Source organism: Rhizobium sp. BK399 (genome assembly GCF_014194695.1).
In the GTDB taxonomy this organism is placed as follows: domain Bacteria; phylum Pseudomonadota; class Alphaproteobacteria; order Rhizobiales; family Rhizobiaceae; genus Rhizobium.
In genome coordinates this window covers 1013384-1068118 of record NZ_JACIAH010000001.1, presented here as the reverse complement: position 1 = coordinate 1068118, position 54735 = coordinate 1013384, and the positions used below count along the sequence as shown (strand labels likewise).

Genomic DNA, 54735 nt, shown 5'->3' with positions numbered 1-54735 from the left:
CGATGCAGCAGGCCGCCCGCGTTTCGCAGCGCACGGCCATGTTCCACCTCGGCAATCTCGTCGAGGAGAACGACACCGACAAGATGTTCACCAACCCGGACGACCCGCGCACCCAGGACTACATCATGGGTCGCTTCGGTTGATCGCCGACGACGGTAACACTCACGACATTCAAGGATGATCCCTATGGCATCGACACATATCTTTTCTGCGTATGACGATGATTTGAAGTTTCTGACGCGCCGTATCTCGGAAATGGGCGGTCTGGCCGAGCAGATGGTTTCGGATGCGGTTCGCGCCCTTGTCAACGGCGACACGGCCCTGGCCCAGAAGGTCATCTCCGACGACGTGATCCTCGATCACGCCGAACGCGAGGTTGGTGACAAGGCGATCGTTACCATCGCCCGTCGCCAGCCCATGGCCGCCGACCTTCGCGAGATCATGGGTTCGATCCGCATCGCCGCTGACCTTGAGCGCGTCGGCGATCTTGGCAAGAACACCGCCAAGCGCGTTATCGCCGTGCAGAGCGCCGGCGTCCCGCGCAAGCTTGCCCGCGGCCTTGAGCACCTCTCCGAACTGGCGCTCGTGCAGCTCAAGGAAGTCCTCGATGTCTATACGAGCCGCGCTGCCGACAAGGCAAAGTCGATCCGTGAGCGCGACGAGGAAATCGACGCGATGTACACCTCGCTGTTCCGCGAGATGCTCACCTACATGATGGAAGATCCGCGCAACATCACCAGCTGCACACATCTTCTGTTCTGCGCCAAGAACATCGAGCGTATCGGCGACCACGCCACCAACATTGCCGAGACAATCTACTACATGGCCACCGGTGCTCAGCCGGAAGGCGAACGTCCGAAGGACGATACCGCCAACACCGTCGGCGCTGTCACCGAATAATCCTTCCGCGACCGCGCCCCCAGGAGACCGAAACGAATGATTCCAAAAGTAGCAGTCGTTGAAGACGAGGAAGCACTGAGCGTGCTTCTCCGTTATAACCTTGAGGCTGAAGGTTTCGAGGTCGATACCATCCTGCGCGGCGACGAGGCCGAGATCCGGTTGCAGGAACGGACCCCGGACATCCTGATCCTCGATTGGATGCTGCCTGGCGTATCCGGCATCGAACTCTGCCGCCGCCTGCGTATGCGGCCGGAGACCGAGCGCCTGCCGATCATCATGCTGACGGCCCGCGGCGAGGAAAGCGAACGCGTTCGCGGCCTCTCCACCGGTGCCGACGATTACGTCGTCAAGCCGTTTTCGACGCCGGAGCTCGTTGCTCGCGTCAAGGCGATGCTTCGCCGCGCCAAACCGGAAGTGCTCTCCACGCTCCTGAAGTGCGGCGATATCGAGCTCGACCGCGAGACGCATCGCGTTCATCGCAAGAGCCGCGAAGTTCGCCTTGGTCCGACCGAGTTCCGGCTCCTCGAATTCCTCATGGCGTCCCCTGGCCGCGTCTTCTCGCGCTCGCAATTGCTCGATGGCGTCTGGGGTCATGACATCTATGTCGACGAACGCACCGTCGACGTCCATGTTGGTCGTCTGCGCAAGGCGCTGAACTTCTCCAACATGCAGGACGTCATCCGCACCGTTCGCGGCGCCGGATATTCAATGGAAGCCTAGGCTTTCCCCGGAAAGCCTGCGCGACTTTCATAAAATTTCACAAATGAAAAACGGGCCCGCGAGGGCCCGTTTTCTTTGGTCCTTATCCGGCTTCCGGGTCAAGCGACCCGGTTGGCGGCCTTACGGCGCTCGTTTACCGGCTGATAGGCCATGCGTTGATGGTACGTGCAATATGGGGAGTTGTCCGGGGACTCGCAGCCGCAGAAGTGGAAGTCGTCCTTCAGCGGATCGCCGACCGGCCACTTGCAGGTGCGTTCGGTCAGCTCCGTCAGGCCCAGGCGACGCGAAATCGGAACGACCACGTTTGCGGCCGGACGATAACGGACTTCCTCGATCGCATCGATCTCGATTTCTTCCTTGAGCATCGTCGCGCCCTGCTGGCGAGTGACGGTGCGCGTGGCGACGCGAGATGCATAGTTCGGAGCGCGCGGCGCGGATGTCGTGCGCTTGGGTGTCCGGACGGTCGTCGTCGAGCCTCCGGCCTTGGCACGGCCGGGCAAACTCAAACGGTGGACTTTGCCGATGACGGCATTACGGCTTACACCGCCAAGTTGTGCTGCAATCTGGCTGGCGCTCAGGCCTTCGGACCAAAGCTTCTTCAGTTTTTCAACGCGCTCGTCTGTCCAGTTCATGCCCCTGTCTCCGCCTTATTAGCGTTGGTGTAGGCAGAATCCTTCACCGTTGCCCCGGACGTATCCGAGGCAAGAAACGCTTGCTCGATTTTGGTGACTAGTTCCGCCGCATGCAGTCTAGTAATTGAGTTTTAACCTAGTGTGAGGCTGACTCCGTGACAAGAGTCGGTTGAATCCCGGCGAATCGAATTTGGAGTTTTCCCCAACTTGCTGGACGGCAGAGTCATTTCTGCAACATTAGTTGTTGATAGGTCGGACGCCTCGGGATGGCAGCTTGACGCATGCAGCAAAAGCTCAGTTTTGTTGACATTGCAGTGCGAAAAGTAAATAGTGCTGCTCGCCGCCGAAAGGCGGCATTTTTAATTTTCAGGCCCGCCTTCCTTAGCCGGAGTCCGGCCGCTGATGATCAATGACAGGAGATCGCGCTATGGCTGAAGCCGCGCTTTACGATACCTACTCTCGTGCCCCCTTGCGGTTCGAGCGAGGCGAGGGCGTGTGGCTGATCAGCGAAACGGGCGAGCGATATCTTGACTTCGGTGCGGGCGTGGCCGTCACCTCCGTTGGCCATGGTCATCCGCATGTCGTCGGCGCCCTGAAGGAGCAGGCCGACAAGGTTTGGCACCTTTCCAACATTTATGAGATTCCGGGCCAGGAAACGCTCGCGAAGCGTCTGACCGATGCGACGTTCGCCGATAAGGTATTCTTCACGAACTCCGGCGCGGAAGCTTTGGAATGCGCGATCAAGACTGCGCGTCGCTATCAGTATTCCAAGGGCCACCCCGAGCGGTTCCATATCATCACCTTTGAAGGCGCCTTTCATGGACGAACGCTGGCGACCATCGCCGCTGGCGGCCAGGAGAAATATCTCGAAGGCTTCGGTCCCAAGGCGCCCGGTTTCGATCAGGTTCCCTTCGGCGATCTCGACGCCGTTCGTGCCGCCATCACGAGCGAAACAGCCGCGATCCTTATCGAGCCCATTCAGGGGGAAGGCGGCGTCCGGCCGGCGACCAACGAGTTCCTGAAGGCGCTCCGCGCAATCTGTGACGAGAACGGCCTCCTGCTAATCTACGACGAAGTGCAAACGGGTGTAGGACGTACCGGCAAGCTCTTTGCGCACGAGTGGTCTGGCGCCACGCCTGATATCATGGCGGTCGCCAAGGGCATTGGCGGCGGCTTCCCGCTCGGAGCCTGCCTCGCGACGGCAGAAGCCGCATCTGGGATGAAGGCCGGCACGCACGGCTCCACCTATGGCGGCAACCCGCTGGCTATGGCTGTCGGAAGTGCCGTGCTCGACGTGGTTCTCGCGGACGGCTTCCTGCAGCAGGTGCGCGACGTCTCGCTGGTCTTCCGCCAGGGGCTGGCCTCGCTCAAGGATCGCTATCCTGATATTATCGAGGATATCAGGGGCGAGGGACTGCTGCTCGGCGTCAAGGCCGCCGTACCATCCTCGGAACTGCTGCAGGCGATCCGTGACGCTCATCTGCTCGGCGTTCCCGCTGGCGACAACGTCATTCGTCTTCTGCCCCCTCTGGTCGTCACGGCTGACGAAGCCCGCGAGGGCCTTGCCCGCCTTGAACGCGCCGCTGAAAGCCTGCGCGCTTCGAAGGCAAAGAAGACGGCTTGAATGGATAAAGCCTGCCGAAAGGCGGGCGTGATAGGTAAAGACGATGGCATCCCCCAAACACTTTCTCGATCTCTCCGCCGTCGCGGCATCTGACCTGCGGCTCATCATGAACGACGCGATGTCCCGCAAGGTGGCCTTCAAAGCCGGCCAGGGTGACAAGCCGCTCGCCGGCAAGATGCTGGCGATGATCTTCGAGAAGCCCTCGACCCGCACCCGCGTGTCTTTCGATGTTGGCATGCGCCAGCTTGGCGGAGAGACGCTGTTCCTGTCGGGTACCGAAATGCAGCTCGGCCGCGCCGAGACGATCGGCGATACGGCGAAGGTGCTGTCGCGCTATGTCGATGCGATCATGATCCGGACGACCGATCACGGTCGCATGCTGGAGCTTGCCGAACACGCGACTGTTCCGGTTATCAACGCGCTGACCGACGACACGCATCCCTGCCAGATCATGGCCGACATCATGACCTTCGAGGAGCATCGCGGCCCCATCAAAGGCAAGACGATCGCCTGGACCGGTGACGGCAACAACGTGCTGCATTCGTTGGTCGAGGGGGCTGCCCGTTTCGGCTATCGAATGAATATGGCGGTGCCCCTTGGTTCCGAGCCGAAGGATCACTATTTGAACTGGGCCCGCAATGAGGGCGCCGAAATCATGCTTTGCCATGATGCCGACCGTGCGGTCGCCGGCGTCGATTGCGTGGTGACCGATACCTGGGTCTCCATGAATCAGGAACATCGGGCCCGGGGTCACAACGTCTTCCAGCCTTATCAGGTCAATTCGGCTTTGATGGCACAGGCCGGCAAGGATGCATTGTTCATGCATTGCCTGCCTGCCCATCGTGGCGAGGAAGTCACGGACGAGGTGATCGACGGCCCGCAATCCGTGGTCTTCGATGAAGCGGAAAACCGTCTTCATGCGCAGAAGTCGATTCTTGCTTGGTGCCTGGGCGCGATCTGAACCATACTGGCGCCACGTTTGGCCGGAAGGCCCGGTGGCCGCGCGAGCGGATGGACACTCTTGTCCGCCCGCTCTCAGACTAGGAGAAGACCATGGCAGAACCTGCAGCCGCCCTCGGCGAATTCAATTTCGCCGGTGATGATCATGTCGTTCCTTTTCAGGTCGAGGGCCTGGATGTGCGCGGCCGCGCCGTCCAGCTCGGCCCGATGCTCGACGCGATCCTCGAGCGCCATCGCTATCCTGCGCCCGTCGCGAGGCTTCTCGCCGAAGTCGTCGTGTTGACGGTGCTGCTCGGCACGTCGCTGAAATTCGAAGGTAAATTCACGGTCCAGACCAAGGGCGACGGCCCGGTGGACTTGCTCGTTTGCGACTTCTCGACACCTGAGAACGTGCGTGCCTATGCACGCTTCGACCAAGGCCTCCTCGATAAGGCGATTGCCGCCGGCCAGATCGAGCCGGAGCAGCTGCTCGGCAAGGGCATGCTGGCCTTTACCATCGACCAGGGCAAGTTCAGCCAGCCCTATCAGGGCATCGTTGCGCTGGATGGTACAACGCTCGAGGAGATTGCCGGCACCTATTTCCGCCAGTCGGAGCAGATCCCGACGCAGGTGCGTCTGGCTGCGGCCGAACTCTTCGATCGCGACGAAGCCGGCAAGCCGCGTCATCGCTGGCGGGCAGGGGGGCTCGTTGCCCAGTTCCTGCCGGAAGCACCGGAGCGCATGCGCCAGCCGGACCTGCATGGGGGCGACGGCGACACGGCTGGCAGCACCCACAAGGAAGACGATGCCTGGATGGAAGCGCGCTCGCTCGTCGATACGATCGATGCCGACGAGTTGACCGATCCGCAGGTCGGCACCGAGCGGCTGCTTTACCGGCTGTTCCACGAGCGAGGCGTTCGCGTCTACGAACCGAGAGAGGTTTTCGATCGGTGCAGTTGTTCGCGTGAGAAGATCAAAGGTGTGCTGAAGGGGTTCTCGAGCGAAGAAATCGATGCCAGTCAGGAAGACGGCAAGATCTCTGTCACCTGCGAATTCTGCTCCACCACCTATCGCTTCGAGGTGGAAGAGGTGGCGCAAGCTGCCGAGTGATCAGTTCAGGACCCTGAGAAGTCCTGGCGAATCCAGGGAGAAGGCGGGTATTTCGACATTGAAAAGCTCGCCTTCGTCGGTTTCCATCTGGTAGTGGCCGAACATCAGTCCTGATGGCGTATCCAGTGGGCAGCCCGAGGAATATTCATACGTATCGCCCGGAGAAAGGCGCGGCTGCTCGCCGACTACGCCGGCGCCCGTGACCTCATCGACGATACCGTTCTGATCGGTGATGTTCCAATAGCGGTTCACCAGTCGCACGGTTTTGTCGGAATTGTTGCTGATGACGATCCGGTAGCCCCAGACATAGCGATCGTCCTCCGGATCGGATTGCTCCTCCAGATAAAAGGGTTCGACGACGACTTCAATGTCTCGTGTAAGGGCGCGGTACATACCTACACCATAGTCAACATACGTTACCGGTATCTTATACAGCGACCAATCCGTCAATAAACCGATAGTCGATCACGTCCGAAATGCCTGTAATGGCAAGAAGTTTCGCGTATTAAGTCCGATTTTCGGCAGTCTTGCTTGCGACAAAGGGCGTATGGCTGTCGGCCGGATTTGCTTCAATCCGGCCGATGCCAGACCAATCAGGCGTTTACTTTTGCGAGGGCCTGGGCGAAATCCTCGATCAGGTCGTCCGTGTCCTCGATGCCTGCAGACAGACGAACCGTGCCGCCGGAAATGCCGAGTTCTGCCCGCGCTTCGTCCGTCAGGTTCTTGTGCGTCGTCGTCGCCGGGTGGGTGATCAGGCTCTTGGCATCGCCCAAATTGTTGGAGATCTTCACAATCTGCAAGGCGTTCTGCAAGGCGAAAGCCGCTTCCTTGCCGCCCTTCAGTTCGATGGCGACCAGTGTCGAGCCACCCTTCATCTGCTTGGCGACGATGTCGGCTTGCGGATGATCCTTGCGGCCTGGATAGATGACCTTGGCGACCTTCGGCTGCTCGGCCAGGAAGTCGGCGATCTTCGCTGCGTTTTCGGTCTGCTGCTTGACGCGAAGCGGCAAGGTCTCAAGCCCCTTCAACAGCGTCCATGCCGTGAATGGCGACATCGCAGGGCCGGTGTGGCGGTAATAGTCCTGGAGATGTTCGGTGACCCACTCCTTGTCGGAGAGGATCACGCCGCCGAGGCTGCGGCCCTGGCCGTCGATGTGCTTGGTGGCCGAATAGACGACGATATGGGCGCCGAGTTCAAGCGGCTTCTGGAAGATCGGGGTTGCAAAGACGTTGTCGACGACGACCTTGGCGCCGATCTGGTTGGCAAGCTTGGCAACGCCGGCGATATCGATCACCTCAAGGGTCGGGTTGGTCGGGCTTTCCAGGAAGAACACCTTGGTGGTCGGGCGGATCGCCTTTTCCCAGTTCTCAAGATAGCGGCCATCAACGAGCGTGCATTCGATGCCGTATTTCGGCGCGAGTGTCTCGACGACCCACCGGCACGAACCGAAAAGTGCGCGGGCGGCAACGATGTGGTCGCCTGCCTTCAGCTGGCAGAGGATTGCTGCCGTGACGGCTGCCATGCCCGAAGCGGTAGCGCGGGCTTCCTCGGCGCCTTCGAGCGCGCACATGCGCTTCTCGAACATGTCGTTGGTGGGGCTGCCGTAGCGGGCGTAGATATAGCCCTCCGTCTCGCCCTTGAAGCGTGCTTCCGCCGCTTCCGCGCTGTCATAGACAAAGCCCTGCGTGAGGTAGATTGCTTCCGAGGTCTCGCCGTATTGCGAGCGCAGAGAGCCGTCGTGAACGAGTTGGGTTGCGGGGCGCCAAGTCTTGCTCATGAATCACCACTTTCAAACAACAAAAAAACCGGCCGCGAAAGCAGACCGGTTTTGCACCCGGTCTTTTTAGCCACTTGTTTAACGTGGCTGCAAGCCGACCGGCCAAATCACCACGGGATAAAAGTGCAATACTGCCGTTCTATGCTTGCGTCAATTCCTTGAGTTTGGTTTTGTCTCCACCGAATATGGATGGGGCATGATGGCTCGCGAAACAGGAATTTTGGCGGATCGCGCGATAGCTGCGCTCTTTGAGGCGGGACGTCTCACCAGCGAGCGCGATTTGGACCACGACCAGATCCAGCCGGCAAGCCTCGATCTCAGGCTCGGCGCAAGGGCTTTTCGCGTTCGCGCGAGCTTCATGCCGGGCCCATCCCATCTTGTGTCCGACAAGCTCGATCGCCTCAGCCTCCACGTCGTCGACCTCTCCGAGGGTGCGGTTCTTGAGACAGGCTGCGTTTACATCGTTCCGTTGATGGAGCGCCTCGACCTGCCGGCCGACATGTCGGCCTCGGCCAATCCGAAGAGCTCGACGGGACGGCTAGATATCTTCACGCGCGTCATCACCGACTACGCTCAGGAGTTCGACAAGATCCCGGCGGGCTATTCCGGTCCGCTCTATCTCGAAATTAGCCCGCGCACCTTCCCGATCGTCGTGCGCCGCGGTTCGCGCCTGTCGCAGATTCGCTTCCGCGTCGGTCATTCCGTGCTTGGCGAGCCAGAGCTTCTGGCGCTGCACGATGCCGAAACGCTGGTTGCCAGCAAGCAGCCGAACGTCTCGGGCGGCGCAATTGCCCTGTCGATCGATCTGGCTGGCGACAAGGATGGCTTGATCGGTTACCGCGGAAAACATCACACGGCGGTCGTCGATGTCGACAAGAAGGCGCAGCACGACATCTACGACTTCTGGGAACCTCTCTATAGCCGCGGTCGCAATGAACTGATCCTGGATCCGGACGAGTTTTATATTCTCGTCTCGCGCGAAGCCATCCATGTGCCACCGCACTACGCGGCCGAAATGACCCCCTTCGATCCCCTGGTCGGCGAATTCCGCGTGCACTATGCGGGCTTCTTCGATCCGGGCTTTGGGCACGCCCCTGCCGGCGGTCGCGGCAGCCGCGCCGTGCTTGAGGTTCGCAGCCACGAGGTCCCGTTCATCCTCGAAGACGGCCAGATCGTCGGCCGTCTTGTCTACGAGCACATGCAGGAGCATCCGGAGAGCCTCTATGGTTCCGGCCTCGGCTCCAACTATCAGGCGCAGGGCCTGAAGCTCTCCAAGCACTTCCGCATCTGAGAACTCTGCCGGCGTGCGCCATTATTCGGCGAGAGGTGGGGCAACGTTCCTGCTGCCGATCTGGAGAAGCGGCGTTCGACGGCTGATAAAGGGTGGGCGGTAGAGCCTTCGTGAGCGCTGCGGTGTCCGCGCGGTGACGGTGTGGCGTTCCAGCTTACCGACAAGGACCGAAGGGCGCGCGAACATACGTTTCCAGAGGCCTCTTCCTGCCGCAAGCGGGTAAGCGCGCCGCGGCATCACTTCCGGCATCTCGCTGAAGATCCGCTGCACCATCTTCTGGCGAACCTCTTCCGGCGTTTTCTTGATTTCCCAGGCATCCCGCCGGTCCCTGATGCCGACGATCGACACCGATACGCCCGATCTCCCCCTGTCCATGGCGGTCACTTGGCCGGCGACATCGAAGTCGGCGAAAGGCGTAAAGATCAGAAGGTCACCCAACCGCATGTCGGCGAAGGCGACCTCGTCCTGCATGGTCATCCTTGCCCTGTGAATCGATATTGTGTCGAAGGTGCAGGGGGCTGATTTGCCGCGGCTGGCGACATGCCCTTGGCGCTCGAGGGGAAACTCGATGTCATCAAGCGCCTCTCTTGGAAGCTCGATGCAGACGAGCAGTGACACGAAGGCATAAACCATCACGACCATGCCCCATGCAACGCTGAAGCCGTCGAGATCATTGTAGGTTCCGAGCAGCGGTCCGTTCAGCATCCCGACAAATGTCAGCACAATGACGCAGAGAAATGTCCCGGCAATCGGATAAATGACTTCGACCCGCCCGCGGTCCTCGCCCTTGGCCGTCACCTTGAACGGGCGGCCGAACGGATGCAGGAGCGCATGAAAGAGGGCGATGGTGATCGGCACGGCCGAAACCATTTGCGACACTTCGGTAAAGAGCGGCAGGCTGCGTCCGCCCGAGACCCATGCGTGGAACGCCCACATGCCGGCGACCATCGGCAGTGCGTAGAGAAAGAAAGCCTCGGGCTCCATGCGAATGGCCGGTAGGCCAAGGAAATAGTAGAGCAGCGGTGCCGCCATCAGCAGCAGGATGAACGGGCGGCAGAACCAGAAAAGCAGGCCGTGAAAGTAGTGCATCCTCTGCACGATGGTGAAGCCTTTGCCAAGGAAGGGACCATCACGAAGGAGCGCTACCTGGATAGTGCCAAGGCACCAGCGGCAGCGCTGTGTAATGTAGCCGGAGAGGCTTTCGGCCGACAGGCCAACGCTCAGGCGCTCGTTCAGCCAGCGTGTCTTCAGCCCCTTCTGCAGCAGCCGATAGGTCAGGTGAATATCCTCGGTTACCGTTTCCTGGGGCATGCCGCCAATCATCGCCAAGGCGTCCCGGCGGACCACGCACGACGTTCCGACACAGAATGCGGCCCCCCAGCCATCCTTCGACGGCTGCATGACATCGAAGAAAATACGCTGGTCATCGACCCAGGCTTTCGAGGCCAGGAGATTATGCTGGACAGGATCGGCGTTGTAATAAAACTGCGGGGTCTGGATGAGGCCGACATCCGTGTTGATGAACTGGCCTACCGTACGGTTCAGAATTGCACGCTGTGGCGCGAAATCCGCATCGAGGATCAGAATGAAGGGCGCGTTGGTTTCCTTCGCCGTCTGCCGTATCGCATTGTTGATATTGCCGCCCTTGGCACCGGCATTGTCCTCGCGCCTCAGGTAGCGGACGCCGACCTCTGCGCAGTAATCCCGCAGCCAGTCTCGCCGTCCGTCGTCTAGCACCCATACCGTGAAGTTGCTGTAGTCGATCGCCTTAGCGGCAAGGATCGTTCGTTCCAGGATCGATAGTTCTTCGTTGTAGGTGCAGATGAAAACGTCCACGGCAGGCTGTCGAGCAAGTCTTGCCAGCAGTGCCTCGCTGGCGTCGGCCGCGCCGTGATGATCGGTTCGTCGAAAAAAGAAAACGATCGACAAGACCGTGTAGAAGATGACGACCAGTTCGAAGGACAAATAGATCCTGGGCCAGATCGCGTAGGCGCTCCATTCGAAGTCCGGCAAGGTCTTGGTGAGGCGAAAATACAGGTAGTTCGACAGCATCACGACGAGGATCGAACCGAAGATAATCCGGTCGGCGCTGCGGCGGCTATCGAGAAGCCAACTGCATCCCAGTATCAGCGCAATGGCCAGCGCCGAAAACAGCATCGAATCGGACAGCGTGACTACTTCTGGGGACATGGGGACTCCTTGCCATCGGACGCCTGGCCCGCGCTGCCAACGAAGGGGTTCAGATCGAGTGCGGCAAGGACGGCCCAGCCTGTGGCGCCGATATGCGGCAAACGGTAATACTTGAAGTCTCCCGGCGTAGAGTTCGGCCCGACCTGGAGGCCAGTGGACAGCTGCTCGTTGACCGTCGCGTAGATCAGGTTGCCGGGGGTTCGTTGAGCTTCGATCGTCTTGAACAATGGCTCCGCCTTCGCCGGTTGGCCGGTAAGGCGAAGCACGAGGGCTGCCTGCGCTGTTCCTTCGAGCCAGATCCCGTCGCGGTCGCTGTTGAAGTCGAAGCCTCCGTCGACGCCGTGATGGATTTCTGTCCACTCGATCACGCGGCTAGCCTTGCCCTTGAAATCGGGAACCGCAATCAGCGGCCAGAGCTCTGCGTCGAGGCCGGACATCTCGATGTTCGGAGCGTTGCTATCGGGCACGCTGCCGATAAAGAACCGCCCTTCACCCTCGTTCCACATGGCGTTGAGGAACTGCAGAGCGCGGTCGCCTTGGTGCGGCCAATCCCCGCCTTCGTCCAGTTGTGCAAGCCAGCGGTCTGCCGCATAGACGTCGACATTATGCTCGGTCGATTTCCACGTCATGCGCTCAGGCGTTGGCTCGTGGCCGAAGTAGCCGCCGAAGTAGCCGGCGTTCCGGGGATCTGCCGTGCTTCGGTGAATCCAATCCATGATTTTGCGGGCGGCGTCGAGATAGGCCGGCTGCTCTGTTTCCTCAAAGGCCATCAGCAGCGCCAGCGCGCCCCACGCGGTGCTGCCCGTTGCCGATCCCACCTGGTAGCCGTCCTCGATCCAGGAGTTGCTGGTGGCATTCCAGTAACCAGGCAGCAGCATCCCTTCCTTGCCTGGGGTGACCGGGCCCGAACGATATGCGTTACGAAGACGTCCGTCGTGGTAGTGACGATCGGTTTCCAGTGAGAGCACCAGCGCGTCGGCAACCCGGCGCGCCTCCTTCTTTCGCTGGCAGCCGTAGAGGGCCATCAGGGCGACCGCATTGTCGTAGGTGAATCCCGTATTCTCGAGAGCCGGGTGTAGCGCGGAGCCGCCATTCGCGGGTTCGAAGCTCCGAAAGATGAAAGGCTGTTCCGGCTCGCCACTCATCTGCGCGGCCAAGCCGTCACAAAGCGAGCAAGCCAATTGCCTGCGCTGTTCGTCATCCGCCTTCGCCAAAGAGGCGAAAAGCACAATGCCCGCTAGAATAAACGCAAGCACCGGTAAGGTTTGTATCGACCAATTCGCACGCTTCATTCCTGCCTCGCAATACAACGGTTGAGACCGGCGTGGTGTTTATGGGGCTGCGGTCTGAGCGCTTGCGGCGCGTGGACGGACGGTCTTGTCGAACAGTGTCGAGGCGGAGAGGATATTGCCGGAGGAAAAGATCGTATTGATCGCCAAGCTTGAATATCGGGCGACCCGCGAGATCATCGTTTCCCCGAGTGAAACGATGACGTCTTCGCCGACGTGGCATCCGAAGAATTTGTCATTGCTCCGCTGTGCCGTCGTCGCCTCGTCCGCGGCCGGCTCATCCATCTTGACCAGTACGTAGACTTCGTGGCCTTCGGCTTCCGGGAATTTTGCAAAGTACCGGTTCTCAGGCCCCGAGTTGAAGTACCGAACGATCTTGTAGATGTGGGCGCTTCGCTTGACCCCCAGGCTGCGAAAATTGACCATCGCCGGCATCCCGATCTCAAGCGAGGTCACGTCGCGGCTTCGATAGACGGCGGCGGCAAAAGCATCATTGCAATCGAGTGACTTGGCGACCGGTTGCCCCTGCATGACGAAATCACCGAAGGAGGCATCCACGCTGACAATCTGGCCGTGGCGCTCCGCCACCACCTCTGCGGCGCCGGTCTTGCCGAGGCGTCCCTCTTCGCGTCCAATGAGGTTTTCGACCTGTTGCTTGCGCTCTGCCATCTGATTGATTTCGATGGTGTCTTCGGCGATATCGCCGGAGAGCTTCGACCGCTGCATCTCAAGCGTCAAAAGGTTGGCGGCAACTGTGCCCCCGGTGTAGATATCGCGGCTGACAAGCGATTGGACGATCTCGTTGCGGCGCAGTTCGCCCCTCGCGGCGTCGAGTTCATATTGCGCAGCATTGCGCTTCTGGCGCTGCGGCTCGATGCTCGCGTCGGAGACGAGGCCCCTTTTCAGGAGTACCAGTTGCCTCTGCAGCAACGCATCCTGTTCGCTGAGGCGCGCCTCGTATGTCTGGACGTTGGATTTCGCATTGTCGATCACCGCGGATAACTCGCTGAGCACACCGTCCTTCACGCTGGCAATCTGGGCTTTGACCTTCTCCAGCTGCTCGTTGCGTTCGGCAACAACGCTCGTCGTATTGTTGAGCTTTTCCGCCAGGTCGAGTTTCTCGAGCCGCAGTCCCGTCAGCGACGTTTGGTCCTGATTGGGATTGGAAACCGTTGCCATCACGTCGCCGAGATTGACGACCTGCCCGACTTGCAGCGCAATCTTGTCGACCCTGCCATAGATTGGCGAAGCAATCATTTGTACGGGAGCGTTGACGACGGCGCGCGTCGAGACGATGAAAAACTGATTGGGGATCATCGCCATCGCGATGATGAAGACAAGCATAAAGGCAAATGAGTAGCCCAGAATGCGAGATATCAAAAGTATCCTGTGATCACGATGATCAAGGCTAGCAGTTGCGTCCTTCATTTTCTTCAATCCTGACCTTGTCACGATCTCGATGAACTGAAGGGCGTTTCCAAAGTTATTTTGTTTTGTTCCTGCCGGCGCTTATAACATTGGGGTTAGTCTTGGTAAAATGACATTTCCTTATTAAAAGGAGGTAGTGACCGGGAGTTGCGTTAAAGTCGCAGCGGTGGGCCGAGGCCGCAATCCACTACCGCAACTTCTTGCCGGCTCGATTTTGGCGGCTTGACAGACACCGCCATCTGTAGAAAGTCTCGCTCTCACGCGGGTGTAGCTCAATGGTAGAGCAGCAGCTTCCCAAGCTGAATACGAGGGTTCGATTCCCTTCACCCGCTCCAAAATCAACGATTGTTAGCCGAACATCTGCCGACGGTTTCCCGCCGCGATGCCAAAACGGATATGCGAAGTTGCGGAACACTCCGACGCCGCCGTCGTTAACTTCCAGTCCAACAACGCAAGGAGAAAGCGCCATGGATTGGAACCGCGTCGAAGGAAACTGGAAGCAGATGAAGGGCAAGATCAAGGAGCAGTGGGGCAAACTCACCGACGACGACCTTGATCAGATTGCCGGCAAACGCGACCAGTTGGAAGGCAAGATTCAGGAGCGCTACGGCATCGAGCGCGATCGCGCGCGGCGGGACATCGACGACTGGTACGGTCATCAGACCTGGCACTGACCCTGACAGCCCGGAGCTAACCCTCCGGGCTTTCCACGGCGCTAATCCAGCGACACGAAGTCGATCTTCGTCATGAAGCCACGATCTATGAGTTGTTGTGGTCCGTCATAGCGGATCGAGTGATCGTAACTAAAATCGATTTCCCCTTCGCGATCGAGGATATCCATCATTTTCTGATAGTGCTCGGATGCATTGTAGTGCTGCCTGCCCTCCACCGCTTCCGTTATCTTCGCCTTGTAATTGGTGTAGAATTTGAAGTGCAGAATAGCGCCCCAGATCGAGGGGAAGTTGCGGCCGTAGGGCAGTGGCTGGTGCGGGCTACTGCCAAAAAAGCACGCCTCGTCCCAGAAAATGACGGGGTACTTGATGAGCTCATTGCCCTCGGAAAACTTCCGCCCCCTCGGACCGCCTTTGATACTGATGCCGCGTTTGGTAAGCGTTGGCAGGTAGCTGTCGCCATCAAAATAGCGCGAAAATTGCCAAGGCCTGTCGACGGAAAGCGAGCCTTCTGCGACTTCGCTGAGCTTGGGATACATGTCCAACATGGGGGCTGCCATTCGCTTCAGGCCCCTCGTTTCAAGCGCATTGAACAGCGATGGCAACGATCGTTTGAAACAGTCGTCGTAGACAAGGAATTCATCGGAATCGACGTTGACGTACCATCGCCCAAAACCATAGATCGAGAAGAGACGCTCCCTCCAGTTTCGACCCCGCCGCGCCTGGCCATACCTTATCGGCGACGTCCAGACGTCGACATCCGGTTCGCTCAGCAAAGCCTCGCGTGTTCCGTCGGTTGAAACGTCTTCCACACAGATGAACCGTGTTACACCCAGTTGGCGGTAGTGTTGGATGAACGCGCCTAGAAGCGCAGTGTCGTTATGCGTGACAAAGACAAGCGGCACATCGGCCGGCGCAAGGGACTTGATCTCGCGAAGTGGCTGAATCGTCACATCGGTTCTATTCCGCCTCTCGCGACGAGTTACACGAAGCGTGTCGTAGGCGGTCCGGAGACGATCGAGGAAGGATCGCGCAAGGTCCGGCGCGCCAGAGGGGAATGGGTAGTTCATGAGCTGGACACCGAACTCCTAGAAGATCCAAAGCAGCTTATAGCGCGTTTTCCGGCGTGCATCGTTCCAGCACATCCTGAAAAACTTCGCTCGTGTCAGAAGAGCAACCGGCGGCAGTTTGTCGACGAGACGGTAGCAGCCAAGAGTGTATGTCAGTCGCTGCGAAAGCTTGTCACGGAACCCCTTCGCCCCGTACTTTTGCTGCGAGCCGGATCCTTCCCTGAAATCGAGGGTGGGGCCGGAGACATAGGCGACCAAATCGCGAACAACAAATTCCGAGAGGACATAAGACGCAAAGCCCCAAGGATTGCCGAGCTCGTACCAGCGCGCCATCAAGATGTCGACTGACCGCGATCTGAAAAGGCCGTAAATCCACTCCGAGGGAAATGTCAGGTTCCGTGGGACACGTCCCCTTGCGTATGACTTCTGGAAATCGAATATGTTGGCTGCCGGGCTTTTCAGCTTAAAGCCCTTGTCGTTGAAGCTCTTTGTCGGGCAGGCGGCCAGCAACTTGGTGCCGTCCGCGTCAAGCGCCTCGACCAACCTTCCCAGGAAATCCCGAGATGAAAGGTCGTCCGCTGCCCTGAGGCAAAAATACTCTGCGGCTTCAGCGCCGAGCTGTACGGCCTTGGCGAAATTAGCCTCGGCACTCAGGTGGGCGTCGTTCGATACGACGGAAAAGCGGGCGTCTTTCTCGCAAAAACGCTGCGCTATCTGCAATGTCTCATCCGTCGAGCAGTTGTTGAGAACAATGGCCCGGAAATCAACGAAATCCTGATCCGCAATGGATTGCAGGCTCTCCTGCAAGGTGGCGGCACCGTTAAAGACCGGAAACATCACCACAACTCTGGCATTTATCGGCATAACATCACCACAGACACGAAGAGAGCCGATACCGGCGAGCGACAGGTTGCTGGCTTAAACCGCCGCTGATTTACCTCCTTGGCGCGGAAATGCAACGATTCCGTCGCCCAGATGCCGTGATCCGCCCAAAAGGACGTCCCTAAGACGTAGGCCTGCAGCAAACCGCAGTAGTTGACAATTCTCTAATAAACGTAGTTAATTTTTAACTATTCTCCGATATCACGGGAACGCAGACGACCCCTTGGTCGTTGTCGGCATGATCAGGAGGACTGGCAGCATGCTTTTGAAGATTTTCACGGCAAAGCGCGAAATCCGGGACAATGGCGATACCGGCACCTACGCGGACGGCTACCATGCCCCGGAGGTGGTTCTTGCGTCAGCGCGCGAAGACGACCGTGCCTCCTATGAGCGTGACTACGGTCGCGGTCGTAAGGTCGAGCAGATCCCGCTTGGGTTCGCCTGAGTTCACATTTTGGCTTGTCTCTCGGCGCGATTCGGCGCCTGCAGCGAAGCCATGACCTTCGATATCGCAAGACTGTGAATGAGAAGGGCGGCATTGAGCCGCCCTTTGTTTTTGATCGATATTGCCGGGATCAGAATTCCGTCCAGTCGGCATCGTCGCGGGCGCTGGAAGGCGTACTGCCTGCCCCGAAGGCGCTTGCGAGCTTTTGCCCGAGTGCCCGCGCCGGTGAGCTGGTGGGGCGGGTAACGCCTGCGGTAGCGATACGGACCGGCGCCTTTCTCGTCGCGATCGGCGGTGCAGCCGGGCGCGGTGTGGAATGGATCGCGGCGGTTGGCATCGGTGCAGCGGCGACGGTTGCACTGAAGTTGCCGGTGCCGGTGAGCTTGAATTGGTCGAGCAGATGGTTAAGCGCCGCCGCTTCCGTCGCGAGCTTGTGGCTTGCCGCCGTGCTTTCCTCAACCATGGCCGCATTCTTCTGCGTCCCCTGGTCCATGGTGTTCACCGCCGTGTTGATCTCCTGCAAACCGGTCGATTGCTCGCGCGCCGCTTCTGCAATCGCGTCGACATGTTGGTTGATCTCCTGAACCTCATGCACAATGGTATCAAGCGCCTTGCCGGTTTCCCCGACAAGCGACACGCCAGTCTGCACGTGATCGCCGGATGTCGTGATCAGCGACTTGATTTCCCGGGCGGCATTGGCCGAGCGCTGCGCGAGTTCGCGCACTTCCTGGGCGACGACGGCAAAGCCCTTGCCGGCTTCCCCCGCGCGAGCGGCCTCGACGCCGGCATTGAGGGCGAGCAGGTTCGTCTGGAAGGCGATGTCGTCGATAACGCCGATGATGTTGCCAATCTCCGCGGAGGATTGCTCGATCTGTTGCATGGCGTTGACGGCCTTGCGGACGACCTGACCGGACTTTTCGGCACCGGCGCGCGTGCGCTTCACGAGCCCGCGTGCTTCCTCGACGCGTCTTGCGGCATCCTTCACCGTCGTGGTGATTTCCTCGAGGGCGGCGGCTGTCTCCTCGACGGAAGCTGCCTGCTGCTCGGTCCGTTTCGAAAGCTCGTCCGCCGAAGCGCGGATCTCGCTTGCGCCTGCCGTAATGGCGCGGGCATTGGCGCCAACCGTCTGCATGGTATCGTTCAAGCGCAGGACAGAATTGTTGAAATCCTGCCGAAGGATGTCAAGATCGCCGACGAAGGCCGTGTCGATCCGCGATGCGAGGTCGCCCGCGGCCAGCCGTCGCAAGCCATCGCCAAGTGCGCCGACGGCGCGCGATAGGTCAGCGGCATCGGTTGCGCGCTGCGCTTCGCGCTCACGGCGTTCACTGTCGCTAAGACTGCGGCTCTTCTCGGCCTCGCCCTCAAGCCGGATCCGATCAAGAGCGTTGTCGCGGAAGACGGCAACTGCGGCGGCCATCTGGCCTACCTCGTCGCGACGATCGAGGCCGTCGACATCGCTCTTCGTGTCGCCCTGGGCAAGCTGCATCATCCGGTCCCGCAGACGAGCCATCGGGGTAGCGATTCCCGCCTGCGCAATCCATACCGAGAGACCGAGCGCGCCCAAGACGGCGAGTCCGATCAGCGCGAAAGAGAGTGTGATGCGCTCGTTGACGGTAATGGAAAGCGCGTCGCCGCCATCGTTCAGCAACGCCATCAGCGCGTCGTTGTTGGCAATCATTTTGGGAGTGACGGCGTTCAGCTTGGCGTTCAGCATGCTTGCCGCGAGCTGTGCACCCGCACTGTCCTTCTCCTTTGCAAGGTCGATGACCTTGGCGGAAAGCGCCTCCATCTCACCAATTCCGGCGAGGATGTCGTCGATCGCTTGCTTGCGGCCTGGGACCAGGGCGGCGGCCTGTTCCAGGCGTTCGCGCGCCTGGGGCATTTTGCTGGGCGCTACGACCGCTGTATCGAAAGCAGGCGTGTCCGGCTTGAGGCCAGCGATCAGCGTGACCTGAAGCACGGCGGCAGTCGCCGATGCGCTGGCGCGCGATGCCTGCATGGCCGCCAACGCCTCGTGATCGATGAAGGCGCTGTAGGAGGAGTCGGCACCACGGAATTCGGTGATCACATAAGTGAGGCCTCCGAGCGCGATCGCGCCGAGAAGCGCGACGACGGAGATGATCTTCGTCCTGATTTTGAGGTTCATCAGCATGGATATGTCCAGTCGCTTGATCCGACCGATGGGGGCCGGATATGGCAGCATTTTGAGAGGCAGGGCATGTCGCGGGATACGGCACGGTGGTATGCCTTGAAGGCTCGACATGCGCATCATGCATTTCGGCCCGCAAGCCGGCGTCGTCCCGGCGAATAGAATGGGACATTGTTTAATGCGGCCCTAACGCTTGGCGCCAATCCCAGGAAAAATTTGAGGCCTGCTGCCTAGGGCTGAATAGCGCTAGAAGCGGCGCAACTTCTCACTGCTGCTGACGGGGATATGGGGCGTCTTGTCCCAGAAGAAGGGTTTCCTTGGCAGCTCGAAAAGCGCACGCCATGACGCGACCGATATCATCATCCAATAGAGCGGAACATAGAGCCAGCGCCAGCCGACGCTGCGCCTTTCCTCGCGCAGCATCACGGCTCTGCCGAGTAGCAGAAACAGGCCATAACTTGCCGCCATGTTGGCAAGATCGAGCAGGAAGAGCGCACCCTCGCTGCTGCCGGTGGGCGGAAAACCGAGCGCAAGGTACCCGGCGGTGGTGACCAAGAGCATGATCAGCCAGGGATGGGTTAGCGAGGAAAGCAGCATGCCGCCGATCAGCAACTGGAACATCAGGAAGCCGCCCATGCCCATCTCGCGCAGGAGGCGTGCCGGCTCGCGCATCATCACCAGCCAGGTCTGTAGCCAGCCTTTGAACCAGCGAGTCCGCTGGTTGAGCCAGACCCTGAACGTGGCCGGGGCATCCTCGTAGGTCGGGCAGTCGATGACGCCGCATCTGTAGCCCAGCCTATAGAGCCGCATGCCAAGATCGGCGTCTTCAGTGACGTTGTGGGGATCCCAGCCGCCGCACGCCCTAAGGTCGGCGACGCGCATATGATTGGAAGTTCCGCCAAGCGGTACCGGCATGCGCCGTCGTGCCAGCATTGGCAGCAGCATACGAAACAGGGCAGCATATTCCAGCGCGAACGCCGCACTGATCCACGATGCTGATCCGTTGGAAATGACGAGCGGTGCCTGAAGGCAGACGACATCAGGCGGGCTCGCGGCAAACTGCGCATAGGCGGCACGCAATTGGTCGGGGTGGGGGCGGTCCTCGGCATCGTAGATCACCACGAATTCGCCCCGCGCGCCGGCCAGAGCGTAGTTCAGCGCCTTGGGTTTCGTACGCGGATGGGCGGGTGGCACCTCGACGATCTCGAATTGCGGTTCAAGGCGTTCGGACCTCAATGCCTCAATCGTCGCATGATCGTCCGCCTCGCACACCAGCTTGATATCGAGCCTTGACATCGGCCAGTTCAGCCGGCGAAGCGCCCTGACGAGTTGGGCTACCACGTCCGCTTCCCTATAGAGGGCGATGAGGACGGTGTAGACGGGAAGACGTTCCGATGCGGGCAGGCTCGGAACCCCGCTCTTGCGGTCCACTAGGGCGACCGCTCGGACAAGGATTGCGGCCAGGTAAAGCAGAGAGATCGCCGCGTGCAGGATGGTCAGACTGAGTGTGCCTGTTGCAAGGGCGAAGGCAAATGCGCAGACGCCTGTCCCGGCGAGAAATCCCTGCTTGCCCGACAAGACAATCCGGGCGCTGAAGCGAGCCTTGTCCTCGAAGAGTGTGGTTACACTTTCTCGCAGCCGCCTGACGCTGCCGGTTCGCCATACCGCGGCTCGCAATGCGGCCGGCGTCGTGATGACGATGCTGTCGGCCAGTCCCGGCTTCTTCTCGAATAGCTGCGAGAGTGCCGCGAGGTTTCGAGCCTCCGGCACAATCGCGAGCATGCCTTTGTTGATATAGGTGAGGCGGACGCAGCGGGCCTGCGCGAGTTGGCTGTCGAGTGCCTTGTCGTCGTTGACGAGGGAACTGTCGATTGTCGGAAGAAATGGAAGCCGAAGCCCGCGTGCGAGCGCGGCGTAGTAGCTGTCGGCGTCGACCGCCCCGCCGGCAAGCAGTTCCTGTTCGATGCTGGTGCCGTTGCGGCGGGCGAGTTGCATTGCACGGGCGATTGTCGGCTTGCCGATGCCGAGTTGCAGCAGAACCTCGGCTTCCTGCTCATAGGAGTCAGTCGCTACGCGCGCCGGTGGTGGCGCGTCGTGGCGTATTGAATGATCATACAAGCGCGTATGGGCCTCGATGCCGCCCGGCGCATATTCCCCGACACGCATGACTCTGATACACCGTTTTCAGAATGGCAGTGCATGCTTTCCCCAGGGCGGATCATAATGGTGCAATTTAAACTAGCATCCCTGAATCTTAAGGGGCTACGCAGCTTTTGGCTGTCTCTGGTTGTGTTTTTTTGCCCGTTTCTGGCGTTCGCGCAGCAGGCGACGCCGAGTTTGCCCCTGCTGTTCGATTCCAGGGAACGGCTTGCAAAGCCGGATCTTTCGTCGCTCGTGCGCCTGCGTTTCCTGACGACCATCGATTTTCCGCCCTTCAACTTTACGGATCAGAACGGCAAACTTGCCGGCTTCAATGTCGATCTCGTTCGCGAGATCTGTAACGAACTGGAGATTGCAAACAGATGCCAGATCCAGGCGCTGCCGTTCGCTGACCTGAATGCCGCGCTCGCCGCCTCGCAGGGTGACGCCGTGATTGCGGGCATTGCAGTCAGCGAAGAACTGCGGCGGCAGTTCGCCTTTTCGCGCCCTTACCTGATGTTGCCCGCCCGCTTCGTTCTCAATCTGAAGGCGCCGATCAAGGGCAAGGATGCGAGCGCTCTGGCCGAGCATCCGGTCGGCGTTGTCAAGGCGACAGCACACGAAGCGATGCTGGCCGCCTATTTCCCGAAGGTGAAAGCCGTACCATTCGACAACAAGGACGCGCTTCTGGCGGCGCTGAGGGATGGTAAGGTCGAGGCCGCCTTCGCAGATTCGCTCCAGCTTTCGTTCTGGGTGTCGTCGCAGGCCTCGTCGAAGTGCTGCGCGCTCTTCGACGGCCCCTATTTGTCTGAGCAGTTTCTTGGCGAGGGAATGACGATCATGCTGCGCCAGAAGGACGATGTTCTGACGGCTGCGCTCGACCACGCGCTAGCAGCCTTGTCGCGCAGCGGCCGACTGCAGGAAATCTACCTTCGCTATTTCCCTTACGGCCTGTATTAGCCTTTGCGGAAGCGGGCGATCGCGCTGCGCTCAATGGCGGCGCAGGTGAGCTTGTCGAGACCGAGGCGGTCGCGCAGCAGGCTGAGCAGGCGTAACTCTTCGGCCTTGACCGAAAGGTCGGCGGAGGCGACTTCCACCGCCAGCGCGTAGGCCGTGTCATAGAGGCGCGAAGGCAGCGTGTCCTTGACGGTTTCGAGCACGATGTCGAGGCCCTCGGGGCCAGCGAGCAGCGCAGCGCAGTCGCGCGCCACGGAAATCAGCTTCTCGTCGTCGAAATCACGAAAGACCGGCAGGAAGCCGATGAGTTGGCCGATGCGCTCCATCTCGCGATCGTTCATCGTGCTGTCGACGGCGGATGCCATCACCATCACGTAGATCAGTGCGTCATGCGCAGAAAGCGGCTTGTTCATATCTCGATGATTCCTCTGGAGCGAGCCCAGAGTCTAGGAATTGGCCGGCGACATTACAAGCCGTCGGACGGGAGATCGGAGGGTGGATTCTCAAGGGTGCCGGTTTCAGCGGCGCTACGAGGGTCGTCGCCATAAATGCCTTTGCCCGCCTGCCTTGCCGTCTCGCCGGCTTCGGTGAGTGCTGATCCTTTTTCCGCCTCTGCCCAGCCGTTCGCAACAAGCCACTGCGAAATGTCCTGCGTGCCGATCCTGCAGGCTGCCGTCACCATGCCTGTCCACTCGGTGCTGTCGAGATCGCAGCGCACGGTCCTGAGGCGTAGAAGCAGCCGCACATTGGTCTTCGCCAGCATCCCGCATGGCCATACCCGGCCCTTGCCGTCAGTACATGTTTTGTCCGCCGGCGTCGGGTTGATACCTGCAAGCTGCAGGCGGCGGTCGCCAAACGCGAGGACGCCAGCGCTTTCGGCAATCGGGCGAACGAGGTTGACGCCAGTATCGTCGGCAGGCTTTGCCGGCGGCTGCGGCTCCACCGCCGCGATGCGCTCGAGCGGCTTGCCGTCGATGGCCGCGGGGTAGAACTGGCTGGCCTCGTCGACGCGCCGCGCGTGCATGCTGGCCTCGGGATTTGTCGTCGATGGGATCAGGGCGGGAGGAGGCGCATCGATTTCTACAGGGGCTGCAGTTTCCACCGGATCAATAGCCGCACCAAGCCGTTGTCCGCCGGCCGTGATCAGGCCCGCGACAATTCCGATCCCTGCAACAGCCGTCAGAATTGCCGCAGGACGCATGGAATATCTTCCTACTGGCTGGCCCAGATGATCCGGGCGATCCAATCGACGTCGGAAAGCTCGATCGTCCGGTTCGGATGTTCGGGATTCAGCGACATCAATTCGATCGACCGGGGGCTCTGGCGCAACAGCACCTTCGCCATCACTTCGCCTTCGCGCGTCTTGACGACGACACGGTCGTTGCGGCGAACTTGCGCACCTGGCTCGACGATCAAAACGTCGCCGTCGCGGTAGAGCGGCATCATGCTCTCGCCCTGGACCTCGAGCGCATAGACGCCCGCCTTCTGCGACGGCGCCGCGGGAAACTCCACCACGTCCCAGCCTTGTCCGGCCGGAAAGCCGCCATCATCGAAGAAACCGCCGGCGCCGGCCTGCGCAAAGCCGAGAAGTGGGATAGAGCTGCCCTGCGGCGGGAAGGCGCCGTCAGGAAGGCTGGAAAAACTTCCCGCGGGGCGCATGAAGGTCAGGAACTGCTCCATGCTGGCGCCCGTTGCATCCAGCACCTTGGCGATCGATTCCGTCGACGGCCAGCGCAACCGCCCATCGGCAGAGAGCCGCTTGGATTTGTTGAAGGAGGTCGGGTCGAGCCCCGCCCGTCGGGCAAGACCGGATGGCGTCAGGTCATGCCGTTCGGCAAGCCTGTCGATCGCCCCCCAGATCTGCTCGTGTGACAGCATGTCGCCTGATTCCTGCGCGCGTGCGCGATCCTTCACGGCGAAATATTACCCGCAAGCCTATCGGGAGTAAAGAGAGGAAAGGAATAAAATCCTGTCGACAGATCAGGCCACCATGGCCATGTTGATCTTGCCGAGTTGGATGACCGCCTGCGTGCGGCTATCGACATTGAGCTTGAGCAGAATGGCCGAGACATGCGCCTTGATCGTCGCCTCGGACACGCCGAGCTCGTAGGCGATCTGCTTGTTGAGGAGCCCTTCCGCCAACATCGTCAGCACACGGCTCTGCTGCGGTGTCAGCGTGTGCAGCCGATGGATCAGATCGGCGACATCGGGGTCCTGCTCCTGGCCGTCCCGATAGCTTTCAGGTGTGGCGATATCGCCGGCGAGAACCGTCTGGATGCCGCGGCGAATGTCGTCGATCCCCGAGGACTTGGAAATGAAGCCGGATGCGCCGAGTTCCAGTGCGCGTCGGATCGTGGTGGCGTCATCGGTGGCCGAGACAATGACGATTGGCAGCCCGGCGAATTCGGAGCGAAGCGCCATCAGCCCGGAAAAGCCGCTGACACCCGGCATCGAAAGATCGAGCAGCATCAGATCCGCCTCGGGATGCTTCCCGGCCGCCATCCGTGCTGCAGCAAAATCGCCGGCCTCAACGATATCGGGATGGCTTTCCATGCCGATCACCGCCTGGCGAAGCGCATCCCGGAAAAGCGGATGGTCGTCGGCAATGATGATTGTCTGTTCCTGCATCGATAACTCCCTCCCAAGAGCTCGACTGCCGCGTCATGTCTCGTGCTCCTCACGCGATACATGCCGTCATTCCGATGCGACTATAGCAAATCATGTCTTTTGAGGAAGGGTATTGCGGTCCTCTTCGCCTTGGAATTCCTTGACTATCCCCATGAAGCTGCGCATCCAGCGTTCCATGATGCCGATCGAGCGGTTGATTTCCTCGTCGGAGGGCAAGGCCTTGTTGACGATACTTTTGTTCTCCAGTGCCGTGACGCGAGCCGAAAGCCGGTCGAGCTCCTGCTCGTAAGCCGCCCGCTCATCGGCGGCCATACGGCAGACGAGCGTGCCGTCCTTTTCCTCGCAGAGCGACATGGCGCCGGTCTGCCTGTCGAGACGCACGAAGTGGTCGCCGCTCCGCTCCAGCTCGAAGCGCGACGCTTCCGTTTCCGCTGCCTGGACGCCGAGCGGCAGGAGAAGCGCAAAAAGGCCGATTGCGATATTTCTCATGGTTTCCTCCGGAAATCTCGGTGGCCACCGCATTTTTCGCGGCAAGGCGTGGACAACGCCGCCGCTTTGCGGCAAAGCCCGGGAAAGACCAGCGATACCGAGGCCATCATGACCCTGACACCCACGCTTTACAAGATCGTGACGGAAACGCTCTGGCAGGAAGCGAAGGAGGCCGGCGTTTTTCGCGGCGCTCCGATCGACCTTTCGGATGGCTACATCCACTTCTCGACCGCCACGCAGGTCAAGCAGACGGCAGCACTCTATTTCGCCGGCCAGACGGGACTTCTGCTCGTTGCCGTCGATAGCAGCAAGTTCGGCGACGAGCTCGTTTTCGAAGCCTCGCGCGGCGGTGCCCTCTTCCCGCATCTCTATGCGGAACTGCCATTGTCGGCCGTTTTGTGGGAGGCGGCGCTGCCGCTCGATGTCGCCGGCCAGCACATCTTTCCGGACCTTCAACCATGATCGATCTCTTCAAGCATGCCGCCCGCAAGGGTCTCTTCCTCTTCGACCCGGAAACGGCGCACGGCATGTCGATCGCCGCGCTGAAGGCGGGGGCCGTACCGGCCTGCCGGATTGCGCCGGATCCGCGCCTGCGGCAGACCGTTGCGGGGCTCGATTTCATCAACCCGATCGGCATGGCTGCCGGCTACGACAAGAACGCTGAGGTACCCGAAGCGTTGCTGAAGATCGGCTTCGGCTTTACCGAGATCGGCACCGTGACGCCGAAGGCCCAGCCTGGCAATTCGCGCCCGCGTATCTTCCGTCTGGTCGAGGATGAGGGCGTCATCAACCGCCTCGGCTTCAACAATGAAGGCCACGATACCGCCTTTGCGCGTCTCGCGACCATTCGTGGCAACGGCATGATCGGCGTCAACATCGGCGCCAACAAGGACAGCGAAGACCGCATCGGCGACTATGTCCTCGGCATCCGCCGGTTCTATTCCGTTGCCCGTTATTTCACCGCCAACATCTCATCACCGAACACGCCGGGCCTGCGTGATCTGCAGGCGCGCGAAAGCCTTGCAGCCTTGTTGTCGGCCGTGCTCACCGCCCGCGACGCCGAAGCGGAAAAGGCAGGCAGAAAAATCCCGGTCTTTCTGAAGATCGCACCCGATCTCACGGAAGAGGGACTGGACGATATCGCCGCCGAAGCGCTGTCGAATGCCCTGGACGGCCTGATCGTCTCGAACACGACGCTCTCCCGCGAAGGCCTCAGGGACCAGCATCAGGCGAAGGAGGCGGGCGGGCTTTCCGGCAAGCCGCTCTTTGACAAGTCGACCGCCGTCCTCGCCAAGATGCGCAAGCGCGTCGGTCCGGCTCTGCCGATCATCGGTGTCGGCGGCGTTTCGTCTGCGGAAACGGCGCTCGAGAAGATCAAGGCCGGCGCCGATCTCGTGCAGCTCTATTCCTGCATGGTCTATGAAGGGCCAGGCCTGCCGGGCACGGTCGTTCGCGGCCTCTCAAAGCTGCTCGATCGGGAGCAGGTCAAATCCGTCCGCGACCTCAGGGACACGAAGACGGATTACTGGGCGGCACGGAACGTCTGATCCGCCCGCGGCCGCACGAGCATTGCCAGGAAGACGCCGCGGAACAGCAGGAAGCCGTTCATCGCCAGCCATAGGCCATGGTTGCCGAACGGCGGCACGAAAGCGGCCAGCGCTAAGAGATAGCCGGCAAACGACATCAGCATTCGATTGCGCATGTCGGTCGACCATGTGGCGCCGATGAACACGCCGTCCATCAGGAAGGCCAACGCGCCGGTAAGCCCGGTAACGGCGGCCCAGGGCAGGTAGGTTTCGGCTGCCTGCTGTACTTCGGGCGAAATGGTCAGCAGCGAAATCAGCCACGGACCGGCCAGCAGGAAGAACACGGAAATGATGCCGGCGAGCCCAAACGACCAGAGCGCCGTTAGCTTCAGGCCGCGGTCGAACGCCGGCCGGTATCGTGCCCCGATTGCCCGTCCGGTGATCTGTTCCGCCGCATTGGCCAGTCCGTCGAGATAATATCCCGACAGCAGGAAGAAGTTCATCAGCACGGCGTTAGCGGCCAGCGTCACCGCCCCGAAGCTTGTTCCGATCCTTGTCATGACAGTGAAGGCGGCGAGCAGCACGAACGTGCGGATCAGGATGTCGCGGTTCAGCGCGAAGAGCTCGGCCAGGCGATGCCGAGAGAAAACCTCCGTGCGGGTTGGCCGATGTGCGCGAGCGAAGCCGCGGAGGACAATCAGCAGGCCGACGACAGCGCCGACCGTCTCGCCGACCATCGTACCCCACGCCACGCCCGCGACGCCCCAGTCGAGCCAGAGGCCAAGGAAAATCGCCAGCACGATGTTGATGCCGTTGATGATCGTCTGCAGCAACAGGCCGATGCTGCCCTGGCCGCGACCGAGGACGAAGCCGAGGATCGCGTAATTGGCAAGCGCCGCCGGGCCGGCAAGAATGCGGATGGAGAAATAGGTGCTCGTGGCAGCGGCAACAGCGCTTTCCGGTCCCATCAGCTTCAGCCCGGCCGTTAGTAGCAGCGGCGAGAGACAGAGAAGTGCTATGCCGCAACCAAGCGCAGAGATCAGCGCTCGCCAGAAAACACCCTGCTCTGCATGTCGGTCGTGCCGCCCAAAGGCCTGCGCCGTCAGTCCGGTGGTGGAGGCGCGCAGGAAATTGAAGCTGCCGAGGATCAGATCGAACAGCATGGCGCCGATCGCAAGGCCTGCCAAAGCATCCGGCTGGCCCATGTGCCCGACGACGCCGGTGCCGACAAGGCCGAGCAGCGGCGTAGTGATAAAGCCGAGCGTCATCGGAATCGCGATCGACAGCACCAGTCGGTGCGTCACGTCGAAGGCTAGCCTATTCTCGTGACCGTGAGTATCCATGTCTGCCTCTGGGGAGAGAGGCAGAATCGCCTCAGCCGGAAAGCACCATTGCCCAGTAAGGGACATTTTTGGAAGCGGAATTGTGGGCCACGGCAACACCGAGACCGCTGTAACGGCCGAGCATGTTTTCTAGATGGTGTGGAGAATTGATCCAGGCGGTCACGACGGCCGGAACCGACTGCTGACCGGCCGCTATGTTTTCCGCAGCCGGCATCTGTACACCGCTTGCCTTGACGCGTGGCGCGAAACCGTCACCGATGCCCATCACGTGCTTCATCTTGCCGGCGGACGCCATGCGCTTCGCCTGGAACATCGCCGCATCCTTCGCTGCCGGATCCGCCGACAGCGGCGGCAGCCCGTTCTTGGCGCGCAACTGATTGACAAGCGGCAGGGCGTCCGCCGTCTCGTCTTCGCCGTCCGAAGGGGTGCCCGAAAACTTTGGCGCGGTCGTGCAGCTTGCAACACCCGCAACCAGCACGAGACCGGACATGTGCAGCAGGCCGCGCCGCGAGAGGATCAGAGAGGTCATGTTATCGCCGATAGCTGAAGAGACGGATGATGACGAAGATGGGGATGACGACGGTCGCACCAAGCAACAGATAGTCGCCGACGCGTCCCAAAGCGGCAAAGCCGCGGTGCCAGACTTCCAGAACGAAATTGCGGAGGCCGTAGACGAAATCCAGCGGCGCCCACCCGAACACGGCCATGATGAAACCGACGATCAACGATACGACCAAAAGCTTGACCAACGTGCGGCCGAGGGAATCGCCGAGAAACTTGTTCACCTGATCGGACATGCGCCATCTCCTGTTTATCCCTGAAATACGGCCGCGAATCGCCGCTCGCAAGCCTTTTTCAGGTCTGGCGCCTCCGCCTCTGAAATAGGACTTGAGTTTTTTTGTGGCCGCAGCCAAATGCGAGCCGATCCCAACAGGTCCGTACCATGCAGCCCAACCAGCTCACCTCAGGCGACGTGATCGCCGACCGCCGCGCAGACTATGCCAAGATGCTCGACGAAAGCGGCGAGCCGGATGCGGCTGCTGAGTTGATGGAGCAGGCGCTAGAGCTTGCTCCTCGCTGGGCGGCCGGCTGGTATAGGCTCGCCGCCTACCGCGAGAAGGCGGGTGACAGGGCAGGCGCAATCGAGGCCTACCGGCAGACTTTGGAAGTCACTCCCGAGGATATTTTCGGCGCCGGGCTCAAGCTCGCTTTGCTCGGCGATGTCGAGACGCCGGACCAGCCGCCGAGCAGCTATGTCGAGCGACTGTTTGACGACTACGCCGATCGCTTCGAGACCTCGCTGGTGGAAAAGCTGGATTACAGCGTCCCCGCCAAGCTTGCTGCGCTCGTTGCCACCACGGGCAGGAACTATGCGCTCGCCGTGGACCTCGGTTGCGGCACCGGCCTGCTTGGACCGGAAATCCGCGACAGCGTCGCGCGGCTCGAGGGCTTCGACCTGTCGCAGAATATGCTTTCCAAGGCCGCCGAGAAGCATGTCTACGATCACCTGGCCCAGGCCGACCTGTCGCTGGCGCCGGAGGCATCAGGCCTATTTGCCGAGGGAACGACGCACCGTGCCGACCTCGTCACCGCAGCCGACGTGCTGATGTATCTCGGCAATCTCGAAAGCGTGTTCGCGGCTGTTTCAGCGCTTGTTGTGGCCGGCGCCGATTTCGCTTTTTCGGTTGAGGATGCGGGCGAGGGCGATGGCTTCCATCTTGCACCGTCGCTGCGCTACGCCCATTCCGAAACCTACGTCCGCGCGCTCTGCGTCCGCCACGGCCTCGATGTCGCCGCCGTCAGCAAGACAGCCATTCGCAAAGATGGCGCAAACGTCATTTCAGGCATTCTGTTCCTTACGCGCAAGGCCGCATAGCGGAACGATTCTTGCGAAGTGATAATAGGTCAGTATTGCTTACGTATTTTGCTTGATTGCACCGCGAAAACGCCTGATAATGCTGACTAATTCAGTAGGGATGCCCGCAGAAATTCGAGGCGTCCGGCATCATTCATCACGTACGTTTCGTCACGCTCGGGTTTTGCTCGGGCGCATTTGAACATGTCTGCCGTTTGGGGATCAACGACAATGGCACAGCTCTTCAACGCCCTCGGTTTCCGGAATACCAGCGCTACCCGCCATACCCCCATCGAAGACGTTCAGGGGATCTTCTCGGGCAGCCTTGTTGCGGGGCTCGGGCTTTATGTTCTGGCCAGCGCTGGCCTTCTGACCGGAAGCACCGCAGGTATTGCGTTCCTGCTGCACTATGCCTTCGGGATAAATTTCGGGCTCGCCTTCTTCCTGCTCAACCTGCCGTTCTTTTATCTATCGTGGACGCGGCTTGGCGTAGCCTTCACGATAAAGACCTTCATTGCCATCGGCCTGACATCGGTCATGACCAGCCTGCAGCCGAAGGTCATGGACATTTCCGCCATCCAGCCTGCCTGGGCGGCGCTTCTCGGTGGTCTTCTGCTGGGTTTTGGTCTTCTTGCGCTCTATCGCCATCGCGCGAGCCTCGGCGGCGTTGGCATTCTCGGCATCTACATGCAGGAGCGTTTCGGCATCCGTGCCGGCCTCGTGCAGATGGCGATCGACCTCTGCGTATTGGCCGCTGCCTTCTTCGTCACCACGCCGCCGGTGGTCTTCTACTCGGTTCTCGGCGCGGTGGTGCTGAACCTCTTCGTGGCCATCAATCACCGCGCCGATCGCTATATCGCGCTTTAGGCAGCCTGTGCCGGCTTGTCGATCGGGTGCTGCGAGCGGAAGCCGACGGCGAGACGGTTCCAGATGTTGATCGCGCCGATCGCCACCGTGAGCTTGGTGATCTCTTCTTCGGTGAAGTGACCCTTCAGGGCTTCGAAGTCGGCGTCCGGAGCGCCGGTTTCGGCAATGCGGGTGACCGCATCCACCCAGCCGAGCAGGGCGCGCTCCTTGGCATCATAGACCGGCGATTCACGCCAGACGCACATCAGGTTGATCCACTGTTCGCTCAGGCCGTCGTGCCTGGATTCCTTCACATGCATGTCGACACAGTAGGCGCAGCCGTTAATCTGCGATGCGCGAAGCTTGATCAGGTGGATGAAGCGGCGCTCGAGGCCCGATTCCTGAACATACTGCTCCAGTGCGGCGACCGCCTTGTAGGCGTCCGGTGCGGCCTTGGCGAAGTTGAAACGTGCTTGCATGGTTCATTCTCCTTTTTGGGTTGGGCGGCTCAGCGAGCCGCTCGGCGTTCGTTCATTTCAAGGAAGGCGCAGCCGCGGGCGGCGATGCCGCCGTCGTCATCAGCAGCGAGCTGCACCAGGATGTCGGCGATGCTGGTCTTGGCGAGTTCGGCGCGGTAGACGCGCTCGGCCCTCAGCATCGCCGCGCTGATTTGGCATGGTTTGGTGAAATAGCGCCCCGGCAGCTGGTTCGGTCCGCGCTGGCGGATTTCGCTGCATCGGAACGCCGGCTCCGGTCCTTCGACCGCCAGCACGATGTCGAGGAGGCTGATCTTTTCCGTCGGCTTCGCCAACCTGTATCCGCCCTTCGGCCCCGGAACCGTGTTCACAATGCCGGCACCTGACAGCGCCTGCAGGTGCTTCAGAAGGTAGCTCGTCGAGACGCCGTGAAATTCCGCCAACGCAGCAGCCGACAGCACACCGCCGTCGGACAGGCCGGCCAGCATCGAGACACTGTGGATTGCCTGCTCCACTCCATCGCCCAGTTTCATCGGATCGCTCCTTAATTCGTGGATAAAAAATATCCACGATTATGCTGGATGTCAAGCGGCATGTTCGAGCAGTCGAAATAGGCGATCGGTCGTGTTCGTCCGGGGTTGTGAAGCCGGATGGATTCGCTAAAGTCGGCCCCGTTGGGCAAAAACAATTCCGATAAGGGAACAGCAATGAGAAAGACGATTTTCCTGGCGGCCGCTGCCTTGCTTGCCGCGACGCATCTCGCCTCCGCCGAAGACAAGATCCGCATCGCAACCGAGGGCGCCTATCCTCCCTTCAACTACGTCGAATCCGACGGCAGCCTAAAGGGTCTCGACGTCGACATGGCGAATGCGCTCTGCGCCGAGATGAAGGCCAAGTGCACGATCGTCGCGCAGGATTGGGACGGTATCATCCCCGGCCTTCTGGCCAAGAAGTACGACGCAATCATCGCCTCGATGAGCATCACCGACGAGCGTAAGAAGCAGATCGACTTCACGAACAAATACTACACGACGCCGCTCGCGGTCGCCGTGCCGAAGGACAGCCCGTTGAAGGGTGTCACGGTCGACGACATGAAGGGCAAGACTGTCGGCGCCCAGGCGTCGACCACGCAGGCGGACTACACTAGTGACGTCTACGCCAAGGGCGGCGCCGAGGCGAAGCTTTACCCGACGCAGGACGAGGCCGTCGCCGACCTGCAGAACGGCCGCCTGGACGCACTGATCTCCGACAAGTTCGTGGTGGTCGATTGGTTGAACAAGGCCGGCAAGGATTGCTGCAAGCTGCTCGGCGACGTTCCCGGCACGGAAACGCAGGCCGGCATTGGTATCCGCCAGGGCGAGACCGACCTGAAAGAGCGCTTCAACAAGGCGATCGATGCGCTGGTCGCCAGCGGGAAGTATCAGGAAATCACCAAGAAGTATTTCCCCTTCGACATCTACTGATCGCGTGCCGATCCAATCGCGCGGAGGCCGAAAGCCTCCGCGCCCTTTGACCAAGTCCATCCGATGAAAACAGATATCCTCGTTCTCGGTGCCGGCATTGTCGGCGTCAGTGCGGCCATTCATTTGCAGGATCGCGGCCGCTCCGTCGTGCTTGCCGATCGCGGCGAGCCGGGCGGCGGCACCAGCTACGGCAATGCCGGGCTGATCGAGCGCTCCTCCGTCGTTCCCTACGCCTTTCCGCGGCAGCTCGGCGCCATTGCCAAATATGCGCTGAACAATTCATCGGATGTCCGTTACGATCCGGCCTACCTGCCGCGCATCGCCAAATGGCTGGCGCGCTATTGGTGGCATTCCTCGCCGACCAATCTGGAAAAGGCGACACGGGCGCTCCTGCCGCTGATCGAGGCCAGTGTCACCGAGCACGACAAGCTGATTGGCCGCGCCGGCGCCTCCGACCTCATCCGCGAGCGCGGCTGGATGTCATTCTACAAGAACCCGCGCCGTTTCGAGGCTGCCCGTGCAGAAGCCGAGAGCCTGTCTACCCATGGTCTGGCAATCCGCATTCTCGACGCCAGCGAGTTTCTGGCGCTCGAGCCCGCTTTCGCCGCGAGTGGTCGCAGCATCGCTGGCGGCGTGCACTGGCTCGACCCGAAGACCGTGACCGACCCGCAGGCGCTGACGACCGCCTATGCCAACCTCTTCACCGCAGCCGGCGGCAAGATGGTCCGCGCCGACGCATCGGCATTGCGCGAGGAGAAGAACGGCTGGTCGATCACGACGGATGAAGGCGAGATCGTCGAAGCCGGCGAGGTCGTCGTCGCCCTCGGCCCGCAATCCGGCCTGATCTTCCGCAAGCTCGGCTATCCCCTGCCACTGGCGGTCAAGCGCGGCTACCACCGGCATTATGCGCAGCGCGAGGGCAAGCCGCTCGGCCATTCCGTCGTCGACGAGGAAGCCGGCTACGTGCTGGCGCCGATGGCGCGTGGCATCCGCCTGACGACAGGCATCGAATTCGCCGCGCCGGATGCGCCGCCAAATACCATCCAGCTCCGCCGCGATGAGGCCCATGCCCGTCAGCTCTTTCCGCTTGGCGAACCGGTGGAGGCGACGCCCTGGCTCGGGCTGAGGCCGTGCCTGCCTGACATGCGCCCGGTGATCGGCCCGGCGCCCCGCCATCGCGGCCTCTGGTTCAATTTCGGTCACGCCCATCACGGCCTGACGCTCGGCCCGGCCAGCGGCCGGCTGCTGGCCGAGCAGATGGCCGGCAACGACACCTTTGCAGATCCCAAGCCCTTCCACCCGCATCGCTTCCTCTAGTTCGCGGGTCCGCCATTCTATTTCGGTTGCCGGTGCACTACCTTTAGCGCCGTGGACCAGATCGATTCCGAAGCCCGCGTTGCCCTGCCTCCGCCTTTCACCCGCTGGTTCGCGGACAAGGGATGGCGTCCGCGTGCCCATCAGCTGGAATTGCTGGCCCGCGCCGAGGCAGGCGACAGCACGCTGCTGATCGCGCCAACCGGCGCCGGCAAGACGCTCGCCGGCTTCCTGCCGTCGCTGACCGATCTGACGCGCCGCGGCAAGATCCCGCCCGGCTCGGCGTTTACCGGCATCCACACGCTCTACGTCTCACCACTGAAGGCGCTCGCCGTTGATATCGAGCGAAACCTGATGAAGCCGGTCGAGGAGATGGGGCTGCCTGTTACGGTCGAGAACCGCACCGGCGACACGCCCGTTGCCAAACGCCAGCGACAGAAGCTGAACCCGCCCGACATTCTGCTGACGACGCCGGAGCAGGTGGCGTTGCTGCTCGCCAACAACGAGGCCGAGCGCTTCTTCAAAGACCTAAAGTATATCGTCTTCGACGAGTTGCATTCGCTCGTGACCTCGAAGCGTGGCCATATGCTCTCGCTCGGTCTTGCCCGCCTGCGAAGGCTGGCGCCCGCCCTGCAGACAATCGGCCTTTCGGCCACCGTCTCCGACCCGATGGACTTGCAGAAGTGGCTGGTCGCACAGCGGGAAGGCGAGGACCACCATGCAGGCCTTGTCATCGTCGAAGGTGGCGCCAAGCCCGATATTTCGATCCTGTCGACCGAGGAGCGCATCCCCTGGTCCGGTCATTCGGCGAAATATGCGATCCCCGACGTCTACAAGCAGCTCCTCGAACACCAGACGACACTGCTCTTCGTCAACACCCGGTCGCAGGCCGAGATGCTGTTCCAGGAACTCTGGACAGTGAATGACGAAAACCTGCCGATCGCCCTGCATCACGGCTCGCTTGATGTCGGGCAGCGCCGCAAGGTGGAGGCCGCGATGGCGGCCAACCGGCTGCGCGCTGTCGTCGCCACCTCGACGCTCGACCTCGGCATCGACTGGGGCGATGTCGATCTGGTCGTCCATGTCGGTGCGCCGAAAGGCGCCTCGCGGCTTGCCCAGCGCATCGGCCGCGCCAACCACCGCATGGATGAACCGTCGAAGGCGATCCTCGTCCCCGCCAATCGCTTCGAGGTGATGGAATGCCAGGCCGCTCTCGACGCCAACTATATCGGGGCGCAGGATACGCCGCCAGTCGGCAAGGGTGCGCTCGATGCACTGGCGCAGCATGTGCTCGGCATGGCCTGCGCCGAGCCCTTCGACATGCTGGAGCTTTACGACGAGGTCACCAGCGCTTCGCCTTACGCCGACCTCTCCTGGGAAACCTTCGAGCGCGTCGTCGATTTCGTCGCGACGGGGGGCTATGCGCTACGCACCTACGAGCGCTATGCCCGCATCCGCAAGACCAAGGAGGGACGCTGGCGCGTTTCCAATCCGCAGGTCGCGCAGCAATACCGGCTCAATCTCGGCACCATCGTCGAGAGCCCGATGCTCAATCTGCGCATGGTCAAGCGTGGCGAAGGCGGGCGTATCGGCCGCGGTGGCGCGACGCTCGGCAAGATGGAGGAATATTTCTTCGAGCAGCTGTCGCCCGGCGATACCTTCATCTTCTCCGGCAAGGTGCTGCGCTTTGAAGGGATCCGCGAGAACGAGGCGCTCGCCAGCCAAGCCTTCTCGATGGATCCGAAGATCCCCTCCTATGCCGGCGGCAAGTTCCCGCTCTCCACCTATCTGGCGGATCAAGTGCGTTCGATGATCGCGGATCCCGATCGCTGGCGCCATCTGCCGGATCAGGTGCGCGACTGGCTGGCGATCCAGCAGGAAAAATCGATGCTGCCGAAGCGCGACGAGCTGCTGATCGAGACCTTCCCGCGCGGCAGCCGTTGTTACATGGTCATCTATCCCTTCGAGGGGCGACTGGCGCACCAGACGCTCGGCATGCTGCTGACGCGCCGGCTCGAGCGGGCCGGCGCCAAGCCGCTCGGCTTCGTCGCGACCGATTATTCGCTCGGCATCTGGGGCTTCGAGGACATGGGACTGATGATCCAGAACGACCGGCTCAGCCTCGCTGACCTCTTCGATGAGGACATGCTGGGCGACGATCTCGAAAGCTGGCTCGACGAATCCTTTCTCTTGAAACGCACCTTCCGCAATTGCGCCGTGATTGCCGGTTTGATCGAGCGCCGTCACCCGGGCAAGGAAAAGACCGGGCGACAGGTCACGGTCTCGGCCGATCTGATCTACGATGTGCTTCGAACCCACGAGCCGGATCACATCCTCCTGCAGGCGACGCGGCAGGACGCGGCGACCGGGCTTTTGGATATTTCACGGCTTGGCGATATGCTGAGGCGAATCAAAGGTCACATCACGCATCGTGCGCTCGACCATATCTCGCCTCTGGCGGTTCCCGTCATGCTGGAGATCGGCAAGGAGCCGGTGCATGGCGAGGCGCATGACGCGGTGCTGGCAGAAGCCGCCGACGACCTGCTCGCCGAGGCGCTGGCCTAGAATGGTGCCGGATAGGTTCGTGTCGGCTTACCATCCGGAATTGCATGAGACAAAGGCCTTCGAAGATGAAGGCGCTTTAGGAATCAAGGACTGACCAGATTGATGAATCGCCTAGCGCTCGCGCGTGAACTGAACGGACTGACTGCGCTGCCAGGCGTGGAGACTTCCGTCCATGGCGTCGCTGCCGTCTGTGATCCACTCGGCGCGCTCTACATGCCCGATGCCGGCATCCTCGTCGTCTCCGACCTGCACCTCGAAAAAGGCGCGGCCTTCGCCCGCCGCGGGATGATGCTGCCACCCTACGACACGCTGGCGACACTGACGGTTCTCTCTGCTGTCATCACCCGCTACGACCCGAAGCTGGTGGTCTCTCTCGGCGACAATTTCCACGACCGCGTCGGCTCGGCGCATCTGCCTGAGGCATTCCGGAGCCTGATTGCGGAAATGGCGCGCGGCCGCGAATGGATCTGGATCAACGGCAACCACGATCCAGACGGCACCGTCGATTTGCCGGGCACGTCTGCCGACGAGATACACTCTGGAGGCCTGACCTTCCGCCACGAGCCGAGGGGAGGCCTGCAGAAGGGCGAGATCGCCGGGCACCTGCATCCGGCAGCGACCGTGCGACGTCGCGAAAAATCCGTCCGCCGTCCCTGCTTTGCCACAGATGGCGCCCGCCTGCTGATGCCGGCGTTCGGTGTCATGACCGGCGGCCTCGACCTTCGCCACAAGGCGATGAAGGGCCTGTTCGACCACACGCTGCTGATCGCCCATCTTCTCGGGCGGGACCGGATCTACTCCGTCAGGTTCGGAAACCTTGTCGGGTGAAAAGTCCAAAGGGTGGAATGTGCGCCAGTCGCCTCGCTCTATGATCGGAGCGTTGACCGCCCTCAGATAACGGCTGATAGCACTCAAGAATGCGCGGATGGTGTCGGAATCTCGTTTAGCCCGTCGTCTTCAAGGCAGACAAGCTATGGAGAACAGCAATGACGATCACTATTACCGCCTTTGAACGGTCGCCGGATCGCGGCAGAGGTTTGGCGCGTGACATGCGCGTTCGCTGGGCGCTCGAGGAAGTGGGGCAGCCCTACGAAGTGCGCCTTCTTTCCTTCAAGGCTATGAAGGAAGCCGCACACCTTGCGCTTCAACCGTTCGGGCAGATTCCGAGCTATGAAGAAGGCGATCTCGTCCTATTCGAGTCCGGGGCAATCGTGTTCCATATCGCGCAGCGCCATGCCGGCTTGCTTCCGGTCGACACGAACGCTCGGGCGCGCGCAATCACCTGGATGTTTGCCGCGGTCACTACCATGGAGCAGCCGATCGTCGACCGCGAAGCAGCCAGATTTTTGGAAGGCGATAAGCCCTGGTATCAGGAGCGCCTGTCCATGGTCGACGAACGTATTCGCAAGCGACTGAACGAACTCTCTACCCAACTTGGTGATGCCGACTGGCTCGACAGCGAGTTCAGCGCGGGCGACCTGCAGATGGTGTCGGTGCTGCTCCGGTTGAAAGGATCAGGCATGCTGGACGAGTATCCGAACCTTGCAGCCTATGTCACCCGCGGCGAAGCGCGGGCTGCATACAAACGTGCGTTCGACGCTCAACTGGCGGTTTTCAACGCCGCATCGACCGGCTGACAAAGGTTCGCTCCAAGCTCGAAGCCGTCTCCAGCGTCTTCCGCTGAGCTTATGGGTTCAGTCCTAATCGCCGAAGTAATAGAGAGGCTGGCGCGTCAGTTCGCCGCGACCGATGTGGCCGTAGACGTCCTTTCCCAGGATCCAGAAGGAAATCGTTTGGGTTTCCATGCAGAAGATGTAATCACCGGAAATCCAGTGTTCTGCCTTGTTGCCGGAAATGGCATAGAGATAGTCGCCAATCTCATACATGACGGCCCGGTGCGAGCTGTGGTCGTATAAGTAGCGCTCTGCCATCTATTCTCCTGATTCCATTTCAGGAAGAATCCCATGGCTGCGAATGTATTGTCAAACAATACTGATGATATAGGCCGATCAACCCAATTTTGTTTCGGCAAAGGCGGTTTCATGCGGCCTTTACTGTGCTTACGAGGCCGATGTTAGGTCGTCGAGATGTTAAAGCTAGGCGATCACGAAGCACAGCATTTCGGCCGTGAACTTCGAGACAGATCCCTGAATCCCGCAGTCGATCATCGTGCAGTACGCTCGGTATGATGTCGCAAAGGCAATCAGCAACGTCTCCACGGTCGGCGGCCGATCTGCGTCCCGGTTGTCGTGAACAGTGCCGAATTCCTGTATGTTTATCGGACCGCCTCAGGTCATATGCGATCTGAGAAAAGGGGCCAAAAATGTCCACTCAAGCGCTACTAATCGTGCATGCCGATGTTCCGAATGAAGCGGATCGTGCCTCCTTCGATCGATGGTACGATCGCCATCTGCCAGAGGCATTGCGCGCGTTCGGGGCACTCCGGGCCTGGCGCGCCTGGAGCCGAACCGATCCTTCGAAGCACACTGCCTTCTATGAGTTCTCTAGCTTAGAAGCGGCGAACGTCGCTATTCAATCGTCGGGCAACGAATTTGATGGCAAATGGGGCGGGCGCGCGACACGCACCCGAGACATTGTCGAGGTTGCCCAGCGGCTACCGGACTAAGACTGAGATACTGTCAAAAGCTTCGCGTGCGTCTGCTTTGGCCCGGTAGAGGAGACCTCAATTGCACCCCTGCAACTGCTGCTGATAGGTCACCGCCATATTGCTGAATCGTTGCGCCGTCTTCTGCAGTTGCCCATTCGAGCGCCAGTCGCCGCGCATGTAGCCCTTCGGGCCGGAATAATAGGCGAGGTAGAGGTTGTAGGCATCGTTAAGCGGGATGCCGGTCGTTTGACTGTTTTGCGAATGGTACCAGCCGATGAAGTCGATCGCATCGGCGAAGTTGGTGCGGCGGGCAGCGAAGCTCCCGGTCGCCGATTGATAGTGATCCCAGGTGCCGTCGAGCGCTTGCGAATAGCCGTAGGCCGTCGATGGCCGCGTCCAGGGAATGAAGCCGAACAGCTTGGTGCGCGGCGGCCGCGCATAGGGCTGGAAGCCGGACTCGGTGTACATCGTCGCCATCAGGATCGGAACCGGAACCCCGTATTTACGCTCCGTCTTTTCCGCCGCGCGCTGCCAGCTCGTGAACATTCCGTCGCGCTGGTCGAAGACAGCGCAGATGTTTCGGGTTTGTTTGGGAGCCGTTGCACAACCGGCAGCAAGTGCCAGAAGCACGAGGACGGGGAGGGTACGGATACGCATTACAGAAAACCTCTCATTCCGAGAGATTACTAACTCGTAAATATTAACGAGCGGTTTTTAGTCGATTGGGAGTTGCCACGGGTGAAAGGGTGACCACGATTCGCCATGCCAGCGAGAGGCATTTGGCGCGGTCACCGGGCCGAGAGGTGCCGGAACAACGCAAGGGGCTGAACGCTCCCCTTGCGCGCGACCCCAACGTATCTATTGTCGAGAAATGCCGGGGCGGTTGGGAGTGTCTGATGTCGGCAGTGCCTTTTTCGAAGATTTCCTCGCCACTCAATGCGCTGCTTGCCGCGACCGGACTGCTGATGGTGGCTTTGCTTACGACACCGGATCTGACCCCGCAGGCGAGATTCGCCTGCCAGCTTGTGCTTGTCGCGATCTGGGTGGCCTACGTCTTCCAATTGGCCGGCACCTTGCTGTCCCGGCGACACCGCCTGCCGGGCGGAACACCACCTCTGCTGATCGACGTAATTGCGGTCCTGCTTCCCCTGGCCGCATTCCTGTTCGTCGGATCTCGCGATCGGAGCTTGTACTGCGCCATCTGGCTTCTCAAGCCGCTGCGGGACTCGAGCTTCTTCAGGTTGATGGCAAAGGTGGTTGTCAAAGAATACCGCAACCTCCTCGGCGTGACGTCGGTTTTCGCCAGTGTTCTCTTCGGCGCGTCGGTGGCCGGTTATGTCATTGAGCGGGATATCCAGCCGGACAAGTTCGGCAGCATTCCGCAGGCGATGTGGTGGGCGGTCGTGACCCTGTCGACGACCGGCTACGGCGACGAGATCCCCCAAAGCCTGGCTGGGCGGGTGCTCGCCGGGTTGGTGATGATGAGCGGCATCGGCATTTTCGCACTTTGGGCCGGTATCCTCGCCACGGGCTTCTACGAGGAGGTTCGCCGTCGGGATTTCGTGCGCAACTGGCAACTCGTCGCCGCCGTGCCTCTGTTTCAGAGTCTTGGCTCGGCAGCTCTGATCGAGATCGTCCGCGCGCTGCGGCCGCGCACGGTGCCCGCTGGCGCCGTGATTTGCCGCAAGGGCGATGTCGGCGATCAGATGTTCTTTATCGTCGAAGGGCGGGTCAGCGTTGCGACGCCCGATCATCCGGTCGAACTCGGTACTGGAAGCTTTTTCGGCGAGATGGCACTGATCAGTGGAGAGCCACGCTCGGCGACCGTCAGTGCGGCCACCGAGGTCTCTCTCCTGTCGCTCTCCGCCGTTGATTTCCAGATGCTCTCGAGCAGCAGTCCGGAGATCGCCGAGACGATCCGCAAGACGGCATTTGAGCGACGGGGCGGCTTGCCGAAGGAATGATTTAAAGCCACGGTATCGCATGACCGCAGCCACCGGCTTCATGCCCTGACCGGCTTGTAGCGCAGGATGACCGCGCCGCTCTTTGTTGTCGCACTGTCGAGCAGTGTCATGGGGATCTGCTGGCTGGCCGGTTTGAAGAGCGGGTTGCCGCCGCCGAGAATGACCGGCACCAGGCAGATGCGGACCTCGTCCACCAGTCCTTGCTGCAGCAGTGAATCTGCGAGTTCGGCGCTGCCGAAAATGAAGATCGTCTTGCCGGCCTCGATCTTCAATTTCTTCAGTTCCGGGACCGGATCGCTGACAACGCGCGTATTATTCCAGTCGGCCGTCGTCATCGACCGCGACACGGCGATCTTGGCAATGCCGTTCATATAGGCCTTGATCTTCTCTTCTCCCTCCGCCGCCGGCCAATAAGCCGCCATGCCTTCGTATGTCTTCCGGCCGAAGACCAGCAGATCGCCTTCCTCGCCGAATTGCTCGGCATAACGCTCGAGCTCGGGACCCCAAGCCAGATTGTGGAACTCGATATCCCACGGCTTCGTGCCTTCGAAGTAACCGTCGAGTGTCATCAGATTCCAAACGACAAGCTTTCTCATTTCGTCCTCCTTCCAACTGATTGCAATTTGCAACTGGTTGAAAGTTAGATTGACTGATGGCAAAATGCAAGCAGTTTTTGGAGATACTCATGGACGATGCTCACCGCTCCGGCTGCCCGATCAACCTGACGCTGGAAGTGCTCGGCGATCGCTGGAGCCTGATCGTCATCCGCGACATCATGTTCGGCAACCGGCGCCATTTCCGTGAGTTGCTGCAGAATTCGCAGGAACGAATCGCCTCGAACATTCTGGCCGATCGCCTGCGTCGCCTCGTCGACAGAGGGCTGCTCACAAGAGAGGACGATCCAAGCCACAAGCAGAAGGCCATCTACAGCCTGACGGAGATGGCGATCCAGCTGGTCCCGATCTTCGCCCATATGGGTGCCTGGGGCAGAAGACACCTTCCGGTGTCCGAGGAGCTCTCCATTCGCGCCGAGCTTTTGGAGACCGGGGGCGCGGAGCTTTGGGAGGGCTTCATGGACGAGTTGCGCGCCAAGCACCTCGGCAAGACGCTGCCTGCCGGAACGCCATCGGTGCTCGGGCGACTGACGGAAGCCTATCTCGATGTGGTTGCGCGCAAGACGAAATCCGCCTGATCAGTCCTTGCGGAACACCACGCTGGCGCCCCAGCCGGTAATCAGCGCCAGGAAGACGGAGAGCAGGCCATAGGCGATCGGCTGCGCGTGCGCCGCGTCCGTGATCATCTGCTCGATCCCGGTCTTGATGACGCGCAGCGGAACCGACTTCTCGGTGACGAAGTTGCCGCTCTTGAAGAGGTAGGCGCGGACGGTGTGCACGCCATTCGGAATATTTGCCGGGAGTCGCAGACTCGCCTTGAAAAGGCTGGAACTGACGAAGCGCACGCCGCTCGGGTCGCGATCGTAGAGACCGCCATTCTCCTGCAGCCGGCGAAAGGCCTGCCGGAACTCGCCAAGATTGCTGGCATTGCCGACGAAGCCGACCGGGGTCAGCGGAATGTGGTCGATCCCGATCCCCATATCCGTCAGGTCAAGCGGCGTGGTGATGTCGTCGAGCATGCGGGAGCTCGACATCGAATAGGAATGCGGCACCGCCTCGAAGGTCATCGAGCGGGTGTTGACCCAGATGCCGAAGACGCGCTCCTTGCGGCGTACCGTGGCGTTCTCCCGCGGCCCCTCGAGAACGACAACGACATCGTACTGGCCGATTGCCAACAGCAGACTGTCGGTGTTGGTCACCGCGCCGAAGATCGTGAGGTCCGCGCCGCGAAAATCCGAGGTGATGGCGATTTCACTGGTCGACGTGCCAATCTCAAGGCCCTCGGCCGTCGTTTGCGTTGCCTGCCCAGGGAGGAGCATTTGCGCCTCCGCGACAGCCGGCAGCATGATGACGCAAAGCAGCAGGGCGGTGAGAACGCGGCGCATCAGTTCCCCCCCATGACCACGGAGTAGACATCCGCCGGGGTGACAATTAGCGCAACGGCAAGGCGAAGGCCGACGGCGAGGACGAGAAGCCCAAGCAGCGCGCGAAGCTGTTCGCCGCGCAGCTTCTGTCCGACGCGGACGCCGTATTGCGCGCCGATGACGCCGGCAATCATCAGGATGAAAGCGAGCACGATATCGACCGAGAAGTTGGTCGCCGCCTGCACGACCGTCGTATAGGCGGTCACGAAAATGATCTGGAACAGCGATGTGCCGACAACCACGTTGGTCGGGATGCGCAGCAGATAGATCATCGCCGGCACCATGATGAAGCCGCCGCCGACGCCCATGACCGACGTCAGCACGCCGATGCCGAAGCCGAGCGCGATTACCGGGATAACGCTGAGGAAGATCTTCGACTTCTTGAACCGCATCTTGAGCGGTAGCTTGTGCACCCAATGGTGATGACCGGGGCGTCGCGGCGTTGGTGGCACGTTCTTCGCCGCGCGGCGCATGGCATTGACGCTCTCGAGCAGCATCAGGCCGCCGACGGTGCCGAGGAAGATAACGTAGAGCAGCGAGATGATGAGATCTAGCTGGCCGATCTGTCGCAGCAGCGAGAAGATCCAGATGCCGACCGTGGCGCCGGTCAGACCGCCGATCAGCAGCACGGTTCCAAGCTTCAGGTCGAGCGATCCGCGACGAAAATGCGTGATCGCACCCGAGATCGACGAGGCGACGACCTGGTTGGCGCCAGTGGCGACGGCGACGACCGGGGGGATGTTGTAGAAGATCAGCAGCGGTGTGATCAGGAAGCCACCGCCGACACCAAACATTCCGGACAGAAAGCCGACGGCTGCTCCCATGCCGAGAATGATGAAGATGTTCACCGACAATTCTGCGATAGGCAGATAGATTGTCACAGCAGACCCCAATCTATGAACTGCCCCCACAGGCAGGCGTCTTACATCCCGTTCGAATGGCACATCATACGGTGAAATCGTTGCCAGAGGCTTTCGATAAGCGACATGCAATCCGCTCGATAGCGTGATGCTCTCGAATAATCAGGCTTTTTTTGGGTTTTATGACAAGCCTTTAGGAGGAGGTCTCGGCAGAGCATCCGATCGCGGCAATCCGATCGCCGGTTGAATGCAAGGCGCCTGCCGACTAGGGTCCGAGCGTCATTGTCCGGGGGATTCGCGTGAAGGCAGGATTGGTTCGTTGGTTGCTGGTGGCCTGCGTCGTGCAGCCGTTTGCGGCGAGGGCGGAATGGCAACCGATCGAAGAGGTGCGGACTTATGCGGTGACGGGGAGTTCCGGCGCGGCGCTGTACGATTCCATCGGCGAAAACGGCCCGGACCTTGGCGGCAGCCGCGTCGTGGCGCACACAACCTTCAAGCTGACCTGGACCAGAAAATACGAGCGTCGCGGCAACGCCTGCGTGATTGCGGTGGCGCGGCCGAAGCTGATCATCACTTACACGCTGCCGAAGCCAGCCGGAAAGCTGCCCGCTTCGACGGCGGCAAGCTGGGCGACGTTCATCGCCGGCATCGAAACGCATGAGCGGGTGCACGGCGACTACATCGAGCAGATGGTCCGCGAGATCGAAGCGATGAGCCTCGGCTTTTCCGCCGACAATGATCCGGACTGCCGCAAGATCCGGGTCGAGTTGACCAAGCGGCTTGGCGAACTCTCGGCGCGGCAGCGACAGCAGGGCCGGGATTTCGACAAGGCCGAGATGAGCGAGGGCGGCAACATCCGCCGCCTCGTCCTGCAGTTGGTGAACGGCCCCTGAGGGGCCGCTCGAAGCTTTGCCGGATCAGCCCAAGGCGGCAGCGGCAACCGGAGCGAGGTGCGGCCAGACCTCCAGCGCGCCGCGATAGATCATGTTCAGCGCCACGTAGATGATGATGGCAAGGCCGAGATAGGCGATCCAGTGGTAGCGGTTGAGCAGGCGCGCGATGAAGTTCGCAGCGATACCCATCATGGCGATCGACAGGATCAGGCCGATGACGAGGACCGTCGGATGTTCGCGGGCGGCACCTGCGACGGCAAGCACGTTGTCGAGTGACATGGACACGTCGGCGATGACGATCTGGCTGGCGGCCTGGAAGAAGGTCTTCCTCGGCGCCGCCGCCCCTTCAGGGCCCTCGGCTTCCCCTCCGCTGCCGTTGCGCAGATCGCGCCACATCTTCCAGCAGACCCAGAGCAGCAGGATGCCACCCGCGAGCAGCAGGCCGATGATCTCGAGGAGCTGAACGGTGACGCTGGCAAGCGCGATGCGCAGCACGGTGGCGGCAAGAATACCGACGAGGATCGCCTTCTTGCGTTGGTCGGCCGGTAGCCCGGCGGCGGCAAGACCGATCACCACGGCGTTGTCCCCGGCAAGCACCAGGTCGATGAGAACGACCTGCAACAGCGCCGCCAAGCCGGCAGAAGTGAAAATTTCCATGTATGACAATCCCCGACTTTTCGAAACGCACCGCCGGCGCGTCGTTAACGCATAGATGATCGTTGATCGGCTGATCAAGTGGCGCTGGCGTATTGTGGAAAAGTTCTGCCGGCCGTTGCAGTTCCGCCGAAACCGACAAACAGCCTTCATTTTCCTCATTTAAGCTTCTTTGCATGGTCGGGGATTGGCCATGACGCGGCGAACGTGCTAGCGAGAGCCGCAAAAAGCCCCGGCCGGCATGATCGAGGGGCGCAGCAACGCTTTCGGACTCCACGCAGACATGATTCGTATCGAGAATATCAGCAAGCAGAACAGCCACCGCATCCTCTTCATAGAGGCATCCGCAGCCCTCAACAAAGGCGAGAAGATCGGCCTCGTCGGTCCGAACGGCGCCGGCAAGACGACGCTCTTTCGCATGATCACGGGACAGGAGCAGCCCGACGAAGGCCAGGTCGCCGCCGAAAAGGGTGTGACCATCGGCTATTTCAATCAGGATGTCGGCGAGATGGAAGGCCGCAGCGCCGTGGCCGAGGTCATGGAAGGCGCCGGTCCCGTCAGCGTCGTCGCGGCCGAGCTGCGTGAGCTCGAAGCGGAAATGATTGACCCCGACAAGCTCGACGAGATGGACCGGATCATCGAGCGCTACGGCGAAGTCCAGGCGCGCTATGAGGAACTGGACGGTTATGCGCTCGAGGGCCGTGCGCGTGAAGTTTTGGCAGGTCTGAGCTTCACGCAGGAAATGATGGACGGCGATGTCGGCGGACTGTCGGGCGGCTGGAAGATGCGTGTCGCGCTCGCGCGCATTCTGCTGATGCGCCCTGATGTCATGCTGCTCGACGAACCGAGCAACCACCTGGATCTCGAGAGCCTGATCTGGCTGGAAGATTTCCTGAAGACCTACGACGGCGCATTGCTGATGACTTCGCACGACCGCGAGTTCATGAACCGCATCGTCGGCAAGATCATCGAGATCGACGCCGGCTCGCTGAACAGCTACTCCGGCGATTACGGCTTCTACGAGCAGCAGCGGGCTCAGAACGAGAAGCAGCAGCAGGCGCAGTTCGAGCGCCAGCAGGCGATGCTTGCCAAGGAGATCAAGTTCATCGAGCGGTTCAAGGCGCGGGCCTCGCACGCTTCGCAGGTGCAGAGCCGTGTCAAGAAGCTCGAGAAGATCGACCGTGTCGAGCCGCCGAAGCGCCGCCAGACCGTTGCCTTCGACTTCCTGCCGGCGCCGCGTTCCGGCGAAGACGTGATCAACCTCAAGAACGTTCACAAGAAGTACGGTAGCCGCACCATCTACGAAGGCCTGGACTTCATGGTCCGCCGCAAGGAGCGCTGGTGCATCATGGGCATCAACGGCGCCGGCAAGTCGACCCTGCTGAAGCTGGTGGCTGGCTCCGCCGAACCCGATGAGGGCAGCGTCGCTCTCGGCGCCAGCGTCAAGATGGGCTATTTCGCGCAGCACGCGATGGATCTGCTCGACGGCGAGCGGACGGTGCTGGAATGGCTGGAGGATTCCTTCCCGCAGGCGGGGCAGGCGCCGCTGCGTGCACTTGCCGGCTGCTTCGGCTTCTCCGGCGACGATGTCGAGAAGAAGTGCCGGGTGTTGTCCGGCGGCGAAAAGGCGCGGCTGGTCATGGCCAAGATGCTGTTCGATCCGCCGAACCTGCTCGTCCTCGACGAGCCGACCAACCACCTCGACCTCGATACCAAGGAAATGCTGATCAAAGCGCTGTCGCAATACGAGGGCACCATGCTGTTCGTCTCGCACGACCGGCATTTCCTTGCTGCGCTTTCCAACCGCGTGCTGGAATTGACGCCTGACGGCATCCATCAGTACGGCGGCGGCTACACCGAATATGTCGAGCGCACCGGCTACGAGGCACCCGGCCTGCGGGGCTGACGGCGCCGGGGCACCCGTCGGCCTCCGGGCTCGACACAAAACCGCTATCGTGGCGACCTTCGCACAGGGTTGCCGCGCAGCTGCCTTTTGAACACCAGGCGCCGCTATTTCTGGCATTTCGGCGCTGCCGGCAGGCCGTAGCGGCCGGGAAAGGCGCTGAGCCGCGATCGGAGTTCCGGTTGCAGCCGTGCCGCCTCTGCCAAGCGACGCTCCAGATCGCGGAATTCCGCCGTGTCGTCGGCAGTCGTCTCTGGCATCCTGCCCATCATCCGAAGGATAGCCTGCCGCCGGTCCTCGTTGGCGCGCGTGCAAGGCGGAAAATAGGGGTGATAACCGGAGCCGTGCTGTATCTGTGCCGCTGTCAGCTTGCCCCGGCAGGCCCGAGCGCGACGGCAGCCGGGGATGACGCAATCCTTCCAGAAACTGCATTCGCCGGCCGCAAGACGGGTGATCACGCAGCCGCCGGGCCGCGCCTTCTCCTCGTCGTGGACCAGTCCACCATCCTCGAAATTCATGGCTTCGACGACGGCGAGCACCTCGACCACGGGCAGGGCGAGAAGTCTTTTCAGGAACAGGCTGCTTCTCATGCGTTTCCTCCACGGCGGCTCCGCCGCCATGTTTCGAGCATCGATCCGGAGAGCCCACGCAAATGCGGAACCTCACTGGTTGGTTTTATGGTGGCTCCGCATTTGCGTGGCCTTCGGCGTTCTTCGGGACTTCCGCTCCCTTCAGATGATCGCCTCGTCTCGCTGCGTCCGGGCATTCTCGCCCGGACTTGCATGGCTGAACCAAACCGGATGCTGGAACATCCGGGGGAGACTTATGACGGCAGCGGGTTTGACCCCGATGCCCGGCTTTCGCCTCCCCGCGTTCGGCTGCACGTTACAGCCTGGTACAGGGCGCCGGCTCCCGCCTGCCCGCGAACGTCTCGCGAAACACTCCGGCGACGGAAGCGGGGCGATTGTAGGCATGGAGCCGAAGGGTGGGGAAAATCGGAGCGAATTTTTCTTCCGCGCCGGACCGGATGACCGAGTAGGTGCAACGTATGGATCCGCCACAAGCAGGCTTCCTCGATCTGCAAATTGCCTTTAGGGTTGCGGCGCATAGTCGGAGGTTGCAGTCTTGGCGAAGCGGGCAGAGTATACAGTTTTCCAAGGGCGTGCAGGCGATCATAACGATCTGGCCATTCCCGGCGCAAAGGCCATTGGCGAGGAGTTGGAAAGCCGCACTGGTATCTCGCCTACAGTGATCGGCACCCCGGCATCCGCATTGAATGCCGGCTGGCATGAAGAGCTGGATGCGGCTCTTCCATCGCTGAAGGAAATTCAGTCTCGCTTCGACGATGTATTTGCCGGAGGGGCAGTCTCGATTGCCGCAACCGGCCGGTGCGCCGTTTCTCTGGCGACGCTGCCGGCGGTCGCAAAGCATTTTCCCTCCGCCTGCATCGTGTGGTTCGATGCGCATGGCGATCTCAATCCACCGGAAGCGAGCCCGACTGGATATCTCGGTGGATTGGCGTTGGCAGGGCCTGTCGGGCTTTGGGATTCAGGCCTTGGTGCAGGCTTGAGCCTGGATCAGGTCGTTCTGGTGGGGCAGCGCGACCTCGATCCATTTGAACTTGATCTTATAGCGACGCACAACATTCCGCTCATCAAGCCGGGCGCTGATCTGGCAACTGAGCTTCGGAACGCAATAAGTGGTCGATCCGTCTATGTGCATCTCGACTGCGATGTCTTGGAGCCGGGCATTGTACCGACGGATTATAAGCACGAAGGCGGCCTATCGCTGGATGATCTGCGGATCTGCTGCGAGCTAATTGCAGAGCATGATTTCATAGGGATCGAGATCGCGGAGTTTCAAAGCGCCTGGAAGGCGAACGGTTCTCCCGTGTCCCCGAATGCTCTGCTCGATGCTTTGAAGCCCGTTCTGCGATAGCGATATCCCGAAACACGCTCGCTCGTCAGCGAAATCTCCTCTATGCTTTGTCCCGGCTTCCGGCCGCCGGAGATCTCTATTGACGGATGCAGAGACGATCATCATCGGCGCGGGACCGGCAGGATTAGCCTGCGCTGTGGCGCTGCAGGCGCGTGGGCGCTCGTTTGTCGTGCTTGAGAAAGGCGAGACGCTCGCCGCCGCCTGGCATCATCACTACGACCGCCTTCACCTGCATACCCACAAGAGGCACTCGGCCCTGCCGGGAATGCCGATGCCGCGGCATTTTCCAAGATATCCATCGCGGCTTCAGGTGATCGAGTATCTCGAAACCTATAGCTCGTCGAACGACATCGAGGTGAGATTTGGTGTGCGCGCGACGACGATCCGCAAGGACGAGACGTGGACCGTGGAGAGCTCTGACGGGACCTTGAAGGCGACGAACGTCATCGTCGCGACCGGCCTCGCGAACACGCCGATACGGCCGGTATGGGAAGGGCGGGAGCTGTTTGCGGGCAAACTTCTTCATTCCTCCGAGTTTACCAATGCCGCCGCGCTTGCCGCCAAGCGCGTCCTCGTCGTCGGCTTCGGCAACTCGGCCGGCGAGATCGCGCTGGAATGCGCCGAGGCCGGTCTTGACGTTGCGATGGCGGTGCGCGGCCCGGTCAGCGTCGTGCCGCTCGAACTGTTCGGTGTGACGAGCGCCAGCATCGCCATCGCGCAACGCTTCCTTCCCTATCGCCTGGTCGATGCGATGAATGCGCCGATCCTCAGCCTGCGGTTCGGCGACCTCGGGAAATTCGGGGTGGAGCGGGCAAAGGGCGGCCCGCTGACCGGCATCATCGAAAGGGGCCGTACGCCTCTGATCAATATCGGAACGATCGAGCGGATCCGGTCAGGAGATATCACGGTGTTCCCGGCTATCTCGAACAGCGAGGCGCGGCGCGTCAATTTCGTCGACGGCCGATCCGACATGTTCGATGCGATCGTTCTGGCGACCGGCTACCGATCAGGGCTCGAAGCGCTTCTGCCCGATTTCGCTGAGCGATTTGCCGGCGCTGACGGTCCCGCCCGCGGCGCGCTGCAGCCGGCGAATGACGGTCTCTACTTTTGCGGCTTCACTGCCGTGCCGACCGGTCTTCTCCGGGAGATCGGACTAGAAGCGGAAAAGATCGCGGCCTCTATCGCCGGCAAATAATGCGCTTTACGTCGCTTGAACCAGTATCGACTTTGCGTCGCAACCTGGTGGACCAGCCTTTCAGGTTAACGTCAGACGTGCTGCCTACGGGAAGCGCGGGCTGCAACGGAAAGGCTGATTTGATGAACAGGTACGCATGGTATGCTCTCGCAGCATCCGCCGTAATCGCAATTGCTTCGCCGTCATGGGCGGCAACGACGGTGAAAGTCACAGAAGGCGGCGAGGGCGGCGGGCCGATGACCCTGACGCTCGACCAGACCACGATCAAGGCGGGCGAAACGGTCTTCGCCGTTCATAACGATGCGATGACCGAGGATCACGAGATGGTGCTGGTCAAGCTGAAATCCGCCGACCAGAAGATCCCGGTGGTTGCTTCACGGCATCGTGTCGACGAAAAGCAGCTCAAAAGCATCGGCGAAGTCTCGGACCTCAAGCCGGGAGCGGACGGGCAGTTGAAAGCAAAACTTGCCCCGGGTGCCTATCTGTTGCTGTGCAATATCAAAGGGCACTACGAGGCGGGCATGCAGGCCGGCCTGACGGTCACGAAATAGCCGTTATCCGAGATGGAAGGCCAGCCGAAGGCGACGGCTGGCTTTTGCTTGAGATTGTCCGGTGGCGGCTTATGCCGCCGCCTTCTCCTTTGCATAGGGATCAAACCGGCCGTAGAAGGTCTCTCCCTTCGCGGCCATGTCCTTCAGTAGCGCCGTCGGCTTGAAGTGTGCGCCGTAGGTTGCCGAGAGTTTCTCGCAGAGGTCCACAAAGGTCTTCACGCCCATGCCGTCGATGTAGGAGAGCACGCCGCCGGTGTAGGGAGCGAAGCCGAAGCCGAGGATGGAGCCGACATCAGCCTCGCGCGGATCGGTGACGATGCCTTCTTCGATGGTGCGGGCTGCCTCCAGCGCGATGGTGACGAGGAAGCGCTGCTTCAGCACTTCGACGTCGATGTCGTCGGCCTTCTTCTGCGGGTAGAAGGTCTTCAGCTCCGGCCAGAGCGACTTCTTGGCCGGTTTCGCCGGATAGTCGTAGAAGCCCTTGCCGTTCTTGCGGCCGCGGCGGTCGAGTTCGTCGACCATCTTGTTGATCAGCGCCATATGCTTGGGATTGACGGCGGCCTCGCCGAGATCAGCGACGGTGGCCTTCAGGATCTTCTGGCTGAGATCGATCGCCACTTCGTCGTTCAGCGACAGCGGACCGACGGGCATGCCGGCCATCTTGGCGGCATTCTCGATCATCGCGGGCGGAACGCCCTCGATCAGCATGTCGTAGGCTTCGTGGATGTAGCGGAAGACGCAGCGATTGACGAAGAAGCCGCGCGTGTCGTTGACGACAATAGGCGTCTTCTTGATCGCGGCGACATAGTCGAGTGCCACGGCGAGCGCCTTGTCGCCGGTCTCCTTGCCTGTTATGACCTCCGTCAGCATCATCTTCTCGACCGGCGAGAAGAAGTGCACGCCGACGAAATCGGCGGGCCGCTTGGAGTTCCCGGCAAGGCCGGTGATCGGCAGGGTCGAGGTGTTGGAGGCGAAGATGGCGCCCTCGGGCAACACGGCTTCAACCGCCTCGATCACGGCCTTCTTGACCTCACGGTCTTCGAACACCGCTTCGATGACGAGATCGGCATCCTTGAGGTCGCCATAGTCGGCGGACGGGACGATGCGCGACAGCAGCGCCACACCCTCGTCTTGCGTAAGGCGTCCCTTACCGATCGAGTCCTTCACCAGGCCTTCGCCGACGCTCTTGCCCTTGGTCGCCGCTTCGATGTCGCGGTCGATGAGGGTGACGGGGATGCCGGCGGCGGCGGTCACATAGGCGATCGAGGCTCCCATGAAACCGGCGCCGACGACACCCACTTTCTTCAACACCGTTTTCGGGATCCCGGCGGGGCGGCGGGCCCCTTTGCTGAGCTCCTGCATGGAGATGAAGAGCGAACGGATCATCGAGAAGGCTTCGCTGGTCTGCAGAATCTCGGTGAAGTAGCGCTGTTCGATCTTGAGGCCGGTGTCGAACGGCACCTGCAGGCCTTCATAGACGCATTTGAGGATGGCGAGTGCTGCCGGGTAGTTGCCTGCCGTTTCGCGGCGCAGGATCGCGGGTGCGGCCGGCCAGAGCTGCGCTGCCGCAGGCGTCCAGATGCCGCCGCCGGGCGCCTTGAAGCCCTTCTCGTCCCAGGGGGCGACAGGCTTGAGGCCGTCCTTGATCATCTGCTTGGCTGCCGGGATCAGCTGATCCGGCTCGACCACCTGATGCAGGAGGTTCATCGCCTTGGCGCGCGCCGCCGTCAGCGACTGGCCCGTCGTCATCATCTGCAGGGCCGACTGAGCGTCGGCAAGCCTCGAGATGCGCTGCGTGCCACCGGCGCCCGGGAAGATGCCGACCTTGACCTCGGGCAGCGCGATCTTCACCGACTTGGCATTCGAGGCGACGCGTCCATGGCAGGCGAGCGACATTTCGAAGGCGCCGCCCATGCAGGTGCCGTTGATCGCCGAAACCCAGGGCTTGCCCGAAGTTTCGATCTTGCGGAACAGGCCGGTCATGCGGCCGACGAGATCGAACAGCTTCTGCGCGGCGCCATCGGGGTTGGTTGCCTTCTCATGCTGGTAGAGCGAGAACATCGACTTGATCATCGACAGGTCCGCGCCACCGGAGAAGCTCGACTTACCTGAGGTGATGACCGCGCCCTTGGTGGCGCTATCGGCAACCACGGCATCGACAATGGCGTCGAGCTCGTCCATCACCTCTTCGGTGAAGACGTTCATGGATTTGCCGGGCATGTCCCAGGTGACAAGGGCGATGCCGTCCGCGTCGGTTTCGACGGTGAAGTTCTTGTAGGTGGTCATTGTGGGATTCCTCTTCCCTGAATTTCCCAAACTGTCAGAAGGCGCCTAGAAGGTAGCAAAGGGTGGCGATCAGACCGATCGGTACGGCCAACGCGATCCAACCGGCGACCCGGCTTCGTGCGGCATCCCGCTTCGACAAGATCGGTGGTCCTTTGCGGGCAGCCTGCGCCATGTCCTTCTCAAGATTGTGCTGTGCGAACTGCCGTTCGATCTCGTTACGTTCATTTTCGTAGACGTCACGGTCGATCGGCATCTCACGCTCCCTCAGACGCGTTCGATGATGGTCGCCGTGCCCATGCCGGCGCCGATGCAGAGCGTGACGAGCGCGGTGTTAAGATCGCGTCGCTCCAATTCGTCGAGCACCGTCCCCAAGATCATCGCGCCGGTGGCGCCGAGCGGGTGGCCCATGGCGATCGCGCCGCCGTTGACGTTGATCTGGTCATGCGGGACCTCGAAGGCCTGCATGAAGCGCAGCACGACGGCGGCGAAGGCTTCGTTGAGCTCGAAGAGATCGATGTCGGCAAGCGTCATGCCCGTGCGCTTCAGAAGCTTTTCGGTGACGTCGACGGGGCCGGTCAGCATCAGTGCCGGGTCGGAGCCGATATTGGCGAAGGCCTTGATGCGGCCGCGGGGCTTGATACCCATGCTCTCGCCGCCGGCCTTGGAGCCGAGCAGCACGGCGGCCGCGCCATCGACGATGCCCGAGGAGTTGCCGGCGTGGTGGACGTAGTTGAGGCGCTCGACCTCCGGATGCGCCTGGATTGCAACGGCCTCGAAGCCGCCCATCTCGCCCGGCATCTGGAAGGAGGGGTTCAGCGCTGCCAGCGCCTGCATGTCGGTGCCCGGGCGCATGTGCTCGTCATGGGCAAGGATAACAAGGCCGTTCTGGTCCTTGACTGGGATGACGGAGTTCTTGAAGTAACCCTTCTCCCAGGCATTCGCAGCGCGCTTCTGACTCTCGACCGCATAGGCATCGACGTCGTCGCGCGAGAAGCCATACTTGGTGGCGATCAGGTCAGCGGAGACGCCCTGCGGCATGAAATAAGCCGGGAAGTTCACCGACGGATCCATGAACCAGGCGCCGCCGGACATGCCGAGACCGACGCGCGACATCGACTCGACGCCG

The 54735-nt window shown here is 61.1% G+C and carries 57 protein-coding genes, 1 tRNA gene and 1 riboswitch (2 of these 59 only partly in view); of the genes, 28 read left to right on the top strand and 30 right to left on the bottom strand.

The window, feature by feature from the left end; all coding sequences use genetic code 11:
* The 3 genes in view from pstB to phoB are tightly spaced (at most 43 nt apart) and all read left to right on the top strand, a layout consistent with a single transcriptional unit that may run on beyond the window.
* Positions 1-143, top strand: the 3' portion of a protein-coding gene (gene pstB / locus FHT97_RS05335; protein ID WP_016552614.1) for a phosphate ABC transporter ATP-binding protein PstB. 673 nt of this gene lie to the left of the window's left edge; 143 of the gene's 816 nt are visible here — the last part of the coding sequence; its start codon lies beyond the left edge, outside the window; its stop codon occupies positions 141-143.
* Between the two features lie 43 nt (positions 144-186).
* Positions 187-900 carry a phosphate signaling complex protein PhoU gene (phoU, locus tag FHT97_RS05330; RefSeq protein ID WP_016552615.1) on the top strand — a complete coding sequence of 238 codons (714 nt, stop codon included), beginning with the start codon at positions 187-189 and terminating at the stop codon, positions 898-900.
* 36 nt (positions 901-936) lie between these two features.
* A complete protein-coding gene (gene phoB / locus FHT97_RS05325) occupies positions 937-1620 on the top strand; it encodes a phosphate regulon transcriptional regulator PhoB (protein WP_016552616.1) in 684 nt (227 codons plus the stop codon).
* Positions 1621-1718: 98 nt separating this feature from the next.
* Here the strand turns inward: phoB and FHT97_RS05320 are convergent, their stop codons facing one another.
* Entirely contained in the window at positions 1719-2252 is a 534-nt protein-coding gene (locus tag FHT97_RS05320; protein WP_183860389.1) for a GcrA family cell cycle regulator, read from the bottom strand.
* Between the two features lie 427 nt (positions 2253-2679).
* Here FHT97_RS05320 and FHT97_RS05315 point away from each other — a divergent pair, with 427 nt between their 5' ends.
* From FHT97_RS05315 to FHT97_RS05305, 3 genes are all read left to right on the top strand, one after another.
* A complete protein-coding gene (locus tag FHT97_RS05315) occupies positions 2680-3876 on the top strand; it encodes an aspartate aminotransferase family protein (protein WP_183860387.1) in 1197 nt (398 codons plus the stop codon).
* A 43-nt stretch (positions 3877-3919) separates the two neighbouring features.
* On the top strand, positions 3920-4837 hold the full coding sequence (gene argF / locus FHT97_RS05310; protein WP_183860385.1) for an ornithine carbamoyltransferase: 918 nt from the start codon (positions 3920-3922) through the stop codon (positions 4835-4837).
* A 92-nt stretch (positions 4838-4929) separates the two neighbouring features.
* Positions 4930-5925, top strand: coding sequence for an Hsp33 family molecular chaperone (locus tag FHT97_RS05305; protein WP_183860383.1), 996 nt, complete (start codon positions 4930-4932; stop codon positions 5923-5925).
* Here FHT97_RS05305 and apaG read toward each other — a convergent pair whose 3' ends face one another.
* On the bottom strand, positions 5926-6318 hold the full coding sequence (apaG, locus tag FHT97_RS05300) for a Co2+/Mg2+ efflux protein ApaG (protein WP_016552621.1): 393 nt from the start codon (positions 6316-6318) through the stop codon (positions 5926-5928).
* A 200-nt stretch (positions 6319-6518) separates the two neighbouring features.
* Positions 6519-7703, bottom strand: coding sequence for an O-succinylhomoserine sulfhydrylase (locus FHT97_RS05295; protein ID WP_183860381.1), 1185 nt, complete (start codon positions 7701-7703; stop codon positions 6519-6521).
* Positions 7704-7748: 45 nt separating this feature from the next.
* Positions 7749-7827, bottom strand: a riboswitch (SAM riboswitch).
* Between the two features lie 72 nt (positions 7828-7899).
* Between FHT97_RS05295 and FHT97_RS05290 the strand changes: the two genes are divergently transcribed.
* Entirely contained in the window at positions 7900-8994 is a 1095-nt protein-coding gene (locus tag FHT97_RS05290; RefSeq protein WP_183860379.1) for a 2'-deoxycytidine 5'-triphosphate deaminase, read from the top strand.
* Between the two features lie 21 nt (positions 8995-9015).
* On the opposite strand, the gene FHT97_RS05285 is transcribed toward FHT97_RS05290, so the two are convergent.
* From FHT97_RS05285 to FHT97_RS05275, 3 genes are all read right to left on the bottom strand, one after another.
* Positions 9016-11184, bottom strand: coding sequence for a cellulose synthase catalytic subunit (locus FHT97_RS05285; RefSeq protein ID WP_183860377.1), 2169 nt, complete (start codon positions 11182-11184; stop codon positions 9016-9018).
* Positions 11169-12329 (bottom strand): hypothetical protein, encoded by a 1161-nt coding sequence (locus FHT97_RS05280; RefSeq protein ID WP_246712556.1) that lies wholly within the window; start codon positions 12327-12329, stop codon positions 11169-11171. The genes FHT97_RS05285 and FHT97_RS05280 overlap by 16 nt, the downstream gene beginning before the upstream one ends.
* A gap of 186 nt (positions 12330-12515) precedes the next feature.
* Positions 12516-13901 (bottom strand): HlyD family efflux transporter periplasmic adaptor subunit, encoded by a 1386-nt coding sequence (locus FHT97_RS05275; RefSeq protein WP_183860374.1) that lies wholly within the window; start codon positions 13899-13901, stop codon positions 12516-12518.
* A 261-nt stretch (positions 13902-14162) separates the two neighbouring features.
* Here FHT97_RS05275 and FHT97_RS05270 point away from each other — a divergent pair.
* A tRNA-Gly gene (locus FHT97_RS05270) sits at positions 14163-14236 on the top strand.
* Between the two features lie 132 nt (positions 14237-14368).
* Positions 14369-14575, top strand: coding sequence for a CsbD family protein (locus FHT97_RS05265; RefSeq protein ID WP_183860372.1), 207 nt, complete (start codon positions 14369-14371; stop codon positions 14573-14575).
* Between the two features lie 41 nt (positions 14576-14616).
* Here FHT97_RS05265 and FHT97_RS05260 read toward each other — a convergent pair whose 3' ends face one another.
* Both FHT97_RS05260 and FHT97_RS05255 read right to left on the bottom strand, forming a co-directional pair.
* Positions 14617-15642: a glycosyltransferase family 2 protein gene (locus FHT97_RS05260; RefSeq protein WP_183860370.1), complete on the bottom strand. Its 1026-nt coding sequence runs from the start codon at positions 15640-15642 to the stop codon at positions 14617-14619.
* 18 nt (positions 15643-15660) lie between these two features.
* Complete coding sequence (locus tag FHT97_RS05255; protein WP_183860368.1) at positions 15661-16506, bottom strand: glycosyltransferase family 2 protein; 846 nt, start codon at positions 16504-16506, stop codon at positions 15661-15663.
* A gap of 277 nt (positions 16507-16783) precedes the next feature.
* Between FHT97_RS05255 and FHT97_RS05250 the strand changes: the two genes are divergently transcribed.
* Positions 16784-16969 carry a hypothetical protein gene (locus tag FHT97_RS05250; protein ID WP_016552630.1) on the top strand — a complete coding sequence of 62 codons (186 nt, stop codon included), beginning with the start codon at positions 16784-16786 and terminating at the stop codon, positions 16967-16969.
* A 130-nt stretch (positions 16970-17099) separates the two neighbouring features.
* On the opposite strand, the gene FHT97_RS05245 is transcribed toward FHT97_RS05250, so the two are convergent.
* The gene (locus FHT97_RS05245; protein ID WP_183860366.1) at positions 17100-19121 is read right to left on the bottom strand and encodes a methyl-accepting chemotaxis protein; all 2022 of its coding nucleotides are present in this window, start codon (positions 19119-19121) and stop codon (positions 17100-17102) included.
* 243 nt (positions 19122-19364) lie between these two features.
* Positions 19365-21284: a glycosyltransferase family 2 protein gene (locus tag FHT97_RS05240; RefSeq protein WP_183860364.1), complete on the bottom strand. Its 1920-nt coding sequence runs from the start codon at positions 21282-21284 to the stop codon at positions 19365-19367.
* Between the two features lie 57 nt (positions 21285-21341).
* Here FHT97_RS05240 and FHT97_RS05235 point away from each other — a divergent pair, with 57 nt between their 5' ends.
* Positions 21342-22217, top strand: coding sequence for a transporter substrate-binding domain-containing protein (locus FHT97_RS05235; protein WP_183860362.1), 876 nt, complete (start codon positions 21342-21344; stop codon positions 22215-22217).
* On the opposite strand, the gene FHT97_RS05230 is transcribed toward FHT97_RS05235, so the two are convergent.
* From FHT97_RS05230 to FHT97_RS05210, 5 genes are all read right to left on the bottom strand, one after another.
* Positions 22214-22627, bottom strand: coding sequence for a tellurite resistance TerB family protein (locus FHT97_RS05230; protein ID WP_007529830.1), 414 nt, complete (start codon positions 22625-22627; stop codon positions 22214-22216). The genes FHT97_RS05235 and FHT97_RS05230 overlap by 4 nt on opposite strands.
* Positions 22628-22680: 53 nt before the next feature.
* The gene (locus FHT97_RS05225) at positions 22681-23415 is read right to left on the bottom strand and encodes a thermonuclease family protein (protein ID WP_183860360.1); all 735 of its coding nucleotides are present in this window, start codon (positions 23413-23415) and stop codon (positions 22681-22683) included.
* Positions 23416-23426: 11 nt separating this feature from the next.
* The gene (locus FHT97_RS05220) at positions 23427-24092 is read right to left on the bottom strand and encodes a helix-turn-helix transcriptional regulator (RefSeq protein ID WP_183752876.1); all 666 of its coding nucleotides are present in this window, start codon (positions 24090-24092) and stop codon (positions 23427-23429) included.
* Between the two features lie 102 nt (positions 24093-24194).
* Positions 24195-24842 (bottom strand): response regulator transcription factor, encoded by a 648-nt coding sequence (locus FHT97_RS05215; RefSeq protein ID WP_183752874.1) that lies wholly within the window; start codon positions 24840-24842, stop codon positions 24195-24197.
* A 90-nt stretch (positions 24843-24932) separates the two neighbouring features.
* Positions 24933-25331, bottom strand: coding sequence for a hypothetical protein (locus tag FHT97_RS05210; RefSeq protein ID WP_183860358.1), 399 nt, complete (start codon positions 25329-25331; stop codon positions 24933-24935).
* Positions 25332-25439: 108 nt separating this feature from the next.
* On the opposite strand from FHT97_RS05210, the gene FHT97_RS05205 reads away from it, so the two are divergent.
* Together FHT97_RS05205 and FHT97_RS05200 are read left to right on the top strand one after the other, a co-directional pair.
* Entirely contained in the window at positions 25440-25793 is a 354-nt protein-coding gene (locus FHT97_RS05205; RefSeq protein ID WP_183860356.1) for a DUF952 domain-containing protein, read from the top strand.
* On the top strand, positions 25790-26878 hold the full coding sequence (locus FHT97_RS05200) for a quinone-dependent dihydroorotate dehydrogenase (RefSeq protein ID WP_183860354.1): 1089 nt from the start codon (positions 25790-25792) through the stop codon (positions 26876-26878). The genes FHT97_RS05205 and FHT97_RS05200 overlap by 4 nt, the downstream gene beginning before the upstream one ends.
* Here the strand turns inward: FHT97_RS05200 and FHT97_RS05195 are convergent.
* The 3 genes from FHT97_RS05195 to FHT97_RS05185 are packed head-to-tail and all read right to left on the bottom strand — an operon-like array spanning position 26854 to position 28997.
* Positions 26854-28200, bottom strand: a complete 1347-nt coding sequence (locus FHT97_RS05195; RefSeq protein ID WP_183860352.1) for an MATE family efflux transporter — start codon at positions 28198-28200, stop codon at positions 26854-26856. The two genes, FHT97_RS05200 and FHT97_RS05195, sit on opposite strands and share 25 nt — an antisense overlap.
* A 31-nt stretch (positions 28201-28231) precedes the next feature.
* On the bottom strand, positions 28232-28729 hold the full coding sequence (locus FHT97_RS05190) for a CAP domain-containing protein (protein ID WP_183752864.1): 498 nt from the start codon (positions 28727-28729) through the stop codon (positions 28232-28234).
* Between the two features lies 1 nt (position 28730).
* Positions 28731-28997: a DUF6460 domain-containing protein gene (locus tag FHT97_RS05185; protein WP_016552643.1), complete on the bottom strand. Its 267-nt coding sequence runs from the start codon at positions 28995-28997 to the stop codon at positions 28731-28733.
* A 146-nt stretch (positions 28998-29143) separates the two neighbouring features.
* Between FHT97_RS05185 and FHT97_RS05180 the strand changes: the two genes are divergently transcribed.
* Positions 29144-30076, top strand: coding sequence for a methyltransferase (locus FHT97_RS05180; protein WP_183860350.1), 933 nt, complete (start codon positions 29144-29146; stop codon positions 30074-30076).
* A 210-nt stretch (positions 30077-30286) separates the two neighbouring features.
* A complete protein-coding gene (locus FHT97_RS05175; protein WP_183860348.1) occupies positions 30287-30922 on the top strand; it encodes a YitT family protein in 636 nt (211 codons plus the stop codon).
* Here FHT97_RS05175 and FHT97_RS05170 read toward each other — a convergent pair.
* Together FHT97_RS05170 and FHT97_RS05165 are read right to left on the bottom strand one after the other, a co-directional pair.
* Positions 30919-31380, bottom strand: a complete 462-nt coding sequence (locus FHT97_RS05170) for a carboxymuconolactone decarboxylase family protein (RefSeq protein WP_183860346.1) — start codon at positions 31378-31380, stop codon at positions 30919-30921. The two genes, FHT97_RS05175 and FHT97_RS05170, sit on opposite strands and share 4 nt — an antisense overlap.
* A gap of 29 nt (positions 31381-31409) precedes the next feature.
* Positions 31410-31910, bottom strand: a complete 501-nt coding sequence (locus tag FHT97_RS05165; RefSeq protein WP_183752856.1) for an Rrf2 family transcriptional regulator — start codon at positions 31908-31910, stop codon at positions 31410-31412.
* A 174-nt stretch (positions 31911-32084) separates the two neighbouring features.
* On the opposite strand from FHT97_RS05165, the gene FHT97_RS05160 reads away from it, so the two are divergent.
* From FHT97_RS05160 to FHT97_RS05140, 5 genes are all read left to right on the top strand, one after another.
* Positions 32085-32840 (top strand): ABC transporter substrate-binding protein, encoded by a 756-nt coding sequence (locus FHT97_RS05160; protein WP_183860344.1) that lies wholly within the window; start codon positions 32085-32087, stop codon positions 32838-32840.
* Positions 32841-32903: 63 nt separating this feature from the next.
* Positions 32904-34157 carry an FAD-binding oxidoreductase gene (locus FHT97_RS05155; protein ID WP_183860342.1) on the top strand — a complete coding sequence of 418 codons (1254 nt, stop codon included), beginning with the start codon at positions 32904-32906 and terminating at the stop codon, positions 34155-34157.
* A gap of 51 nt (positions 34158-34208) precedes the next feature.
* Entirely contained in the window at positions 34209-36719 is a 2511-nt protein-coding gene (locus tag FHT97_RS05150) for a ligase-associated DNA damage response DEXH box helicase (protein WP_183860340.1), read from the top strand.
* 102 nt (positions 36720-36821) lie between these two features.
* Complete coding sequence (pdeM, locus tag FHT97_RS05145) at positions 36822-37547, top strand: ligase-associated DNA damage response endonuclease PdeM (RefSeq protein ID WP_183860760.1); 726 nt, start codon at positions 36822-36824, stop codon at positions 37545-37547.
* Between the two features lie 158 nt (positions 37548-37705).
* Positions 37706-38356, top strand: coding sequence for a glutathione S-transferase family protein (locus FHT97_RS05140; RefSeq protein ID WP_183860338.1), 651 nt, complete (start codon positions 37706-37708; stop codon positions 38354-38356).
* Between the two features lie 63 nt (positions 38357-38419).
* Here FHT97_RS05140 and FHT97_RS05135 read toward each other — a convergent pair whose 3' ends face one another.
* Positions 38420-38650, bottom strand: a complete 231-nt coding sequence (locus FHT97_RS05135; protein ID WP_114711272.1) for a hypothetical protein — start codon at positions 38648-38650, stop codon at positions 38420-38422.
* A gap of 392 nt (positions 38651-39042) precedes the next feature.
* On the opposite strand from FHT97_RS05135, the gene FHT97_RS05130 reads away from it, so the two are divergent.
* Complete coding sequence (locus FHT97_RS05130; protein WP_183752846.1) at positions 39043-39345, top strand: hypothetical protein; 303 nt, start codon at positions 39043-39045, stop codon at positions 39343-39345.
* Positions 39346-39402: 57 nt separating this feature from the next.
* On the opposite strand, the gene FHT97_RS05125 is transcribed toward FHT97_RS05130, so the two are convergent.
* Positions 39403-39984: a transglycosylase SLT domain-containing protein gene (locus FHT97_RS05125; protein ID WP_183752844.1), complete on the bottom strand. Its 582-nt coding sequence runs from the start codon at positions 39982-39984 to the stop codon at positions 39403-39405.
* Positions 39985-40223: 239 nt separating this feature from the next.
* Here FHT97_RS05125 and FHT97_RS05120 point away from each other — a divergent pair, with 239 nt between their 5' ends.
* Positions 40224-41291, top strand: a complete 1068-nt coding sequence (locus FHT97_RS05120) for a cyclic nucleotide-gated ion channel (RefSeq protein WP_183860336.1) — start codon at positions 40224-40226, stop codon at positions 41289-41291.
* 38 nt (positions 41292-41329) lie between these two features.
* On the opposite strand, the gene FHT97_RS05115 is transcribed toward FHT97_RS05120, so the two are convergent.
* On the bottom strand, positions 41330-41887 hold the full coding sequence (locus FHT97_RS05115) for a dihydrofolate reductase family protein (RefSeq protein WP_183860334.1): 558 nt from the start codon (positions 41885-41887) through the stop codon (positions 41330-41332).
* Positions 41888-41976: 89 nt separating this feature from the next.
* Here FHT97_RS05115 and FHT97_RS05110 point away from each other — a divergent pair, with 89 nt between their 5' ends.
* Positions 41977-42483 carry a helix-turn-helix domain-containing protein gene (locus tag FHT97_RS05110; protein WP_183860332.1) on the top strand — a complete coding sequence of 169 codons (507 nt, stop codon included), beginning with the start codon at positions 41977-41979 and terminating at the stop codon, positions 42481-42483.
* Here the strand turns inward: FHT97_RS05110 and FHT97_RS05105 are convergent, their stop codons facing one another.
* Together FHT97_RS05105 and FHT97_RS05100 are read right to left on the bottom strand one after the other, a co-directional pair.
* Positions 42484-43290 carry a TIGR02186 family protein gene (locus FHT97_RS05105; RefSeq protein WP_183752830.1) on the bottom strand — a complete coding sequence of 269 codons (807 nt, stop codon included), beginning with the start codon at positions 43288-43290 and terminating at the stop codon, positions 42484-42486.
* On the bottom strand, positions 43290-44210 hold the full coding sequence (locus FHT97_RS05100) for a sulfite exporter TauE/SafE family protein (protein WP_183860330.1): 921 nt from the start codon (positions 44208-44210) through the stop codon (positions 43290-43292). Before FHT97_RS05100 ends, FHT97_RS05105 begins: the two co-directional genes overlap by 1 nt.
* Positions 44211-44488: 278 nt before the next feature.
* Between FHT97_RS05100 and FHT97_RS05095 the strand changes: the two genes are divergently transcribed.
* Positions 44489-45082, top strand: coding sequence for a DUF922 domain-containing protein (locus tag FHT97_RS05095; protein ID WP_183860328.1), 594 nt, complete (start codon positions 44489-44491; stop codon positions 45080-45082).
* 24 nt (positions 45083-45106) lie between these two features.
* Here FHT97_RS05095 and FHT97_RS05090 read toward each other — a convergent pair whose 3' ends face one another.
* Positions 45107-45739 carry a TerC family protein gene (locus FHT97_RS05090; protein WP_183752827.1) on the bottom strand — a complete coding sequence of 211 codons (633 nt, stop codon included), beginning with the start codon at positions 45737-45739 and terminating at the stop codon, positions 45107-45109.
* Positions 45740-46019: 280 nt separating this feature from the next.
* On the opposite strand from FHT97_RS05090, the gene FHT97_RS05085 reads away from it, so the two are divergent.
* On the top strand, positions 46020-47642 hold the full coding sequence (locus FHT97_RS05085) for an ABC-F family ATP-binding cassette domain-containing protein (protein WP_183752825.1): 1623 nt from the start codon (positions 46020-46022) through the stop codon (positions 47640-47642).
* 104 nt (positions 47643-47746) lie between these two features.
* Here the strand turns inward: FHT97_RS05085 and FHT97_RS05080 are convergent, their stop codons facing one another.
* The gene (locus tag FHT97_RS05080) at positions 47747-48229 is read right to left on the bottom strand and encodes a hypothetical protein (protein WP_183860326.1); all 483 of its coding nucleotides are present in this window, start codon (positions 48227-48229) and stop codon (positions 47747-47749) included.
* A 535-nt stretch (positions 48230-48764) separates the two neighbouring features.
* On the opposite strand from FHT97_RS05080, the gene FHT97_RS05075 reads away from it, so the two are divergent.
* The 3 genes from FHT97_RS05075 to FHT97_RS05065 all read left to right on the top strand — a co-directional run bounded on the left by FHT97_RS05075 (position 48765) and on the right by FHT97_RS05065 (position 51323).
* Entirely contained in the window at positions 48765-49577 is an 813-nt protein-coding gene (locus FHT97_RS05075) for an arginase family protein (RefSeq protein WP_183860324.1), read from the top strand.
* 79 nt (positions 49578-49656) lie between these two features.
* Positions 49657-50772 carry an NAD(P)/FAD-dependent oxidoreductase gene (locus FHT97_RS05070; RefSeq protein ID WP_183860322.1) on the top strand — a complete coding sequence of 372 codons (1116 nt, stop codon included), beginning with the start codon at positions 49657-49659 and terminating at the stop codon, positions 50770-50772.
* 122 nt (positions 50773-50894) lie between these two features.
* Positions 50895-51323, top strand: a complete 429-nt coding sequence (locus FHT97_RS05065) for a plastocyanin/azurin family copper-binding protein (RefSeq protein WP_183860320.1) — start codon at positions 50895-50897, stop codon at positions 51321-51323.
* Between the two features lie 69 nt (positions 51324-51392).
* Here FHT97_RS05065 and FHT97_RS05060 read toward each other — a convergent pair whose 3' ends face one another.
* The 3 genes in view from FHT97_RS05060 to FHT97_RS05050 are tightly spaced (at most 34 nt apart) and all read right to left on the bottom strand, a layout consistent with a single transcriptional unit that may run on beyond the window.
* Positions 51393-53609, bottom strand: a complete 2217-nt coding sequence (locus tag FHT97_RS05060; RefSeq protein WP_183860318.1) for a 3-hydroxyacyl-CoA dehydrogenase NAD-binding domain-containing protein — start codon at positions 53607-53609, stop codon at positions 51393-51395.
* Between the two features lie 34 nt (positions 53610-53643).
* Entirely contained in the window at positions 53644-53862 is a 219-nt protein-coding gene (locus FHT97_RS05055; RefSeq protein WP_153269414.1) for a hypothetical protein, read from the bottom strand.
* 11 nt (positions 53863-53873) lie between these two features.
* Positions 53874-54735, bottom strand: the 3' portion of a protein-coding gene (locus tag FHT97_RS05050; RefSeq protein WP_153269413.1) for an acetyl-CoA C-acetyltransferase. Its footprint extends 347 nt past the window's final position; the window shows 862 of its 1209 coding nt (coding positions 348-1209); its start codon lies off the right edge, out of view; the stop codon is at positions 53874-53876.

Bases quoted from the DNA above. Each gene is read 5' to 3' on its own strand.
- FHT97_RS05320 (WP_183860389.1), bottom strand. From the start codon at position 2,252: ATGAACTGGACAGACGAGCGCGTTGAAAAACTGAAGAAGCTTTGGTCC.
- FHT97_RS05090 (WP_183752827.1), bottom strand. From the start codon at position 45,739: ATGGAAATTTTCACTTCTGCCGGCTTGGCGGCGCTGTTGCAGGTCGTT.
- FHT97_RS05265 (WP_183860372.1), top strand. From the start codon at position 14,369: ATGGATTGGAACCGCGTCGAAGGAAACTGGAAGCAGATGAAGGGCAAG.
- FHT97_RS05245 (WP_183860366.1), bottom strand. From the start codon at position 19,121: ATGCTGATGAACCTCAAAATCAGGACGAAGATCATCTCCGTCGTCGCG.
- FHT97_RS05250 (WP_016552630.1), top strand. From the start codon at position 16,784: ATGCTTTTGAAGATTTTCACGGCAAAGCGCGAAATCCGGGACAATGGC.
- FHT97_RS05275 (WP_183860374.1), bottom strand. From the start codon at position 13,901: ATGAAGGACGCAACTGCTAGCCTTGATCATCGTGATCACAGGATACTT.
- phoU (WP_016552615.1), top strand. From the start codon at position 187: ATGGCATCGACACATATCTTTTCTGCGTATGACGATGATTTGAAGTTT.
- FHT97_RS05230 (WP_007529830.1), bottom strand. From the start codon at position 22,627: ATGAACAAGCCGCTTTCTGCGCATGACGCACTGATCTACGTGATGGTG.
- FHT97_RS05235 (WP_183860362.1), top strand. From the start codon at position 21,342: ATGGTGCAATTTAAACTAGCATCCCTGAATCTTAAGGGGCTACGCAGC.
- argF (WP_183860385.1), top strand. From the start codon at position 3,920: ATGGCATCCCCCAAACACTTTCTCGATCTCTCCGCCGTCGCGGCATCT.
- FHT97_RS05225 (WP_183860360.1), bottom strand. From the start codon at position 23,415: ATGCGTCCTGCGGCAATTCTGACGGCTGTTGCAGGGATCGGAATTGTC.
- FHT97_RS05305 (WP_183860383.1), top strand. From the start codon at position 4,930: ATGGCAGAACCTGCAGCCGCCCTCGGCGAATTCAATTTCGCCGGTGAT.
- FHT97_RS05135 (WP_114711272.1), bottom strand. From the start codon at position 38,650: ATGGCAGAGCGCTACTTATACGACCACAGCTCGCACCGGGCCGTCATG.
- FHT97_RS05205 (WP_183860356.1), top strand. From the start codon at position 25,440: ATGACCCTGACACCCACGCTTTACAAGATCGTGACGGAAACGCTCTGG.
- FHT97_RS05290 (WP_183860379.1), top strand. From the start codon at position 7,900: ATGATGGCTCGCGAAACAGGAATTTTGGCGGATCGCGCGATAGCTGCG.
- FHT97_RS05210 (WP_183860358.1), bottom strand. From the start codon at position 25,331: ATGAGAAATATCGCAATCGGCCTTTTTGCGCTTCTCCTGCCGCTCGGC.
- pdeM (WP_183860760.1), top strand. From the start codon at position 36,822: ATGAATCGCCTAGCGCTCGCGCGTGAACTGAACGGACTGACTGCGCTG.
- FHT97_RS05165 (WP_183752856.1), bottom strand. From the start codon at position 31,910: ATGAAACTGGGCGATGGAGTGGAGCAGGCAATCCACAGTGTCTCGATG.
- FHT97_RS05140 (WP_183860338.1), top strand. From the start codon at position 37,706: ATGACGATCACTATTACCGCCTTTGAACGGTCGCCGGATCGCGGCAGA.
- FHT97_RS05315 (WP_183860387.1), top strand. From the start codon at position 2,680: ATGGCTGAAGCCGCGCTTTACGATACCTACTCTCGTGCCCCCTTGCGG.
- phoB (WP_016552616.1), top strand. From the start codon at position 937: ATGATTCCAAAAGTAGCAGTCGTTGAAGACGAGGAAGCACTGAGCGTG.
- FHT97_RS05280 (WP_246712556.1), bottom strand. From the start codon at position 12,329: ATGAGTGGCGAGCCGGAACAGCCTTTCATCTTTCGGAGCTTCGAACCC.
- apaG (WP_016552621.1), bottom strand. From the start codon at position 6,318: ATGTACCGCGCCCTTACACGAGACATTGAAGTCGTCGTCGAACCCTTT.
- FHT97_RS05285 (WP_183860377.1), bottom strand. From the start codon at position 11,184: ATGTCCCCAGAAGTAGTCACGCTGTCCGATTCGATGCTGTTTTCGGCG.
- FHT97_RS05085 (WP_183752825.1), top strand. From the start codon at position 46,020: ATGATTCGTATCGAGAATATCAGCAAGCAGAACAGCCACCGCATCCTC.
- FHT97_RS05060 (WP_183860318.1), bottom strand. From the start codon at position 53,609: ATGACCACCTACAAGAACTTCACCGTCGAAACCGACGCGGACGGCATC.
- FHT97_RS05105 (WP_183752830.1), bottom strand. From the start codon at position 43,290: ATGCGCCGCGTTCTCACCGCCCTGCTGCTTTGCGTCATCATGCTGCCG.
- FHT97_RS05065 (WP_183860320.1), top strand. From the start codon at position 50,895: ATGAACAGGTACGCATGGTATGCTCTCGCAGCATCCGCCGTAATCGCA.
- FHT97_RS05110 (WP_183860332.1), top strand. From the start codon at position 41,977: ATGGACGATGCTCACCGCTCCGGCTGCCCGATCAACCTGACGCTGGAA.
- FHT97_RS05220 (WP_183752876.1), bottom strand. From the start codon at position 24,092: ATGCTGTCACACGAGCAGATCTGGGGGGCGATCGACAGGCTTGCCGAA.
- FHT97_RS05255 (WP_183860368.1), bottom strand. From the start codon at position 16,506: ATGCCGATAAATGCCAGAGTTGTGGTGATGTTTCCGGTCTTTAACGGT.
- FHT97_RS05180 (WP_183860350.1), top strand. From the start codon at position 29,144: ATGCAGCCCAACCAGCTCACCTCAGGCGACGTGATCGCCGACCGCCGC.
- FHT97_RS05080 (WP_183860326.1), bottom strand. From the start codon at position 48,229: ATGAGAAGCAGCCTGTTCCTGAAAAGACTTCTCGCCCTGCCCGTGGTC.
- FHT97_RS05260 (WP_183860370.1), bottom strand. From the start codon at position 15,642: ATGAACTACCCATTCCCCTCTGGCGCGCCGGACCTTGCGCGATCCTTC.
- FHT97_RS05175 (WP_183860348.1), top strand. From the start codon at position 30,287: ATGGCACAGCTCTTCAACGCCCTCGGTTTCCGGAATACCAGCGCTACC.
- FHT97_RS05120 (WP_183860336.1), top strand. From the start codon at position 40,224: ATGTCGGCAGTGCCTTTTTCGAAGATTTCCTCGCCACTCAATGCGCTG.
- FHT97_RS05055 (WP_153269414.1), bottom strand. From the start codon at position 53,862: ATGCCGATCGACCGTGACGTCTACGAAAATGAACGTAACGAGATCGAA.
- FHT97_RS05195 (WP_183860352.1), bottom strand. From the start codon at position 28,200: ATGGATACTCACGGTCACGAGAATAGGCTAGCCTTCGACGTGACGCAC.
- FHT97_RS05125 (WP_183752844.1), bottom strand. From the start codon at position 39,984: ATGCGTATCCGTACCCTCCCCGTCCTCGTGCTTCTGGCACTTGCTGCC.
- FHT97_RS05215 (WP_183752874.1), bottom strand. From the start codon at position 24,842: ATGCAGGAACAGACAATCATCATTGCCGACGACCATCCGCTTTTCCGG.
- FHT97_RS05200 (WP_183860354.1), top strand. From the start codon at position 25,790: ATGATCGATCTCTTCAAGCATGCCGCCCGCAAGGGTCTCTTCCTCTTC.
- FHT97_RS05130 (WP_183752846.1), top strand. From the start codon at position 39,043: ATGTCCACTCAAGCGCTACTAATCGTGCATGCCGATGTTCCGAATGAA.
- FHT97_RS05115 (WP_183860334.1), bottom strand. From the start codon at position 41,887: ATGAGAAAGCTTGTCGTTTGGAATCTGATGACACTCGACGGTTACTTC.
- FHT97_RS05240 (WP_183860364.1), bottom strand. From the start codon at position 21,284: ATGCGTGTCGGGGAATATGCGCCGGGCGGCATCGAGGCCCATACGCGC.
- FHT97_RS05295 (WP_183860381.1), bottom strand. From the start codon at position 7,703: ATGAGCAAGACTTGGCGCCCCGCAACCCAACTCGTTCACGACGGCTCT.
- FHT97_RS05155 (WP_183860342.1), top strand. From the start codon at position 32,904: ATGAAAACAGATATCCTCGTTCTCGGTGCCGGCATTGTCGGCGTCAGT.
- FHT97_RS05170 (WP_183860346.1), bottom strand. From the start codon at position 31,380: ATGCAAGCACGTTTCAACTTCGCCAAGGCCGCACCGGACGCCTACAAG.
- FHT97_RS05185 (WP_016552643.1), bottom strand. From the start codon at position 28,997: ATGTCCGATCAGGTGAACAAGTTTCTCGGCGATTCCCTCGGCCGCACG.
- FHT97_RS05160 (WP_183860344.1), top strand. From the start codon at position 32,085: ATGAGAAAGACGATTTTCCTGGCGGCCGCTGCCTTGCTTGCCGCGACG.
- FHT97_RS05190 (WP_183752864.1), bottom strand. From the start codon at position 28,729: ATGACCTCTCTGATCCTCTCGCGGCGCGGCCTGCTGCACATGTCCGGT.